Consider the following 55535-nt stretch of genomic DNA (forward strand, 5'->3'; position numbering starts at 1 on the left):
GCGCCCCGCGGCCGGGGCGGCCTGGCCGGTCCGGGCACGCGGCGGCGGGGCGGTTGCCTGTCGGACACTTCCGTCACCTGCCGGGAATCGGGGTGGGGGCGGGCTGGGGGGCGAGAGGCGGCGCGGTTGCCGGGGCGGGCACCTGGGGGCCGTCCGCCGGGGGCTGGGCCGGCGGGGCGGTGGGCGTCGCGGTGGGGGTCTGGGGAGGGGCCGCGGGGAGGCCCGCCGCCCCGGGGGCGAGGGGATCGGAGAAGACGGCGGACTCGGGGGCGGGGCTGGGGACGCCGCGCACGGTACCGCCGGGGCCGAGGAAGGCGGGGTCGCCGCCGGGGACCATGCCGAGTTCCCGGGCGCGGCGCTGGAGGGCGTCGGGAGACGAGTAGGCGTCGATGTCCCGCTGGAGGGACTGCTCCTCGTCGGTGAGGTTCTTGGTCTGTTTCTGGAGATCGGCCAGTTTGAAGGAGCCTTCGCTGAGCGCGGAGTTGAGCACCAGCAGCCCGATGAGGCCGCCGCCCAGGAGCAGGACGACGAGGAGGACGAACGGGGTGCGGGCCGCCCGGGCGCGGCCGGCCGGGAAGAGCCGGGCGAGCCGGGCCGCCCTGCCCTTCAGCTGGGGTTTCCCGCTCATCGCTCCTCCCGTGTCCGGAGGTGACCGGTCCCCGGGCGCGCGCCGGGAACCGGTTCCCGGCGCGTGGGGGGAACCCACCGACCCGTCTGGCTCACTCGACGTCCTCCCTGATGCGCTCGGCGCCCCGCAGTCTGGCCGGGGCGGCCCGGCGGTTCTCGGTGATCTCTTCCTCGGTGGGAAGTTCGGCACCACGGGTGAGCAGCTTGAGCCGTGGCTGGTAGCGCTCGGGCACGACCGGCAGTCCGGGCGGCGCGGTGGACGCCGCTCCGGCCGCGAGCACGTGCTTGACGAGCCGGTCCTCCAGCGAGTGGTACGACAGCACGGCGATCCGGCCGCCGACGTCCAGGGCCTTCACGGCGGCCGGGACCGCCCGCTCCAGCACGGCCAGTTCGCCGTTGACCTCGATACGCAGCGCCTGGAAGGTGCGCTTGGCCGGGTTGCCGCCGGTGCGCTTGGCGGCCTGCGGCAGGGCGTCGCGGATGAGTGTCACGAGCCGGGCGCTGTTCGTGAACGGCTCCTTCGCCCGCTCGCGGACGATCGCGGAGACGATCCGCTTGGCCTGCTTCTCCTCGCCGTACGCGCGAAGGATGCGCACGAGTTCGCCCGCCGGGTAGGTGTTGAGGACCTCGGCGGCGCTGATGCCGGCCGTCTGGTCCATGCGCATGTCCAGCGGCGCGTCCTGGGCGTACGCGAACCCGCGGCCGGCCTCGTCGAGCTGCATGGAGGAGACGCCGAGGTCGAACAGCACGCCCTGGACGCGCGGGATGCGGAGCCGGTCCAGCACGTCGGGCAGTTCGTCGTACACGGCGTGCACGAGGGTGGCGCGGTCCCCGTACGGTGCGAGCCGCTCGCCGGACAGGCGCAGCGCCTCCTTGTCGCGGTCGAGGCCGATCAGCCGTGCCCCGGGGAACCGGGCCAGCAGCGCCTCGCTGTGGCCGCCGAGCCCGAGCGTGCAGTCGACGACCACCGCTCCCGGGCGCTCCAGGGCGGGCGCCAGCAGGTCCAGGCACCGCTGGAGCATCACCGGGACGTGTCGACTCTGGCTCAAGGGGGCCTCTCAGGATCCGGCGCGGCCGGTACGCACCGCCGGGTTTCCGCCGGCTCGTGGAGGGGCGGCCTGCCGGCGCCGGAAGCGTCGGCCGGCCGGGAGCGGGAGGAGGCCGAGCCGTACGTACGCGCCCGCGCACGTGGGGGAGACGGTCCGGGCGTGTGCCGGGGTCTGTCTTCGGGGGTTTCACCAGCAGGGAGAGTCACGCCTCCCGCTTCGCGCCACTTTAGTCCACCGTGTCTCGCGGTCAATCAACCGGCCTGCGCGTCGTGCGCCGCGGCGAAACCAGGGCGACCGTTCGAACCGATTCACCCGTTCGGTCCGGGTCCGTCCGCCTGTGGGTTGGCTCACAACAAGCCGCGATGGCGTTCTTTGTCCCCTCTCACAGCAGGCCGGAATGCCACGTGACCAGTAACGTCGTCCTCATGACGACTTCCGCAGCAGTGCCCACTGGATCCGAAGGCGCCATAGCTCAGGGCGCCCACGTGACCGACCGCCTGGTGGAGGCCAACCAGCGGTACGCCGAGGCCTTCACCGACCCGGGAATGGACGCCCGTCCCGTGCTCCACGTCGCCGTGGTGGCCTGTATGGACGCCCGTCTCGACCTGCACAAGGCGCTCGGCCTCCAGCTCGGAGACTGTCACACGATCCGCAACGCGGGCGGTGTGGTCACCGACGACGTCATCCGGTCCCTGACCATCAGCCAGCGCAAGCTGGGCACCCGCAGTGTGGTGCTGATCCACCACACCGGCTGCGGACTGGAGGCCCTCACCGAGGACTTCCGCACCGAGCTGGAGATGGAGATCGGCCAGCGGCCGGCCTGGGCGGTGGAGTCCTTCCGCGACGTGGACCAGGACGTGCGCCAGTCCATGCAGCGCGTGCGCACCTCGCCCTTCCTGCTGCACACCGACGACGTCCGCGGCTTCGTCTTCGACGTGCGCACCGGCCGGCTGCGCGAGGTCGACCCGGCCTGACCCGGGCACCGGCCGGCCGCCCCGGAACACGTCCCGCCGCACACGTATCGAAAATGTGGTCGAAAAACGCCGTAAGGCCGACATCGTGCGGGCAGTTGTCCACAGGCGAGTGACACGAATCGGTAACGGCAGCAAGAATGCGGGATGTGGCATCACGCGGAACCTTTCCCGCGTGGTGTCCGTGTTTCGGGGTGGGCCGGTCGCGCATCGATAGCGTCGGCCCGGAAAGTACGGGCCGAGGAGGGCCGGGTGTCGACCTATGACGATCCAGCGAGCCATGGGGGCGCCCCCGCCCGGGCGTATGCGGGGGCGGGGGATGACCTGACCGCCACCGTGGAGCGGGTGCGCGCCTCGGTGGAGGGCGTGATCGAGGGCAAGCCCGAGGTCGTGCGGCTCGCGCTGACCGTGCTGCTGGCAGAGGGTCACCTGCTGCTTGAGGATGTTCCCGGCGTGGGCAAGACGATGCTCGCCAAGGCGCTGGCGCGGTCCATCGACTGCTCGGTGCGGCGCATCCAGTTCACGCCGGACCTGCTGCCCTCGGACATCACCGGGGTGTCCATCTGGGACCAGCAGCGCCGGGACTTCGAGTTCAAGCCGGGCGCCATCTTCGCGCAGATCGTGATCGGTGACGAGATCAACCGCGCCTCGCCCAAGACCCAGTCCGCGCTGCTGGAGTCCATGGAGGAGCGGCAGGTCACCATCGACGGGCAGACGTACGAACTGCCCAGCCCCTTCATGGTGGTGGCCACCCAGAACCCGGTCGAGATGGAGGGCACCTACCCGCTGCCCGAGGCCCAGCGCGACCGCTTCATGGCCCGCGTCTCCGTCGGCTACCCGAGCGTGGAGGCCGAGTTGCGGATGCTCGACGTGCACGGCGGGGTCAGCCCGCTGGAGGACCTGCGGCCGGTGGCGCACGCGCACGAGATCGTGAAGCTGACCGAGGCCGTGCGCGAGGTGCACGTCTCCGACGCGGTCCGGCGGTACGTGGTCGAGCTGGTCGCCGCCACGCGCACCCACCCCGACCTCAGACTCGGCGCCTCCCCGCGCGCGACCCTGCACCTGCTGAGGGCCGCGAAGGCCTCCGCGGCCCTCGCCGGCCGGGAGTACGCCCTGCCGGACGACGTCCAGGAACTCGCCGTCGCCGTCCTCGCCCACCGCCTGCTGCCCACCGCCCAGGCCCAGCTGAACCGGCGTACGGCCGAGCAGGTGGTGCTGGAGATCCTCCAGCACACCTCGGTGCCCGCGGTGCCCGGGCAGCAGAGCGGCTTCGGCGGCCTGGGCCGGACCATCCCGGCCTACCCCCAGCGGCCTCCGCGGAGGCTGTGATGGACGCCGGGGGGGCCGGACCGGTGGACACCGGCCGCGGGGAGGCGGGCGGCGTCCGTACGGCCCTGGCGGGGCTCACCACCCGTGGCCGCTCCTTCCTGGCGGCCGGGATCGCCGCCGCGGTCTGCGCGTACGTGCTGGGCCAGAGCGACCTGCTGCGGGTCGGGCTGCTGCTGGCCGTGCTCCCGCTGGTCTGCGCGACCGTGCTGTACCGCACGCGCCACCGGGTGGCCGCCGCCCGCCGGCTCTCCCCCGGGCGGGTGCCGGCCGGCACCGAGGCCCGGGTGAACCTGCGCATGGACAACGTCTCCCGGCTGCCCACCGGTCTCCTCATGCTCCAGGACCGGGTGCCGTACGTCCTGGGGCCCCGGCCCCGGTTCGTGCTGGACCGGGTCGAGCCGGGCGGGCGGCGCGAGGTGTCCTACCGGGTCCGCTCCGACCTGCGGGGCCGCTATCCGCTGGGCCCGCTCCAGCTGCGGCTCACCGACCCCTTCGGCATGTGCGAGCTGACCCGCTCCTTCTCCGCGTACGACACCCTGACGGTCGTCCCGCGCGTGGACCCGCTGGCCCCGGTCCGCTTCAGCGGCGAGGCTCAGGGGTACGGCGACGGACGGCAGCGCTCGCTGGCCCTGGCGGGCGAGGACGACGTGATCCCGCGCGGGTACCGCTACGGCGACGACCTGCGCCGGGTGCACTGGCGGTCCACCGCGCGCTACGGCGAGCTGATGGTGCGTCGCGAGGAGCAGCCCCGGCGCGCCCGGTGCACCGTGCTCGTGGACACCCGGGGCGGCGCCTACGAGGGCGCGGGCCCGGACTCGGCCTTCGAGTGGGCGGTCTCCGGTGCCGCATCGGTGCTGGCGCACATGCTCGAACGCGGCTTCTCGGTACGGCTGCTGACGGACAGCGGCAGCGCGGTGCCCGGCGAGGGCGCCGACGGCTTCGCGGGCACGGGCCAGGAGACGGCGGACGCGGCCGGACTGATGATGGACGCCCTCGCCGTGCTGGACCACTCCGACGGCACCGGTCTGTCCCGGGCGTACGACGCGCTGCGCGGCGGCGACGACGGGCTGCTGGTCGCCTTCCTCGGCGACCTGGACGAGGAGCAGGCCACGACGGTCGCCAGGATGAGCCGGCGCAGCGGCGCCGTCGCCTTCGTACTGGACCCCGACACCTGGACGCGCGAGACGACCGACGTGCCCCGCCCCGGCGGGGCGCACGGTGAGCGGCTGCGGATGCTGCGTGAGGCGGGCTGGACGGCACTGAGCGTGCCGCGCGGTGCCTCGCTGGACGGACTGTGGCGGCAGGCGGACCGGGAACGCTCGGGCCTGGCCGCCGTGAGCGGGGAGGCACGGGGATGAGCGGACGGGCACGGCTGGCCCTGAGCGCGGCGGCGGCCACGCTGCTGACCTCGTGCGCGCTGCTCCCCCTCGTCGACCAGCCGACCTGGCTGCTCGAGCTGGTGCCGCTGCTGGCGGTGCAGACCGGGGTGGGCGCGGCGGCCCGGCGGGTGCCGCTGGGCAGGCCGCTGACGGTGGCGGCGCAGGCGCTGGCCACGCTGGTGCTGCTCACGCTGGTGTTCGCCCGGCAGCACGCGTTCGCGGGGCTGGTCCCGGGCCCGGACACCTTCCGGTACTTCGCCGACCTGTTCCGGCAGGGTTCGGACGACGTCGGCCGGTACGCGATACCGGCGCCGCTGCACGACGGCATCCGGCTGATGCTGATCGGCGGCGTGCTGCTGATCGGTCTTCTGGTGGACACGCTGGCGGTGACCTTCCGCAGCGCCGCCCCGGCCGGGCTGCCGCTGCTCGCGCTGTACTCGGTGGCCGCGGGCCTGTCCGACGGCGGTGCGGACTGGCTGTGGTTCCTGGCGGCGGCGGCCGGCTATCTGATGCTGCTGCTCGCGGAGGGCCGGGACCGGCTCGCCCAGTGGGGCCGGGTCTTCGGCGGCGCGCCCCGCACCCCGGGCGCCTCCGAGGGCGGGCCCCTCGCACCGGCGCGCACCGGGCGCCGGATCGGCGCGGTCGCGCTCGGTGTGGCCCTGACGGTGCCGCTCGCCCTGCCCGCGATGCACGGCGGGCTGCTGGACCGCGCCGGCACCGGCGCGGGGGTGGGCGACGGCCCGGGAGCCGGAGGCTCCGCGGTCAGCCTGCTGGTGTCGCTGCGCGACAACCTGAACACCGATGACGACCGCCGGCTGCTGTCCCTGCGGACCGACACCCGCGACGTCTCCGACCTGTATCTGCGGATCGTCTCCCTGGACGACTTCGACGGCACCACGTGGAAACCGGCCCAGCGGCACGTCGTCGGCGTGCCGGGCAGCTTCCCCGACCCCGTCGGCCTCGGTGACGACGTCAGACGCGGCACGGTGCGCACGACCGTCACGGCCGCGGACACGTACGCCCAGGACTGGCTGCCGATGCCCTACCCGCCGAGCGGGGTGAGGATCGCCGGGCGGTGGCGGTACGAGCCGGTCGGCATGGCCCTGGTCGGCGACCACGGCCAGACCACGCGCGGCCAGACCTACCGGGTGACCAGCCTGGCCGTGCGGCCGACCGCGCGGCAGCTGGCCTCCGCGCCGCAGCCGCCGGCGGCCCTGCGGCGCGAGTACACCAGGGTGCCGTCCGCGCTGCCGGAGGTGGTGGCCCGTACCGCCCGGAAGATCACCGCGGGCGCCGGCAGCCACTACGAGGAAGCCGTCAAGCTCCAGGACTACTTCGCCGTCACCGGAGGCTTCCAGTACGACACCCAGGTGCAGGTCGGCCGGGGTCCCGGGGCCATAGCGAACTTTTTGAAGAAGAAGCAGGGCTTCTGTATCCACTTCTCCTTCACGATGGCGGCGATGGCGCGCACCCTGGGCATCCCGGCCAGGGTCGCGGTCGGCTTCGCGCCCGGCACACCGCAGGCCGACGGCACGGTCGCGGTGAACCAGAAGGACGCGCACGCCTGGCCCGAGCTGTACTTCGAGGGTGTGGGCTGGACCCGCTTCGAGCCGACCCCGACCCGCGGCACCACGCCGTCGTACACCCAGCCGGACACGCCCGGGAGCTCGCTGCCGCAGGAGTCGCTGCCGTCCGGGAAGACCTCCTCGGCGCCCTCGGCGGCGGCCTCGCCGAGCGCGGGCTGCGCCGGCGAGCCGCGCCGGCCGGCGGCCTGCGGCAGCGCGTCCGCGGTGGCGGCCCCGCACCGCGGGGGTGACGGTCCCGACCCGTGGTGGTGGCTGCCGGCCGGGCTGGGCGGGCTGCTGGTACCGGTGGCGGCGGCGTCGCCGCTGCTGTGGCGGAAGCGGAAGCGCGCGCTGCGGCTGGGCGGGCACGCCAGGACGCCGGAGGGCGCGGCGGCGCACACCCTGGCGGCCTGGCAGGAGCTGACGGACAGCGCCTGGGACCACGGCATCACGCCCGACGAGTCACTGACCCCGCGCGGGGCCGCCGCCCGGCTGGTCCGGCTGGGCCACCTCGATCCGGTGGCCGGGGCCGCTGTGCACCGGGTGGCGGACGCGGTGGAGCAGGTGCTGTACGCGCCCCGGCCGCGCCCGGCCCCGGGTGCTGCGGAGGACGTGCGCCGGGCGACGGAGGCGCTGCGGGCCGCGGTCGGCACCGGGACGCGGCTACGCGCGCTGCTCCTGCCCCGCTCGGCCGTCCGCGTGCTCTGGACCATCTCGGCCCGCTGGTCCGCACTGCGAACCCGGACGGCCCTCCGGCCGAGGCTGCGCCGACCGTCGGGACAGGAGGGCTGAGCAGACACGGTCTCCGGGCGGCCCTCCGGCGGTGCTGCGGCGGCCGGCGGGGCTGAGGGACGCGCCCTGGGTGCGTCCACCGTGTGCGGGGCGGGGCGCCCTCCGGGCTGGGTGCCACGCGCAGAGGGGCGGCCACCCGGTGGTGGCCGCCCCTCTGCGTCTGTCTGCCGTGGTCGGTGCCGCTGCCACGCGGCGGTCAGTGGCCTTGTTCGTCCCGGCGGCGCTGCCAGCGCTGCTCGATCCGGTCCATCACGGAGCGCTTCGGCCGCACCTGGTGGGCGCCCGGGGGCTGCTCGCCCGGCTTCGGGGCCTTGCGCCAGCCGGTGACGGCGAGCACGGCACAGCCGAGCATGACGAGGAAACCCACCACGCTGACCCAGATCAGCTGGGCGACCATTCCGGCCATGAGGAGCGCGATACCGACGAGGAAGCCCGCGACCGCCTGGTAGACCCGCCGCCGGGTGTACGTCCGCAGCCCGTTTCCCTCAAGCGCTGACGCGAACTTCGGATCTTCGGCGTACAGCGCTCGCTCCATCTGCTCGAGCATGCGCTGCTCGTGCTCCGAGAGCGGCACGGAGTCCTCCTCATCGTGCAGTCGCCGGGGCGACCCGGGGGGTCCCTTCAGGATAGGCAGGGAATCGCCCCCGTGAAACCCGCCCCTCTACGCCAATTGGCCAACCGGAGTCCGTCATGGCTGTCCCGGCCCACTGAGGCTTGCATTCCCCAGCGGCCGACCCGTCATGCCGGGCGGTGTACCTCGATCATACGGCGCAAACCCCTCGTTCGGGGGGCTTGTGGCGTACTCCATCCGCCGCCGAGGGCCTGATCAGCGGCCGGTCACGGCGGTGCCGCTCAGGCCCGCGCGGCAGCCGTCGTCTCACCGAGTACGTGCAACTGGGTGGCGACGGAGTGGAACGCGGGCAGCTCGGCCGCCGCGGCCTCCAGCTTCAGCAGTGCGTCGAGCGCGCCGGGTTCGGTGTCCACGAGGACGCCGGGTACGAGGTCGGCGAAGACGCGCACGCCGTGCACCGCGCCGATGCGCAGACCGGCGCCCTCCACGAGCCCGGTGAGCTGCTCGGCGGTGAAGCGGCGGGGCATCGGGTCGCCGGTGCCCCAACGGCCGTCGGGGTCCTGAAGGGCCTGCCGGGCCTCGGTGAAGTGACCGGCGAGGGCACGGGCGAGCACGGCTCCGCCGAGGCCGGCGGCGAGCAGGCTGAGAACCCCCTCGGCGCGCAGTGCGGCGACCGCGTTGCGCACGCCCTCGGCCGGGTCGTCCACGTACTCCAGGACGCCGTGGCACAGGACGGCGTCGTAGCCGCCGCGTTCGACCACGTCGAACAGGCCGTGCGCGTCGCCCTGGACGCCCCTGACCCGGTCGGCGACCCCGGCCTCGGCGGCGCGGCGCTCCAGCGCGAACAGCGCGTTGGGGCTGGGGTCGACCACGGTGACGCGGTGGCCGAGGCCGGCGAGGGGCACGGCGAACTTGCCGCTGCCGCCTCCGGTGTCGAGGACGTCCAGCGCGTCCCGGCCGGTTGCCTTGACCCGGCGGTCGAGGGCCTCCTGGAGGACGTCCCAGACCACGGCGGTACGGGCGGAGGCGCGGGGACGAGGAGGGTCGGAGCGCGGCGACGTCGTGTGCGGGTGGGGGGAGACGGGCGGGCGCATCGGGTCCGACACGGCAGTTGACTCCTCGGCAGGGCGAACGCTTCAGGCGACCTCCACCCTATGGCCTCGACAGCGTCCCTGGTCACCGCACGAACCCCGACCCCCGTCCCCCACACCCCGTCCACCGGCCGACAGGCCCTCGGAGGGCGGCAGGGGGCGACGGGTGACCCGACGGAAGCCCGGGGTCCGGTCCGGTGAGAGTGGGTCAGCCCGTGGGCGGGAGACCGCCTGCTCCTTCCCGAGCGTCCGGACCGGCCGCGCCGGCCGGGTCGTCCGGGTCGGTCCCGGGATCCCGGCGTGGTGCGGGCAGGACCGGCTGGAGGACCAGCATCCGCTCCACGATGCGGAGGAACATCGCGACGTCTCGCATGAGGTCGTCGGCGTCCCGCTGTCCGGCGGCGCCCTGGATGCCCGCCTCGGCGCGGGCGCGGCGCGCGGCGCCGGAGGCGAACAGCGCGCTCCACTCGGTCAGCTCGGGCGCGACCTCCGGAAGCACCTCCCAGGCGGGGCGGATGCGGGCCCGGCGGCGCGAGGAGGTCTCGGGGCGTCCCCGGGCGGCGAGCACGGCCGCGGCGGTGCGCAGCGCGGCCAGGTGGGCCGCCGCGTACCGCTCGTTCGGCGTGTCCAGGACGGAGGCCTCGTCCAGTCCGGCACGGGCCTGAGCGAGCAGATCCAGAGCGGCGGGCGGGGCCGTGGCCCGGCGGAGCACGGGGTGCACGTCGCTCGCCGGGCCGGTCAGTGAGGGTGCAGGGCCGGCGGCGCGGCGCCGGCGGGCGGCGGCTGCGGACGGGTGGGCCATGACGAACCTCCTGTCGTCTGGGTGACGGCACGTATGCCGTATGTACCCATCGTGAGGTGTGCCACTGACAATCCGTCCTGACCTGGCCTTTTGCCTCGATCGTAGGTTCGGGCGTATTTTTGCACTGACCAGTCAGTTCAATTTCATGGGGCAGGGGGGCGCGTGGACGGCACGGACGGCACGGCCGGCGCGGACGTCAGGGCCGGGGGCCTCGGACTCAGGGGGCCACGGGGGTGGGCCTTCCGCGACATCACCGTCGAGGCGGAGCCCGGCTCGCTGGTCGCGATCGAGGGACCGTCCGGCTCCGGCCGCACGTGTCTGCTCCTCGCACTCACGGGACGGATGAAGCCCACCGAAGGAGTGGCCGCCGTCGGCGGTTTCACACTTCCCCGGCACATGGCGGCCCTGCGCCGCGTCAGCGCGGTGGCCAACGTGGCCGGCGTGACGGATCCGGAACCGGCCCTGACCGTCGGGGAACACCTGCGTGAGCGGTCCCTGCTCCAGCGCCGGTTCGCCGGCTCCCTGCGCGGGCTGCTGCACCCCCGGGCCCGCCGCGCGCACGAGGCCCGGCTGCGCGTGGACGCGGCCCTGGCCGCCGCCGGACTCGACGTCGAGAGCCTGCCCAAGGGTTCCCGCACGGCCGTCCGCGACCTGGAACGGCTGGAGGAGCTGCGCCTGTCCGTCGCCCTGGCCCTGATCGGCCGGCCCCGGCTGCTCGGCGTGGACGACGTGGACATGAAGCTCTCGGACGCCGAGCGCGCCGAGGTGTGGGACCTGCTGCGATCCGTCGCGCGCGGGGGGACGACGGTCCTGGCGGTGTGCCGCACCGCTCCCGGGGACTGCGTGTCCGTCTCCACCCTGCGCAGCGACGACACCGGCCACGAGACGACCGGCTCCGGCGCGGGCGACGACCACGACGGCGACGCCGGGAACGGCGACGGAAGCGGCCCGCAGGACGTATCCGAGGACGCGAAGGAGGACAGTGATGCGCTCACCGAGGCTCGCCGCGCTTGAACTGAGGCGCTTCGGGCGCGGGAAGCTGCCGCGCGCCGCCCTGGTCGCGCTGCTCGTGCTGCCCCTGCTCTACGGCGCGCTCTACCTGTGGTCCTTCTGGGACCCGTACGGCCGTCTGGACCGCATCCCGGTGGCCCTGGTGAACGACGACAAGGGCGCCACGGCGGGCGGGAAGAAGATCACCGCCGGTGACGACATCGTCGGCGGACTGCGTGACAGCCGGACCTTCGAGTGGCACGAGGTGAGCGCCGAGGAGGCCCACGCGGGTGTCGAGGACGGCACGTACTACCTGTCGCTGACCATGCCCGGCGACTTCAGCCGGCGTATCGCGTCCAGTTCGGGCGACTCCCCGGAGACCGGCGCCCTACAGGTGCGCACCAACGACGCGAACAACTACATCGTCGGCCAGATCTCCCGCACCGTCTTCAACGAGGTGCGCTCGGCGGCGTCCAAGAAGGCGTCCCGGGGTTTCCTCGACAAGATCTTCGTCTCCTTCTCCGACATCCACGACAAGACCGTCACGGCCGCCGAGGGCGCCGACAAGCTGAACACCGGCATCGGAAAGGCGGAGAAGGGCTCGAAGGACCTCGCCGACGGACTGCGGACCGCCAAGGACGGCAGCGGCAGGCTGGCCAAGGGCCTGAAGAAGCTCGACACGGGCTCCGCGGACCTGGAGGACGGGTCACGGCAGGTCGCCGACGGCACCCGGCGACTCGCCGACCGGGTCGACGGGGTGTACGCCGAGGCAGGACCGTTCCTGAAGAGCAACGAGAGGACCGTCGCAGACACGGCCCGGCTGGTCTCCGACTCGGCCAGGACGGTCAAGGACAACCTCGACGTACTGGTGAAGCTCGCGCCGGGCGCGGCGAAGACCGCCCACGCGTCCTCGGCCGTCATCGACGAGGTCTACCGGGCGCGGTGCGAGAGCGCGACCGTCCCGGACCCGGCCTGCCCCGACCTGAAGCGGGTCAAGCGGGCCGCCGCCGAGGTGGCCACCGTCGCCGACGACCTCAACACGCTCATCGCCGACCAGGACGGCGACCTGAAGACGATGCGGGACAACCTCGGCACGCTCCGGAAGCAGGCCGACGCCCTCGCCGCGCGGGCTCCGCACCTCTCCGAGGACGTCGAGGACGCCGTCAAGAAGATCAACAAGCTGAACACCGGGGCGCAGCAGGTCGCCGCCGGGGCGGAGAAGCTGCACACCGCGCTCGGCACCGCGCACACCGGCGCCGACAAGCTCGACCAGGGCATCGGGACGGCGAAGTCCGGCGCCGAGACCCTGAACGGCGGCCTGTACAAGCTCTCCGACGGCTCCGGCAAGCTGGCCGGCGGGCTGCACTCCGGCGCGAAGAAGATCCCGGACTACGACAAGCAGGACCGCGACCGGCGCACCGGCGTGATGGCCGACCCGGTCCAGCTGGCCTCCCACGACCTGCACCAGGCCCCGAACTACGGCACCGGGTTCGCCCCGTACTTCATCCCGCTGTCCCTCTGGGTGGGCGCGATGGTGGCCTACATGCTGATCGCGCCGCTCAACCGGCGGGCCCTCGCGGCCGGCTCGTCCGCCTGGCGGATCGCGCTCGCGGGCTGGCTGCCCGTGGTCGCCGTGGGGGTGCTCCAGGTGACCGCGCTGATGGCCGTGCTGCACTGGGCGATCGGTCTCCAGATGCTCCGGGCGGCCGGCACGATCGGCTTCCTGTTCCTGGTCACGGCCTGTTTCGCGGCGATCGTGCAGTGGCTGAACGCCCAGTTCGGCGCGGCGGGCCGGATCCTGGTCCTCGCGCTGCTGATGCTCCAGCTGACCTCGGCGGGCGGTACCTATCCGGTGCAGACCAGCCCGGGCTTCTTCAACGCGATCCATCCCTTCCTGCCGATGAGCTACATCGTGGAGGCGCTGCGCCGGCTGATCACGGGCGGTGGACTGGGCCCGGTGTGGCAGGCGTGCGCCGTGCTCACCGCGTTCACCGCGGGCGCTCTCGCGCTGACCGCCCTCGCGGCCGGGCGCCGCCAGGTGTGGACGCTGGACCGGCTGCACCCGGAGCTGAGCCTGTGATCCCCGGAAAGCACGTGCACGCGCGCGTACCTGTGAGAATCGGGGCCATGGAAAGCAGCAGCGCCAGGTCCGGCGGCAGCACGCGCCGCGAGGCCACCCGCCAGAAGCTCTACGAGGCGGCCGTCACCCTCATCGCCGAGCAGGGGTTCTCCGCGACCACGGTGGACGAGATCGCCGAGCGGGCCGGGGTCGCGAAGGGCACGGTCTACTACAACTTCGCGAGCAAGTCCGTCCTCTTCGAGGAGCTGCTGAGGCACGGCGTGGGCCTGCTCACCGCCTCCCTGAAGGAGGCGGCCGAGCGGACCGCCGCCGAGGGCGGCGACAAGGTGGACGCGCTGGACGCGATGATCCGCGCGGGCCTGGTCTTCATCGACCGCTACCCGGCCTTCACCCAGCTGTACGTCGCCGAGCTGTGGCGCACCAACCGGGCCTGGCAGTCCACCCTGATGGTGGTGCGGCAGGAGGCCGTCGCGGTGGTGGAGGGGGTACTGCGCGAGGGCGTGGCGGCCGGGGAGTTCAGCGAGGAGATCGACGTGCAGCTGACGGCGGCGGCGCTCGTGGGCATGGTGCTGGTGGCCGCGCTGGACTGGAAGTCCTTCCAGCCGGAGCGTTCCCTGGACGACGTCCACGCGGCCCTGTCCCGGCTGCTCCAGGGCCGGGTCAGCGGCAGGGTCTGAGCGCCCAGGCACACCGGGGGCGCCCGGGCGCGCGAGGAAGGCGCCGGTCCGTCTCCGGACCGGCGCCTTCCCCTTCCCCGTACTCCCCCGTCGCTCCCCCGTACTTTCCGGACTTCCCCGTACGGGTCTCCCCGTGCGGGGAAGCCCGTACGGACCCCCGTGGTGGTCTTCCCCGGGACCCCCGTGTCTCGCTCCCGCCGACGGATCGGCGGAAGGAGCGGCCTGCGGGCGTGCACCGTTCCGCCGCCCCGTGCCGGCGGTGCCGGGTCACGCCCCCTGCCGTGGACACCACTCTCCCGTCTCCGGGGCCGGCTTCCCATCCGCGCGCATACTCATCCGGAGGCCTGAGTACGTGTACTCAGCCGTCCGTGCACAGGCCCACGACACCGGACCGGCGCCTGGCTACGATCGGTTCCGTGTCCGTACTCCCCCTGGTCTTCACGAGCGGCTGGGCCAGCGGTATCAACGCCTACGCGGTGGTACTGCTGCTCGGCCTGTTCGGCGTGACGGGTCTGAGCGACGACGTCCCGCAGGCCCTTCAGAGTCCCCAGGTGCTGATCGTCGCCGGCGTGCTGTTCCTGTGCGAGGCCGTCGCGGACAAGGTCCCGTACGTCGACTCGGTGTGGGACTCCGTGCACACCGTGGTCAGGCCGGCCGCCGGCGCCTGGGTCGGGGCGCTGCTCGCCGGCCACAGCGGCTCGCTCCCGGACGTGGCGGCCGGCCTGATCGGCGGGTCGACGGCGCTGGCCAGCCACACCGTCAAGGCCGGGACGCGGATGGCGGTCAACACCTCACCGGAGCCGTTCAGCAACGTCGTGCTGAGCCTCGCCGAGGACCTCGGGGTCGGCGGCATCGTCGCGCTGGCGATGTTCCACCCCGCGGCGGCGGCGGTCATCGCGGCCGTCCTGCTGGCCGGCGGGCTGCTGCTCCTGGTGTTCCTCCTCTCGCGCATCCGGCGTTTCCTGCGCCGCCGGGCCCGGCGGCGCGCGGAGCGGCGGCCGGTCACCCGGGTCCCCTGACCGGCACCGCGGCCGCCCGGCGGACGGCTTGTCGGTGGCCCTCGATACAGTCGCAGGCATGGCACGGATTGCGGTGATCGGCGCCGGGATGGGCGCGATGGCGGCTGCCGCCCGGCTGGCCGTCGCGGGCCACCGGGTGACGGTGTACGAACGGACGGAGACGTACGGCGGCGGGGTGCGCCGGTTCGAGCGGGACGGGTTCCGTTTCGACACGGGCCCGGGACTGCTGACACTGCCCGCCGTGTACCGCGACCTGTTCGTCAAGACCGGCAAGGAGCCGCTGGAGGACTGCGTCGAGCTGGTCCAGGTCGACCCGTCGGCCCGGCACGTCTTCGCCGACGGCACCGCGGTGTCCCTGCCGAACGCCTCACGCGCGGGTGTCGTCGCCGCTCTGGACGAAGCGCTGGGCGAGGGGGCGGGCCGGCGCTGGGGCGACTTCCTGGTGCGGGCCCGCGAGGCCTGGGACCGCACGCGCCGGCCGCTGCTGGAGGAGCCGCTGTGGCCCGACTGGCAGGTGCTGGCCGGGAAGGAGCCGTATCCGGCGGTGCCGCACAAGCGGCTGCTGCGCACGCGGACGGCACGCACGGTGGCCGATATCGGCCGGTGGGAGCTGCGCGACGAGCGCCTGGCAGACCTCCTGGACAGTCAGGTGCTCGCGTACGGCCTGGATCCCCGCTCCGTCCCGGCGAGCGCCGCCGTGCTGCCGTACATGGAGCACGCCTTCGGCACCTGGTACGTGCGCGGCGGCATCCGGGAGCTGGCGCGCGCGGTGTACGAGCGGTGTGTGCGGCGGCGGGTGGAGTTCCTCTTCGGCACCGAGGTGACCGGCATCACCGAGAAGGACGGCCGGGCCGCGGGGGTGGAGCTGGCGGACGGCACGGTGGCCGACGCCGACCATGTCGTGGCGGACGTGGACCCGGCGCGACTGCGGGCCCTGACGGAGCGTCCCCTGGACACCGCCGGTGACGTGGGGGCCGAGCCGCTCGCCGCCCCGTTCGCGCGGTTCGCCCTGCTGCTCGCCCTGCGCGGCGCGCCGGAGCCCGGAGCCGTGCACCGCACGGTCGTCCACCCGGCGGCCCCCGAGTCGGAGCTTGACTTCCTGGTCTCCCCGGGCGGAGACGTGCCTCCGCCGCCCACGGTGACCGTGCTGCGCCCCGACGACCCCGCGCTGCGGCCCGACGACGGGCACGAGTCCGTGGTGCTGTCCGCCGTGGTGTCGCCCCAGGCCCCCTGGGATGAGGAGGCCACGGTGCGGCGGTACACCGAGCTGCTCCTCGAAACCGCCGGGCGCGCGATACCCGGTCTGCGGGAGCGCCTGCTGTGGCACGAGGTCCGCGTGCCCGGACACGTCGGGGACGAGACGGGCGCCGGGGCCGTGCCCGCGCCCGCGCTCGCCGCCGGCCGGGGGCGTTTCCTGCGCCCGGGGAACACCACGCGCCTGCCCGGCCTGTACCGGGTGGGCGGCTGGTCCCACCCGGGCGGCGGCCTCCCGCACGCCGGCATGTCGGGCGCGCTGGTGGCCGGGCTGATCGTGGAGGGCCCGGAGTTCCGCGGCTCCCGGTGACCGGCCCGCCGGCGAGCGGGCCCGCCGCTTGCGACCCGGTTGCTCAGAAGCGGTACTGCTCGTCGTACCCGGTGCCGGGCTGCGGCTGCTGGGCGCCCGCCTGGTGCGGATAGGGCTGCTCCTGCGGGAGTGCTCCGCCGTACGTCTCGTCGGTGCGCTGCTGCGGCACCCACACCCCGTCGGCCGGGGTCTCGCCGTAGCCGCCGCCGGCGTACAGGTCCTGGGCGTACCCCTGCTGGCCGTACTGCTGGGAGGGGTCGGTGCCGTAGGAGGCGTCGTAAGGCTGGCTGCCGATGTACGGGTCGGAGTAGTTGGCGTAGGCCTGCTGGCCCGCGCCGTCGTAGCCGTAGTTCTGCTGGCCGTAGCCGGAGTAGTCGTAGGCGTAGCTCTGCTGGGCCGCGCTCTGGGGCTGGGCGTTGTCCGCGTAGGCCGGGGGGCCGCCGTAGACGCCGTATTCGCCGGTGTCGTCGGGGAGGGGCTGCGGCGCGTAGACGTCGCCGGTCCCGGCGCCGGTGGGCTCGGCCGGACGGGAGGGGGGCGGGGTGAAGACGTCGTCGCGGTCGTAGTCGTCGTAGTCACCGGACGCCTGGCCGTGGCCGTGGCTGCCGTGGGCGTCGTAATCCGCGTCCGCGTCGTCGGCGGTGCCCGCGAACTGCGTGCCGGCGCCCTGCGTGTCCGGTTCGCGCCGGTCCGTCCGGCCGCGGCGGCGCTTGCTGCCGCCGTCGGCCTCGGGGCCGGGGCGCTTGACCGCCCAGCCCGAGGCGAAGCCGCGGCGGAACGACAGCGTGACGTAGGTCTGGCCGACCGCGAAGGCGATCGCGCCCAGTCCGATCACGACGACGGACGGGATCAGCACACCGAGCACGACACCGACGAAGCCGGCGAAAGCGAGGAGCCGCCAGCGCAGACGCGCCTTGTACTGCAGCAGTACCTCGCCGAGCAGCCACAGCGCGACGCCGCCGAACGCGATGTAGAGGACCGTCCAGCCCATGTACGCCCCTCTCAGTGGCCGCTCCGCAGTGTGGCGTATCGCGGTGCGGCCGGTCTAGGCCTGCGGGGGGTGGTGCAGGCCCAGGTTCTCGTAGATTTCCAGGGTCGCCGTGGAGTTGTTGAGCGTGATGAAGTGCAGTCCGGGCACTCCCTCGGCCAGCAGCCGTGCGCAGAACTCCGTGGCGAAGTCGATACCGATGGAGCGTACCGCCGCCGGATCGTCCTTCGCTGAGAGGATCCGCTCTTTCAGGGCATCCGGGAAGCGGGCGTTGCTGAGTTTAGGCAACCGTTCCAGCATCTTCACACTGGTGACCGGCAGGATCTCGGGGATGACCGGGGTGTCGCAGGCCGCCGCCGCCACCCGGTCGCGCAGCCGCAGATAGGACTCCGGCTGGAAGAACATCTGTGTGATGGCGTAGTCGGCGCCCGCGCGGCACTTGTCCACGAAGTGCGCGACGTCGGTGTCCCAGTCGGCGGAGCGCGGATGCATCTCCGGGAACGCGGCGACGCCCACGCAGAAGTCGCCCGACTCCTTGATGAGCCGGACGAGGTCGGCGGCGTAGGTCAGGCCCCGGGGGTGGGGCACCCACTCGCCCATGGGGTCGCCGGGCGGGTCGCCGCGGACGGCGAGCATGTTGCGGATGCCGGCGTCCGCGTACTGGCCGATGATGTTGCGCAGTTCGGCGACGGAGTGGTCCACCGCGGTGAGGTGGGCGACCGGGGTCAGCGTGGTGTCGGCGACGATCTGCTGGGTCTCCTTGACCGTGCCCGCGCGGGTGGAGCCGCCGGCGCCGTAGGTCACGGAGACGAAGTCGGGAGCGACCGCCTCGACCCGCCGCAGCGCGCTCCACAGGTTCCGCTCACCCTTGGGGGTCTTCGGCGCCGAGAACTCGAACGAGTAGACCGTCTTGCCGGTGGCGAGCATGTCACGCACGGTACGGGCGCGATCAGTCCTGGTGGACGCGGTTCCGAGGGCCATACCCGCAGGTTAACCAGGGGTGGGCGGTCCCCCAACCGGTCAGCGGATATTCGCCTGAATTATCTGCTTTTTGTCCAGCAGGTGGACAGCGGACACCGACCGGAGCCGGCCGGCCGCTACCGGACCTCACGCAGCCGCTTCGCGAACTCGGCCGCCGCGGCGCCCGGATCGCCGGCCTCGGTGATGGCGCGGACCACGACGACCCGGCGGGCGCCCGCGTCCAGTACCTCGTCCAGGTTGCCGAGGTCGATGCCGCCGATGGCGAACCAGGGACGGTCGGTGCCGAGGGCCGCCGTGTGGCGGACCAGGTCGAGGCCGGGGGCGTGCCGGCCGGGCTTGGTGGGGGTGGGCCAGCAGGGGCCGGTGCAGAAGTAGTCCACGCCCTGCTGGGCGGCGGCAGCGGTGGCCTCGGCCTCGGAGTGCGTGGAGCGGCCGATCAGCACACCGTCGCCGAGGATCGCGCGGGCGGCCGGGACCGGCAGGTCGCCCTGCCCGAGGTGCAGCACGTCGGCGCGGGCGGCGTGGGCGACGTCCGCGCGGTCGTTGACCGCGAGGAGTCTGCCGTGCCGGGCGCAGGCGTCGGCGAGGATCTGGAGGTGTTCCAGCTCCTCGGCGGCCTCCATGCCCTTGTCGCGCAGCTGCACGATGTCGACACCGCCGGCCAGGACCGCGTCCAGGAACTCCGGCAGGTCGCCCTGGCGCTCGCGGGCGTCCGTGCACAGGTACAGCCGGGCGTCGGCGAGCGCGGCGCGGGCGGTGTCGGACATGGGTGGGTCCCCCCGTGGTCGGTGTGTCTGACGGTCCGGGTGGCGTGCGGGCGTGGGGCCCGCACGCCACCCCCTGGTGCGGGCCGCCTCAGACGGCGAGCGCCTGGGCGCGGCGCTTCACCTCCGTGCCGCGATTCTCGCTCAGGGCCTGCGCGGGGGTGCCGGGCAGGCTCGGGTCGGGGGTGAAGAGCCACTCGATCATCTCTTCGTCGGTGAAGCCGTCGTCCCGCAGGAGCGTCAGGGTCCCGGCCAGGCCCTTGACGACCTTGTCCTCGTCGATGAAGGCGGCGGGGACGTGCAGCGCCCTGTTCTCACCTCGGCGTACGGCGATGAGCTGGCCGTCCTTGACCAGCTGCCGCACACGCGTCACCTCGACACCGAACATCTCGGCGATGTCGGGCAGGGTGAGCCAGGCGGGGACGAGAGCATCGATCTTTGCGTCAATCTCGGTCACAGGACAAGCCTGCCATCCCCCACCGACAGTCGGAAGCCAGGTGGGTCCACCCGGGCCGTCGTGCCGGGCCGGTCAGTGGGCGCAGGGGGTCCTCATGCGGGCCGGCCGGCCGGCCCCGGCCGGTCGGTGCCGGCGTCCTTCAGGGGGCGGCTCGGGTCGGCCAGTGCGTGGGCGTCCATCCGCCGGCCCGCCTCGATCAGCCGTCGTCCCTGCGCCAGATCCCGGGGGCGGCCGACCGCCAGCAGGGCCACCAGCCGGTCTTCGCGCAGCCAGCACACCGTCCAGGCCGGTCCCGCCGGGTCGCCGCGCCAGACCAGGTGGTCGGCGGCGGCGTGGTGGCCGGCGTGCTGTACGAACCGGCCGAACTGCTCGGACCAGAAGTACGGCACCGGGTCGTAGGTCTGGGGGGTGTCGCCGAGGTGGCCGGCGGCGAGGATGTTCGCGGCCACCGTGCGCGGGCCCTGGAGGGCGTTGTCCCAGTGGTGGACGAGCAGCCGTTCGCCGTAGCGGGCCGACGGGAAGGAGGCGCAGTCGCCGACGGCGTACACGTCCGGCAGGGAGGTGCGCAGGTGGGCGTCGGCGAGGACCTCGCCGTGCGCGCCCAGCTCGATGTCTGAGCCGGCCAGCCAGGCGGTGGCAGGGCGGGCGCCGATGCCGACGACGACGGCGCCGGCGGGCAGCCGTGTGCCGTCGGCGAGCAGCACCGCGCCGGGCTCGACGCGCTCCACGCGCGCGTGGGTGCGCAGTTCCACGCCCGCGTCGGCGTACCAGGCGGCCATGGGGGCGGCGACCTCGGCGGGCAGGGCGCCGGCGAGCGGGCGGTCCGCGGCCTCGACGACGGTCACCGCGCAGCCCGCCTCGCGGGCGGCGGTGGCGAACTCGGCGCCGATCCAGCCGGCGCCGACGACCACGACGTCGTGCTGCCGGGCGAGGACCGGCCGCAGCCGTTCGGCGTCGTCCAGGGTGCGCAGCAGGTGCACGCCGGGCATGTCCTCGGTGCCGGGCAGGGTGACGGGTTCGGCGCCGGTGGCGAGGACCAGGACGTCGTACGGCACCGGGCCCGCGCCGGTGTCCAGTTCGTGGTCGGCGGGGCGCAGGCCCCGCACCTCGCAGCCCAGGCGCAGCTCGACGCCGAGGGACTCGAAGTCCACGTCGAAGGCGGATCCCTCGGCCTTGCCGAGCAGGACGGCCTTCGACAGCGGCGGCCGGTCGTACGGCTGGTGGGGCTCGGCCCCGATGACGGTCACCGCGCCCCGGAAGCCCTGTTCCCGCAGGGCGACCGCGGTCTGGACCCCGGCCATGCCCGCGCCGACGACGACCACGCGCGGTCCCTGCGACGTGTCCTCTTGCGCTGTCTGCTCGCTCACCCGGTCACCATAGTCAGGTGACGTTCCGTCAGTCAGGGGGCGTGCTCGTGACCTGTTCCACAACGCTCGTGCCGGAGCCCGGCCGGGACTCCCACTCCCAGGTCTCCTCCAGTCGCACCCGCCCGTCGGGCAGCTCCACGACCGTGGACGCGCAGCGCCCCGAGGCGGTCGTCCCGTCGGTCCTCAGCTGCACGTACCGGAAGTCCAGCCGGTCGCCGTCGCGGGTGCCGACCAGGTGGCCCCGTACGACGTCGCCGCCCGCGTACTCGGCCCAGATCGCGCCGTCGTCCTCGTGGTAGGCGAACCGGGTGCGGGTGCCCACCTGACCTGGGGCCTGATCCGCCACGGGGGCGAAACGCAGTCCGTCGAGCGAGCGGGCCATGGCGGAGGGCTCCCTTACGCGTGGTGAGCGGGGCGGGCTAGGGTGGCCACCGTACAAGCACTCGCGGGAGCCCGGACGCACCGGGCTGAGAGGGAGGCTGGCGGCCTCCGACCGTACGAACCTGATCCGGGTCATGCCGGCGAAGGGAGGGGCTGGACGCCCATGTCGTCACGTACGTCCGACGTCCTCGTCATCGGGGGCGGGATCATCGGCCTGGTCACGGCCTGGCGGGCCGCGCAACGCGGGCTCGCCACGGCCGTGGTGGACCCCGAACCGGGTGGCGGGGCGGCCCGGGTCGCGGCCGGGATGCTCGCCGCGGTCACCGAACTGCACTACGGCGAGGAGACGTTGCTCGCCCTCAACCTGGAGTCGGCCCGCCGGTACCCGGAGTTCGTGGCCGAGCTGACCGAGCTGACCGGCCACGACCCCGGCTACCGCCGCTGCGGCACCCTCGCCGTCGCGCTCGACGCCGACGACCGTGCCCACCTGCGGGACCTGCACGCCCTGCAGCAGCGCTCGGGGCTCGCCTCCGAGTGGCTGTCCGGACGGGAGTGCCGGCGCCTGGAGCCGATGCTGGCGCCCGGGGTGCGCGGCGGCCTGCGGGTCGACGGCGACCACCAGGTCGACCCGCGGCGGCTGTCGGCGGCCCTGATGGCGGCGTGCGAGCGGGCCGGCGTGGTGTTCCACCACGCGTGGGCCGAGCGGCTGGACGTCGCGGGGGGCCGGGCCGCCGGGGTCACCACGGCGGACGGGACCGGGCTGCGCGCCGGTCAGGTGGTTCTCGCGGCGGGGAGCCTGAGCGGGCGGCTCGCGGGCCTGCCGGAGGAGCTGCGGCCCCCGGTCCGGCCGGTCAAGGGGCAGGTGCTGCGGCTGGCCGTACCGCGCCGGTTCGCGCCGTTCCTGAGCCGTACCGTGCGCGCGGTGGTCCGCGGCAGCCAGGTCTACCTGGTGCCCCGGGAGAACGGCGAGCTGGTCGTCGGCGCCACCAGCGAGGAGCTGGGCTGGGACACGACGGTCACGGCGGGGGGCGTGTACGAGCTGCTGCGCGACGCCCACGAGCTGGTGCCCGGCATCACCGAGCTGCCGCTCACCGAGACCCGGGCCGGGCTGCGGCCCGCCTCCCCCGACAACGCGCCGCTGCTCGGCCCGTCCGGCCTGGACGGACTGCTGCTCGCCACCGGGCACCACCGCAACGGGGTGCTGCTCACGCCGGTGACCGGGGACGTGCTGGCGCACACCCTGGTCACCGGCGACCTTCCTCAGGAGGCACGTCCGTTCACCCCGCGGCGGTTCGGCGCCGCGCCCGTGGAACAGCTGGAGCAGCCCGCATGAGTGATTCCGTCACCATCTCCGTCAACGGCGAACCCCGCCGCATCGTCCCGGGCACCGCGCTCGACACCCTGGTGGGGTCCCTCACCACGGCGCCGCGCGGGGTGGCCGCCGCCGTCAACGAGACCGTCGTCCCGCGCGCGCGGTGGGCGGCGACCCCTCTCGACGCGGGCGACCGCGTCGAGGTCCTCACCGCCGTGCAGGGAGGCTGAGCGATGGCCGACGATCTTCTGGTTCTCGGTGGGCTGACCCTGTCGTCCCGGCTGATCATGGGCACCGGAGGGGCGCCCAGTCTGGACGTGCTGGAGCGCTCGCTCGTCGCCTCCGGCACGGAGCTGACCACGGTCGCGATGCGCCGGGTGGACCCTGCCGTGCACGGCTCGGTGCTGTCCGTGCTGGAACGGCTCGGCATACGGGTGCTGCCGAACACGGCGGGCTGCTTCACCGCCGGCGAGGCCGTGCTGACCGCCCGGCTGGCCCGGGAGGCGCTGGGCACGGACCTGATCAAGCTGGAGGTCATCGCCGACGAGCGGACGCTGCTGCCGGACCCGGTGGAGCTGCTGGAGGCCGCGGAGACGCTGGTCGACGAGGGGTTCACGGTGCTGCCGTACTGCAACGACGACCCCGTCCTCGCGCGGAAGCTGGAGGACGCCGGCTGCGCGGCGGTGATGCCGCTGGGCTCGCCGATCGGGTCCGGGCTCGGTATCCGCAACCCGCACAACTTCCAGCTGATCGTGGAGCACGCGCGCGTGCCGGTCATCCTGGACGCGGGGGCCGGTACGGCGTCCGACGCGGCCCTCGCGATGGAGCTGGGCTGTGCCGGGGTGATGCTGGCGTCCGCGGTGACGCGGGCGCAGGAGCCGGAGCTGATGGCCACGGCCATGAAGCACGCCGTGGAGGCGGGGCGGCTGGCCCGGCGGGCCGGGCGGATCCCGCGCCGCCACTTCGCCGAGGCCTCCTCCCCGGCCGCGGGCCTGGCCCGCCTGGACCCTGAGCGGCCCGCCTTCTAGGACCGTGCTGACGGAGCGGGGCCGGCTCCGGCCGGTCCCGCCTCCCGCGGGGCTCCGGGTCGCGTGACAGTCACAGCTCTGCTGCATTCCGCCGCCCGGGGCACCGCGGCCGGCGTCGGCGTCGGTGGGTCCTCGTAGACTCCCCTGCGTGGATACGACCCTTCAGGACCCCCTCGTCGGTCAGGTGCTCGACGGCCGCTACCGCGTCGACGCGCGGGTCGCGGCCGGCGGGATGGCCACGGTCTACCGGGCCCTGGACACCCGCCTGGACCGCGTCCTCGCGCTGAAGGTGATGCACCCGGCGCTCGCGGTCGACGGGTCCTTCGTCGAGCGGTTCATCCGGGAGGCGAAGTCCGTCGCCCGGCTGGACCACCCCAACGTGGTGCAGGTCTTCGACCAGGGCACCGACGGGTCGTACGTGTACCTGGCGATGGAGTACGTCGCCGGGTGCACCCTGCGGGACGTGCTGCGCGAGCGGGGTGCCGTGCAGCCGCGGGCCGCGCTGGACATCCTGGAGCCGGTGCTGGCCGCGCTCGGCGCCGCCCACCTGGCCGGGTTCGTGCACCGGGACATGAAGCCCGAGAACGTGCTGATAGGGGACGACGGCCGGGTGAAGGTGGCCGACTTCGGGCTGGTGCGCTCCGTGGACACGGTGACCAGTACGACGGGCGCCGTCCTCGGGACCGTCTCCTACCTCGCCCCCGAGCAGATCGAGCAGGGCACCGCCGACCCGCGCGTCGACGTGTACGCGTGCGGTGTGGTCCTGTACGAGATGCTGACGGGCGGCAAGCCGCACGCCGGCGGATCGCCGGCCCAGGTGCTCTACCGGCACATCCACGAGGACGTACCGCCGCCCTCCGCGCTCGTGCCCGGGCTGCCGTACCAGCTGGACGAGCTGGTGGCGTCGGCCACCGCGCGGACCCCGGACGTCCGGCCGCACGACGCCGTGGCACTCCTCCTCCAGGTGCGCGAGGCCCGCGAGGGCCTGACCGACGAGCAGCTGGACGCGCTGCCGCCGCAGGCGCTGACCGCGGAGCACGACAACGCCGGTGACCGTACGAGCGTGATCCCGCGCTCGCTGACCGTGCCCCGGCCGCTGCCCGTCGACGGCGACGCCCCCGCGGACGTCACCGACCGCACCGCCCGCTTCGCGAGCCCGCCGCCGCCTCCCCGGCGGCGCCCGGCGCGGCCCCGGCGCACGGTGCTGGCGGTCGTCGCGGCGGTGCTGGTGGTGTTCGGCGTGGGCGCCGGGGTCTGGTACATCAACTCCGGCCAGTTCACCGAGGTCCCGCCGCTGCTGGCGAAGACCGAGCCGCAGGCGACGGCGCGGCTGAAGGACGCCGGGCTCGACGTCGGGCAGGTCAGGCACGCGTACAACGACACGGTCAGGCGCGGCACGGTCATCAGCAGCGACCCGGCGCCCGGTGCCCGGATCCGGGACCACGACGCGGTGGCGCTGACCGTGTCGCTGGGTCCGAAGACGGTGAAGGTGCCCGACGTGGCGGGCCGCCCGCTGGCGCAGGCGCAGGCGCGGCTGAAGGCGGACGGTCTGGAGGCGGGCATGGTCACGCGCGCGTTCAGCGACGACGTGCCCAGGGGGTCGGTGATCGGTACGACCCCGGACGCGGGCACCGAGCGGCATGCCGGGTCGGCGATCGCGCTGACCGTCAGCAAGGGCAGCCCCATCGACGTGCCGGACGTCACCGGCGAGGACGTGGACGGCGCGAAGCAGGAGCTGTCGGACGCGGGGCTGACCGTGCGGATCGCCACCGGGCGGGTCCACTCCTCGTACGACAGGGGCAAGGTGGCCGCCCAGAGCCCGCGGGACGGCGGGAAGGCCGCCGAGGGCGACACGGTGACGCTGACGCTGTCCAGGGGCCCGGAGATGATCAAGGTCCCGGACGTGGTCGGGGACAGCGTGGACGACGCGCACAAGCGGCTGGAGGCCGCCGGTTTCGAGGTCGACGACGACCGTGGGCTGCTCGGACTGTTCGGCGACACCGTGAAGAAGCAGTCGGTGGCCGGCGGTGACAGGGCGCCCAAGGGGGCGACGATCACGATCACCATCCGGTGAGCGGGGTCACCGTGGACCGCGGTCCGGGCGCCGGGCCGCGCATGACACCCTGAACGGGTGAGTCCCGAACCGTCGCCCCTCCTCCCCCGCAACCCGGTCGGCAGCCATGTGCCCGTGGCCGGCGGCCTGCACTCCGTGGGCCTGTCGTACGCCCGTGAGCTGAGGGCCGAGGCCGTGCAGGTCTTCGTCGCCAACCCGCGCGGCTGGGCCACGCCCGCCGGGAACCCGCGGCAGGACGAGGCGTTCCGCGCGGCGTGCGCCGAGGAGTCGGTACCGGCGTACGTCCACGCCCCCTACCTGATCAACTTCGGCTCCCACACCGAGGCGACCGTGGAGCGGTCGGTGGAGTCGCTGCGGCACTCGCTGCGGCGCGGGCGGGAGATCGGGGCGCTGGGCGTGGTCGTGCACACCGGGAGCGCGACCGGCGGACGGGCGCGGGAGGTGGCGCTGAAGCAGGTCCGGGAGCACCTGCTGCCGCTGCTGGACGAGCTGACCCACGACGACGACCCGTTCCTGCTGCTGGAGTCGACCGCCGGACAGGGCGCCTCGCTGTGCTCGCGGACCTGGGACTTCGGGCCGTACTTCGAGGCGCTGGACGCGCATCCGAAGCTGGGCGTGTGCCTGGACACCTGCCACGTCTTCGCCGCCGGGCACGACCTGACCGGGCGGGACGGCATGCACCGCACCCTGGATCTGCTGGTGGACACGGTCGGCGAGGGCCGGCTGAGGCTGATCCACGCCAACGACTCCAAGGACGTCGCGGGGGCGCACAAGGACCGGCACGAGAACATCGGCGCCGGCCACATCGGCGAGGATCCGTTCCGTGCCCTGATGACCCATCCGGCGACGGAGGGCGTGCCGCTGGTCATCGAGACGCCGGGCGGCCGGGAGGGCCACGCGGCGGACGTGGAACGGCTGAAGAAACTCCGGGATTCCTGACCCCGTCCGGAAACCCGGGAATACCCCCCAGGGGTACCTGGTTCCTCCGGACGACAGGAACCGTCACTCGGCTCGGGGGAAACCATGGACCACACCCACACCGGCCACGAACACCAGCGCCACGAGCACACCGGCCCCACGGCCACCTGGCCGACGGCGGTCCGCGCCACGCTGCACTGCCTGACCGGCTGCGCGATCGGCGAGGTGCTCGGCATGGTCGTGGGCACCGCGTTCGGATGGGGCAACCTGCCGACCACGCTGCTGGCGATCGTCCTGGCCTTCTTCTTCGGCTACTCGCTCACCCTGCGCGGAGTCCTGCGCGCCGGGGTGGACCTCCGTACGGCCGTCCGGGTGGCGCTGGCCGCCGACACCCTGTCCATCGCCGTGATGGAGCTGATCGACAACGGTGTGATCGTGCTCTGGCCGTCCGCGATGGACGCGGCGCTCGGCGATCCGCTGTTCTGGATCTCGCTCGCGGTGTCGCTCGTGATCGCCTTCCTGGTGACCACACCGGTCAACAGGTGGACGATTTCGCGGGGCAGGGGGCACGCGGTGGTGCACCAGTACCATCACTGACCCCCCACGCGGCTGGAGTCACAGCTCGGGGCCGTCGCCGGGCTCCTCCTGGTAGGAGTAGCGCTGCTCCTTCCAGGGGTCCCCGATGTTGTGGTAGCCACGCTCCTCCCAGAAGCCGCGGCGGTCGGCCGTCATGTACTCCACGCCCCGGACCCACTTGGGCCCCTTCCAGGCGTACAGGTGCGGCACGATCAGGCGGACCGGAAAGCCGTGCTCGGCGGTGAGCAGTTCACCGTCCTTGTGGGTGGCGAAGATCGTGCGGTCGGAGGCGAAGTCCGCGAGGCGCAGGTTCGAGCTGAAGCCGTACTCCGCCCAGACCATCACATGGGTGACGTCCGGCGCGGGCGGCGCGAGGTCCAGGATCGTGCGGGCCGGGATGCCTCCCCACTCCGCGCCGGTCATGCTGAACTTCGTCACGCAGTGCAGGTCGGCGACCACGGTGGTGTACGGCAGCGCCGTGAACTCCTCGTGGTCCCAGGTGCGCTTGTCGCCGTCGGCGGTGGCGCCGAAGATCCGGAACTCCCAGCGCTCGGGCCGGAACTTGGGCACCGGCCCGTAGTGCGTGACCGGCCAGCCGCGCTGGAGCCGCTGACCCGGCGGAAGCCCGGAACCTGCCGCCGCCCCCGACTCTCGCTCCACCGGATGACCCATGTATCCATCCTGACAGACCTCGGGCGATGCCCTTGACCACCCGTACGCGATCCGAACAACTGGCGACAACTCGGTACATACTCACTAAGTACGCACTTACTGGATGTTCTTCGTCGCCGGTGCGATCATGCCGCCGCACACCTCCCCCGTCCCCCGTGTGGAAGGAGCCGCTGCGATGCAGGGCGACCCCGAGGTCATCGAGTTCCTCAACGAGCAGCTCACCGGCGAGCTGACCGCCATCAACCAGTACTTCCTGCACGCCAAGATGCAGGAGAACTTCGGCTGGACGAAGCTCGCCAAGTACACGCGGCACGAGTCGTTCGACGAGATGAAGCACGCCGAAGTGCTCACCGACCGGATCCTGTTCCTGGAGGGGCTGCCCAACTACCAGCGGCTGTTCCATGTCCGGGTGGGGCAGACGGTCCGGGAGATGTTCGAGGCCGACCGGCAGGTCGAGGCGGAGGCGATCGACCGCCTCAGGCGTGGCATCAGGGTGATGCGCGAAAAGGGTGACATCACGTCCGCGAACATCTTCGAGGCCATCCTCGCCGACGAGGAGCACCACATCGACTACCTGGACACCCAGCTGGAACTGCTGGAGAAACTCGGCGAGGCTCTCTACATCGCCCAGGTGATCGAGCAGCCGGAGAGCTGAGCCGCGCCGCGGCTACGCGGCGTCCGCGATCTCCGCGAGGGCCGGCCGGCCCTGGTCGGCCGGCTCGGGGCGCGGGCAGGCGCCCCGGCCGAGGATGGCCTGGATGCGGCGGACGCAGGAACCGCAGTCGGTGCCGGCCTTGCAGGCGGAGGCGACCTGGCGCGGGGTGCAGGCGCCGTTCTCCGCGTGCCGCTTGACCTGGGCCTCCGTGATGCCGAAGCAGCTGCACACGTACACGCGGTTCACCTCCCGACGGGATCGCTGTTCTCCTGCCGCCCCGTTCCCGGTGAGGCAAACCTAACCTTACCCATACCGGCGGGACCCGCAAAGGGCGAGGGGCGCGGATCGCATGTGATCCGCGCCCCAGGAGGTCAGTGCTCCCCGGTCACTGGTCCCGGTACATCTCGGCCACGAGGAACGCGAGGTCCAGCGACTGGCTGCGGTTCAGCCGCGGGTCGCAGGCCGTCTCGTAGCGCTGGTGCAGGTCGTCGACGAAGATCTCGTCGCCGCCGCCCACGCACTCGGTGACGTCGTCACCGGTCAGCTCCACGTGGATGCCGCCCGGGTGGGTGCCGAGCGCCTTGTGGACCTCGAAGAAGCCCTTGACCTCGTCGAGCACGTCGTCGAAGCGGCGGGTCTTGTGGCCGGAGGCCGCCTCGAAGGTGTTGCCGTGCATCGGGTCGGTCACCCAGGCCACCGTCGCACCCGACGCCGTGACCTTCTCCAGCAGCTCGGGGAGCCGGTCGCGGATCTTGTCGGCGCCCATGCGGACGATGAAGGTCAGCCGGCCCGGCTCCCGCTCCGGGTCGAGGCGGTCGATGTACCGCAGCGCCTCCTCGGCCGTGGTGGTCGGGCCGAGCTTGATGCCGATCGGGTTGCGGATCTGCGAGGCGAACTCGATGTGCGCGCCGTCCAGCTGCCGGGTGCGCTCACCGATCCAGACCATGTGCGCGGAGACGTCGTACAGCTTGCCGGTGCGGGAGTCGACCCGGGTCAGGGCGGACTCGTAGTCCAGCAGCAGCGCCTCGTGCGAGGAGAAGAACTCGACGGTCTTGAACTCCTCCGGGTCCGTGCCGCAGGCCCGCATGAAGTTCAGCGCGTTGTCGATCTCCCGCGCGAGCTGCTCGTAGCGCTGGCCCGACGGCGAGGTCCGCACGAAGTCCTGGTTCCAGGCGTGCACCTGGCGCAGGTCGGCATAACCGCCGGTGGTGAAGGCGCGGACCAGGTTCAGCGTGGAGGCCGAGGCGTTGTACATGCGCTTCAGCCGCTCGGGGTCCGGGATACGGGACTCGGGGGTGAAGTCGAAGCCGTTGACCGAGTCGCCCCGGTACACCGGCAGGGTGACACCGTCGCGGGTCTCGGTCGGCTTGGAACGGGGCTTGGAGTACTGCCCCGCGATACGGCCGACCTTCACCACCGGCACGGAGGCCGCGTAGGTGAGGACGGCGCCCATCTGGAGCAGCGTCTTCAGCTTGTTGCGGATGTGGTCGGCCGACACCCCGTCGAAGGCCTCGGCGCAGTCGCCGCCCTGGAGGAGGAACGCCTCTCCCTTGGCGACGGCCGCCATCCGGGCGCGCAGCTGGTCGCACTCGCCCGCGAAGACGAGCGGCGGATACGACTCGAGGTCCGCGATCGCTGCGCGCAGGGCCTCGGCGTCGGGGTACTCGGGCTGCTGCGCCGCGGGCAGGTCTCGCCAGGTGTTGCCAGCGCTCGGGCTGGTCTTAGCGTTCACGGTCACCCCACAAACACTACGGGGTCGTGTCGAATGATTTTGTCCTGGCTCGAAGAATGAGACGCGGAGATTACTACCTGGACACCGCGGGGGTGAGGTAGGGTTTTTCGCATGTTCGCGCCGTCGATCCAGAACTGGTGGTGGACCGCTTCTCCGGCGGCCCGCTGATCGCGCGTACCCACACTTCGCGAAGGCCGCCCGAGGGGCGGCCTTCGGCGTTCCCGGGCCGTTCCTCTCCGTCAGACGATCGAGAAGGAATCCGCCCCGTGCACCTGAAGGACCTGCTCTCCGACCCCCGCCCCTTCGCCCTGCTCCGCCGCCGCACCCCCGGCCACGACGAGCGGACGGTGGAGGTGCTGCTCGGCCCGGTGACCCACCGTGAGCGGCTCGCCGACCTCCCCGGCGAGGGGCTCGCCCTCGTCCCGTTCCGGCAGATCCGCGAACGCGGCTTCGACGTCCGCGACGACGGCACCCCGCTGCTCGTCCTCACCCCCGAGGAGACGCACACGCTCTCCCTTGACGAGGCACTCGCGCAGCTGCCCGCGCACGACGTGCGGGTCGAGGACGGCGGATTCGACGTGGCCGACGAGGAGTACGCGCGGATCGTCGGCCGCGTGCTGCGCGAGGAGATCGGCCGGGGCGAGGGCGCGAACTTCGTGATCCGGCGCACGTACGAGGGCCGGATCCCCGGCTTCGGCCGCGCGGACGCGCTCGCGCTGTTCCGGCGGCTGCTGGTGGGCGAGCGCGGCGCGTACTGGACGTTCGTCGTGCACACCGGGCCGGAGGCGGGCGGCCGGACGCTGGTCGGCGCCAGCCCGGAGGTGCACGTCCGGATGTCCGGGGGGACGGTCGTGATGAATCCGATCAGCGGGACGTACCGCTATCCCGCCGGGGGCCCGACGCCGGAGCACCTGCTCTCCTTCCTCGCCGACGGCAAGGAGACCGAGGAGCTGTCGATGGTCGTCGACGAGGAACTGAAGATGATGTGCACCGTCGGCGACATGGGCGGGGTCGTCGTCGGGCCGCGGCTGAAGGAGATGGCGCACCTGGCGCACACCGAGTACGAGCTGCGCGGCAGGTCGTCCCTGGACGTGCGGGAGGTGCTGCGCGAGACCATGTTCGCGGCGACCGTCACCGGGTCGCCGGTGCAGAACGCCTGCCGGGTCATCGAGCGGTACGAGCCCGTCGGGCCGGACGGCACGGGCCGCGGGTACTACGCCGGTGCGCTGGCGCTGCTCGGCCGGGATTCCGGGGGCGCGCAGACCCTCGACTCCCCCATCCTCATCCGCACCGCCGACATCGGTGCCGACGGCCGGGTGCGCGTCCCGGTCGGGGCGACGCTGGTGCGCGGCTCCGACCCGGCGGGCGAGGTCGCGGAGACCCACGCCAAGGCGGCGGGCGTACTGGCCGCCCTCGGGGTCAGGCCGGCCCCGCCGCGCCCCGAGCACGGGCGGCCCCGGCTCGCCGACGACCCGCGGGTGCGGGCCGCGCTGGACGGGCGGCGGGCCGCGCTCGCCCCGTTCTGGCTGCGGATGCAGGACCGCGCGCCGGAGTCCGCCGGGCACGCCCTCGTGGTCGACGGCGAGGACACGTTCACCGCGATGCTGGCGCACGTGCTGCGCTCGGACGGCCTCGGGGTGACCGTACGGCGCTACGACGAGCCGGGGCTGCGGGCGGCCGTGCTCGCGCACGAGGGACCGGTGGTGCTCGGTCCCGGTCCGGGTGACCCCCGCGACGCGGCCGACCCGAAGATGCGGTTCCTGCGGACGCTCACCGCCGACGTGCTGCGGGAGCACCGGCACGGGGTGCTGGGCGTCTGTCTGGGCCATGAGCTGATCGCGGCCGAGCTGGGCCTGGACCTCGTCCGCAAGGAGGCGCCCCACCAGGGCGCGCAGACGGTGATCGACCTGTTCGGGCGGCCGGAGACCGTCGGCTTCTACAACAGCTTCGCCGCCCGCTGCGACGACGGGGCGGCCCACGGGCTGGCCGCCCGCGGCGTGGAGGTGAGCCGGGCGGCCGACGGCGAGGTGCACGCCCTGCGGGGGCCCGGGTTCGCCGGGGTGCAGTTCCACCCGGAGTCGGTCCTCACCCTGAACGGCGCGGCGGTCGTCCACGAGCTGCTCGACCGGCTGCGCGGGGCGAGCAGGACGGCGTAGACCGGACAGGGCCCGGGGACCGTGCGCGGTCCCCGGGCCCGGCCTGGGGCTCAGCCGAAGAACACGCCGACCTCCCGGTACAGCCCCGGGTCCACCGTCTTCAGCCTGGCCGTCGCCTCGGCGAGGGGGACGCGGACGATGTCGGTGGCGCGCAGGGCGACCATCGTGCCGAAGTCGCCGTCGTGGACGCAGTCGACGGCGTGCAGGCCGAAGCGGGTGGCGAGCCAGCGGTCGTAGGCGCTGGGGGTGCCGCCGCGCTGGACGTGGCCGAGGACCGTGGTGCGGGCCTCCTTGCCGGTACGCCGCTCGATCTCCTTGGCCAGCCACTCGCCCACCCCGGACAGCCGGACGTGCCCGAAGGAGTCCATCGACCCGTCCTTGAGCACCATGGCGCCGTCCTTGGGCATGGCGCCCTCGGCGACGACCACGATCGGCGCGTACGACGCCCGGAAGCGGGAGGTCACCCAGCCGCAGACCTGCTCGATGTCGAAGCGCTGCTCGGGGATGAGGATGACGTTGGCGCCGCCGGCCAGGCCCGAGTGCAGGGCGATCCAGCCGGCGTGCCGGCCCATCACCTCCACCACCAGGACCCGCATGTGGGACTCGGCGGTGGTGTGCAGCCGGTCGATGGCCTCGGTGGCGATGTTGACGGCGGTGTCGAAGCCGAAGGTGTAGTCGGTGGCGGACAGGTCGTTGTCTATCGTCTTGGGCACTCCGACGCAGGGCACCCCGTACGCGTCCGACAGCCGCGCGGCGACGCCCAGGGTGTCCTCGCCGCCGATCACGACGAGGGCCTGGACGTCCAGCTTGGCCAGGTTGTCCTTGATCCGGCGGATGCCGTCGGCCACCTTGAGGGGGTTGGTCCGCGAGGAGCCGAGGATGGTGCCACCGCGGGGCAGGATGCCGCGCACCGCGGGGATGCCGAGGGGGACGGTGTCGCCTTCGAGGGGGCCGCGCCAGCCGTCCCGGAAGCCGACGAAGTCATAGCCGTACTCCTGCACGCCCTTGCGGACGATGCCCCGGATGACGGCGTTGAGCCCGGGGCAGTCGCCGCCTCCGGTCAGTACTCCGACCCGCATGGGGAAGTCCCTTCTCCGCGGTTGCCTGACGACCGGTCACGCTAATGGTGAGTCAGGTCACACGGGAGGGGCGGGAAGGGTGATTCCGGTGCGTGGCCCCGCGCACGTGCTACGCGTCGTCGAGTCCGCGCTCGATGGCGTACCGCACCAGCTCCACCCGGTTGTGCAGCTGGAGCTTGCCCAGGGTGTTCTGGACGTGGTTCTGCACGGTGCGGTGGGAGATGACGAGGCGTTCGGCGATCTGCTTGTAGCTCAGGCCCTTCGCCACCAGCCGCAGCACCTCCGTCTCCCGGTCCGTCAGCCGCGGCGCGCCGGGCCCGCCGGCGTCCGGGGCGGGCGCGGGCTCGGCGGCCAGACGCCGGTACTCGCCGAGGACCAGACCGGCGAGGCCGGGCGTGAACACCGGGTCCCCGGCGGCGGTACGGCGCACCGCGTCCAGCAGTTCCTCCGTGGAGGCGGACTTCAGCAGATAGCCGGTCGCGCCGGACTTCACGGCCTCCAGCACGTCCGCGTGCTCACCGCTCGCGGAGAGGACGAGGACCCGCAACGCCGGGTTGTGGGCGACCAGTTCCCTGCACACCTGGACACCGGGCTTGGCGGGCAGGTTGAGGTCCAGGACCAGGACGTCGGGAGCGGCGGCCAGGGCGCGGCGGACCGCCTGCTCGCCGTCGCCGGCGGTGGCGACCACCTCGAGGCCGGACTCGGCCAGGTCCCGGGCGACCGCGTCCCGCCACATCGGGTGGTCGTCCACCACCATGACCCTGATCGGGTCCTGCTGCTCCGTCATCGCTGCTCCGTCCTCTTCCCCCGCGCCCGCACGGCGCCCTTCGGTACCTTCAGTTCGACTTCCGTGCCCTGCCCCGGGACGGAGACGACCTCGGCGCTGCCGCCGAGGTCGCGCAGCCGGCCCCGGATCGACAGGGCAACCCCGAGCCGGCCCTCGCCCTCGGCCTGGGCGAGCCGGCCCGCCGGGATGCCGGGGCCGTCGTCCCGGACGGTGACGACGACCTCGCCCGGCTCGTCCTCCACCAGGATCCAGGCCCGCGCCTCCTCCCCGGCGTGCCGGCGCACGTTGTCCAGGGCGGCCCCGACGGCGGCGGCCACCTCCCGGGCCACAGCCGGCGGCAGCGGCACCGGGGCGCCGGGCTCGGCGAGGGCGACCCGGGCTCTGGCGTACGGGGCGAGCAGGCAGCGCAGGTCGACCGGGCCGTCCGGTTCCTCCTCGTCCGCCGCCTCGACGGCGCGTACGAGGGCTCCGGCCGCCGCGTCCCGCGACACCCGGGAGACGGGCACCACAGAGCCCGACACCAGAGTGCGCAGCGCCACCTCCTGCTCCCCGGCCAGCCGGCCCAGCTCGGCCGCCTCGCCGCCGAGGGCCGTGCCGCGCCGCTTCACCATCGCCAGCACCTGGAGCACGCCGTCGTGGATGTCCCGGGCCAGCCGCTCCCGCTCCCGGGTCGTGGCCTCGATCTCCAGGGCGCGGGCGAGGGTGCGTTCGGAGGCGCGGGCCACCTCCACGACGTAGCCGATCGCGATGGAGGCGACCCAGACGAGGATCACGTTGTGCACGGTGTCCCGGGCGGGGTGGCCGCGCTCGGCCAGGTTGGCGGCGGCCACGGCCGTGGAGGCGACGGCCGCCCAGCGCCAGCCGCCCTTGATGGCGAAGGCCAGCACCGCGCCGGCCGTCCATATCGACGGCAGGGTGGGGCCGCCGCCCGCGATCCGCTCGTGGCTGTCGGCGAGCGGGGTGAGCAGGATGCCCGCGAGGGCGACGGCCAGGTCGGCGGCCAGGAAGCGACGGGTGCAGCTCGCCGCGTTCGCCACCCTGGGCAGGGTGGCGAGGGTCCACACCACCAGGACGGCGTAGTAGCCGACGGCGATCCAGGGCCGGACGAACCGGCCGTACGCGGTGGCGCACAGGCCGATGGCGTACAGCGTGGTCAGGACGCGGTAGCCGGCGAGCGCGCGCCACAGCGGCAGTTCGACCGACATCCGTATGACGCGCTCGCGCTCGGGCATGTCCCCCGGTCCCCCCGATGTCCCCCCGGCTCCCGGACCCCGTCCAGGAGCCGCCCGGCTACTTCTCGGCCGTCCCGGCCTTCTCCGCCGCCCCGGCCTTCTCCGCCGCCCCGGCCTTCTCCGCTTCCCTGGCCGCCTTCGCCGCCTTCGCCGCCTCCGCGAGCTGCCGTTTGGCGGCGGTGGCGTACATGTCGACGTACTCCTGGCCGGAGAGTTTCATGATCTCGTACATGACCTCGTCGGTCAGCGCGCGCAGCACGAACCGGTCGTGTTCCATGCCCTGGTAGCGGCTGAAGTCCATGGGCCTGCCGATGCGGATGCCGGGCCGCATCAGCTTCGGCACGACCTTGCCGGGCGGCTGGATCTTCTCCGTGTCGATCATGGCGACCGGGATGACCGGCGCCCCCGTGGCGAGCGCCACACGCGCGAGGCCGCCGGGCTTGCCCCGGTACAGCCGCCCGTCGGGCGAACGGGTGCCCTCGGGATAGATACCGAACAGCTCGCCGCGCTCCAGGACCTCCATGCCGCTCCTGACCGCCGCCTCCCCGGCGCCGCGCGACCCGGAGCGGTCCACCGGGAGCTGGCCCACGCCCTTGAAGAAGGCGGCGGTGAGGCGGCCCTTCACGCCGGGGGTGGTGAAGTACTCGGCCTTGGCGATGAAGGTGACCTTGCGGTCCAGCACGGCCGGCAGGAAGAAGGAGTCCGAGAAGGACAGGTGGTTGCTGGCCAGGATGGCGGGACCCTCGGCCGGGATGTTCTCCATGCCTTCCACCCAGGGCCTGAAGGCGACCTTGAGCGGGCCTCCGATGGCGACCTTCATCGTGCCGTACAACACCCGTGTGCCTCCCGTTTCCGTCGAACAGACCATAACCCGGAGGACCGTCAATGGGCCCGACGACCCTGGTCGGTGTCAGTGCGGTCGCGTACGGTGAAGCACATGCCAGTTCTCCCCGGAGCCGAGCCGTACCGCCACCAGGGCGGGGAGGTGGGGGTTCTCCTCTGCCACGGCTTCACCGGCTCACCCCAGTCGCTGCGCCCGTGGGCGGAGCACCACGCGGCCCATGGCCTGACCGTGTCCCTTCCGCTGCTGCCCGGCCATGGCACGCGTTGGGAGGACATGCAGCTCACGGGCTGGCAGGACTGGTACGCGGAGGTGGACCGCGAGCTGCGCGTGCTCACCGAGCGCTGTTCCCGGGTGTTCGTCGCGGGACTGTCGATGGGCGGTGCGCTGGCCCTCAGGCTCGCCGCACTGCACGGCGAGCGGGTCACGGGCGTGGTGGTCGTCAACCCCGCGAACAAGGTGCACGGCCTGTCCGCGTACGCCCTTCCGGTGGCCCGGCATCTCGTGCGGACGACGAGGGGCATCGCCAGCGACATCGCGAAGGAGGGCGCGGCCGAGCTGGGGTACGACCGGGTGCCGCTGCACGCGGCGCACTCGCTGCGGGTGTTCCTGCGCCGGCTGGACGGCGAGCTGCCGCAGGTCACCCAGCCGTTGCTGCTGCTGCGCAGCGCCCGGGACCATGTCGTACCGGCGGCCGACGCGGCCCGGGTGCTGAGCCGGGTGTCGTCCACGGACGTGACGGAGAGCGTGCTGGAACAGAGCTACCACGTGGCGACGTTGGACCTGGACGCGGACCGGATCTTCGAGGAGAGCCTCGCTTTCGTCGGCCGGCTCGCACCCGGTGTCGGCAAGGAAGGGACGGCCGCAGTTGGCTGAGCACGACTCCGGCCGGGAGGACCGGGAGCCGGACGAGCAGGGGGTGCCCTTCGACGAGGACGCCGCCTGGCGGGCCATCGTCGCCGGGTACGGCCAGGAGCCGCCGGATCCGCCCGGCGCCCGGCCCTTCAAGGCGGTGGAAGATCTCGCGCTGCTGGAGAAGAACGCCGGGACGGACACCGCGGGGAACGCCGGGACGGACGCGGCTCCGGACACCGGTACGGACACCGCCGAGGACAGCGAGGGCGACGACGTGGCGGCCCGGCGGCCCGCCCGGCCGCTGGGCGGCTCCGTCTCCTTCGCGGTCGGGGTCGGCCCGCGCGACCACACGCCCGCCGAGCCGTCCGACGACGACTTCGACGAGGACGACGAGGGCCACTTCGTCCCGCCGGAGCCGCCGCCGCTGCCGGCCGCCGACACCACTTCCAGGTTCGCCTGGCTGGGTGTGGTCGGCGGCCCGGTGCTGATCCTGCTGGCGGTGCTGTTCGGCTGGGACATGACCTGGTGGCTGGCGACCCTCGGCATCGGCGGCTTCCTCGGCGGTTTCGCGACGCTGGTGACGCGGATGCGGACGGACGACGACGAGGAGGACGGCCCCGGGCGCGGGGCCGTGGTCTGACACGGTGGCGGGTCCCGCCTCAGGCGGCAGGGATGCGCAGGGCGGCCAGCACCGGGAGGTGATCGGTGGCCGCGGTCAGGTCGGCGTGCGTGACGCCGGGCTGGTCCAGCGGGACGCCGCAGCCGAGCACCTCGATGCCTGCGGTCGCGAAGACCGCGTCGATGCGCTGGCGTGGATCGGCCGGGGTGGAGGTGAACTCGCCGCCCCAGGGCGCCGTGGCACGGCAGTCCTGGAGGTGGGCGGCGAGGTGGCGGAAGGTGGCGCCGTCGGGGCGCTCGTTGAGGTCGCCGCCCGCGACGGCGTGCTCCACACCGAGCCCGGCGAGTCGTGCCAGGAGCTGGACGCCCTGGTCCCGGCGCTCCTTCTGGCTCAGGCTGAGGTGGCAGCTGATCACGCCGAGACGGACGCCGCCGAACCGGACCACCGCCGTGGCGAGGCCGCGGCGGTGCAGGCCGGGGGTGAGCGGGAGCAGTACGTCCTCCGTGCGCTCCACCGTGGCCCTCAGCGTGCACAGGACCGCCGGCCCCGCGGCCGTGGCACCGCCGGTCAGGACGACCTGGCCGGAGGCCGCGGCGAGCCGGGCGAGCTTCTTGCGCCAGCGGAAGAAGCGTGGCGCCTCCTGTACGAGGACCAGGTCGGGGGCGCAGGCGGTGATGACACGGGCGAGCGCGTCCGTGTCGTCGCGCATCGACCGGATGTTGTAGCTCAGGACCCGGATGACCGCGGAACCATCGGGCTCCGTGCGCGAGTTGGGAAGCAGCGGAGTTGCCATGCCGTCAATTTACGCTGCGCGGCCGGGGGACGGCGCGAGGTGCCGGCACCGCCCGGCTGTGGCGCACGCCGGCCCCCTGACGTGCTCCGCACGCCCCTGCCCCGGCCGGGCCGGTGGAGTCGGCCCCGGGGCGGGACACCCTGGTGCCGGGCCCGGGCCGTGGGGCCCGGGTGCCCGGCTCGGGCGCGACCGGCGGTCTCCCGTGGTGGTCGCGTCCGTGGGGCGGGGCGCCGTTCGGCCAGGACGGCGCCCGTGCCCCTGGGCGGGCGCGGGCGCCGTGGCTCGCCGCGCGGGTGTCACATGATCGGGTCGGGTTCGCGGGCCAGGTCCGCCGCGCCGACCAAGCCGGCCTTGTTGCCGAGCTGGGCCGCGATCACGTCGGCCACCGGGCGCCAGTTGCCGCCGACCAGCCAGCGCTTGTACGACTTGCGGATCGGGTCGAGCACCAGGTCGCCCTCGTCGGAGAGGCCACCGCCGACGATGAAGGCGGAGGGGTCGAACAGGGAGGCCAGGTCGGCGAGGCCGGCACCGGCCCAACGGGCCAGCTCCCGGTAGGAGTCCACCGCGACCGGGCAGCCCTGGCGGGCGGCCATGGAGATGTGCTTGCCCTCGATGCCGTCCGGCGTGCCGTCCCCGAGCGCCAGCAGGATGTCGGCCCGCTCCGGGGTGGCGTTGGCGCGCTGCTTGGCGTAGCGGACCAGGGCGCGGCCGGAGGCGTACTGCTCCCAGCAGCCCTGCGAGCCGCAGCCGCACAGCAGGCCGTCCGGGACCATCCGGATGTGGCCGAACTCGGCGGCCACGCCGAAGTGGCCGCGGCGCAGCTTGTTGCCGATGATGATGCCGCCGCCGAGGCCGGTGCCGAGCGTGATGCAGATGACGTTGCGGTGGCCCTTGCCGGCCCCGAACCTGTACTCGCCCCAGGCGGCGGCGTTGGCGTCGTTCTCGACCACGACGGGCAGGCCGGTGCGGGCCTCGACCTTCTCCTTGAGCGGCTCGTTGCGCCAGTCGATGTTGGGCGCGAAGTAGACCGTGGAGCGCTGCCGGTTGACGTATCCGGCCGCGCCGATGCCCACACCGACGATGTCGTGCCCGGCGCGCGCGCCCTCCACCGCCGAGGCGATGGCGTCCACGATGGCCTCGGGCGTGGTGGGGGTCGGCACCTTGAAGGTCGAGAGGATGTTGCCTTCCTCGTCGACCACGCCGGCCGCGATCTTCGTGCCGCCGATGTCGACGCCGATGGTGAGTCCCATGAATCCCTCAGTTCCGGTCGAGCCCCGCTACGGCCAACCGTACCCGAGGCCCTGCTGTGGCAGGGCTTCAGTCCAGGTCGATGCGTTCGGAGGGACCGGTGCCCTCGTCCCCGTCGGACCGGCCGGGCCGGTCCGGTCCGTCGGGCCGGTCGTCGGCCCCGCCGGCCGTGCGGGCGGTCCAGCGGCGCTCCTGGGCCTGGACGGCGGAGCGGTAGGCGGCGAGCAGCTCACCACCGGCCGCGGCCAGATGGTCGAACACGTCCGGGTTGCGCTCCACGACGGGTTCGACGGCGGCCTTCGCCTGCTCGACGACCTGCCGCACCACCTGCTGCGCGGCGGGCCCGGCGAGGGTGCCGAGCAGCGGTGAACGCAGGCCGGACAGCTTGTCGGCGACCGTGTCCATGAGCTTCCTCAGCTCCTCGGCCGCGGAGCCCGGCGGTGGGGCGTGTCCGGCGTGGCGGCGGGCCTTCTCGGCGGCGAGGTCCTCGGCACAGGCCGTGGCCCAGGCGTCGGCGTCGGTCGCCCGCTGCTCGTCCGGTTCGGGTGCGGGGCGCTCTTCGCTCATGGCGGACTCCTGACGACGGTTCGCCCTTACGACGTTACCCGAACGGGCGTGCCCCGTTCACCGTCCGGCGGTGGGCCACAGGCCGGGATCGGGAGCGAACCGGATGCGCAGCTCGCCCTCGCGGAGCGCGGCTCCGGCGACGGTGCAGCGGCGCAGGGCGGACGGCAGCGGAACGATGCGGCGGAACGGACCCGCGGTGATCAGGAGTTCGTCGCCGCGCCGGATCAGGTCCAGCTCCTCCCGTATCGCGCCGGGCAGCGGGAGGTGCCAGACCAGCACGCCGTCCTCGGCCATCCGGTCGGTGACGGGCCACTCGACCGGGGCGGGCGCCGGGTTGACGCCGGGTACGGCGAGGGCCTCCAGGTCGTCGGGGCCGTGCGGGTCGCGTCCGAGGTGGGGCACGGGGTGGACGTCGTACGGCTGCTCCCGCCAGCCGTCGAGGGTCTTGCGCTGCTGGGCGAGGAGCCCGGCGAGCCAGTCGCCGCCGGACTCGGGCAGGACCCGGTTGGCGATCAGGGACTCGGTGCGCAGGCCGCGCAGGGCGAGGCCCAGGCATGCGTCGCGGACGGCGTCGGCGCCGGCCGGGCCGGGTTCGGCGACCAGGCGTACGGCGGTGTTCCGGTCGGCGAGGACGGCCTGCACGGCGGCGAGTTCGACGTCCCAGCGGGCCGCCGTCTCGTACAGCCACTCGGCGGGCATGGGGACGCCGGCCAGCCGGCCGAGGACGGGGCGCAGGGCGCGGGCGGCCTGCCGCTCGGGCGGCAGCAGGCGGCGCAGGTAGCGGCGCAGTTCCTCGGGCAGGCCGAGCAGGGCGAGGGCCTGCCCGATGGCCGGGAGGTCGACGACGAGGAGGTCGTGGCGCTCGGAGAGGGCCGCGTCCCGCAGGGCGCGCAGGAGGGACAGTTTCTCGGCGCCGGGCAGCGGGGTGACCTCCTCGGCGTCCAGGCGGGCGGCGCCGAGGAGGTCGAGGACGTTCGCGGCGCGGGTCTGGAAGGCGGTGAGGTCCTCGCGGAGGCGGGCGGACGCGTCGGGCCGCCAGACGGTGAGGCGCTCGGCGGCCCCGGTGGGGTCCGGTCCTGTCGCGGCGCCCAGTGCCGTGCCCGGGGTGTCGGTGCGGTCGGCACTCAGCAGGAGGGTGCGGTGTCCCTCGCGGGCGGCGGTGAGCGCGGTGGCGGCGGCGATCGTCGTACGGCCGCTGCCGCCCGGGCCCGTGATCAGGATGGTGCGCATGGAGGTGAACGCTACCGGCGGGCGCCGGGGTGACTACGCGTCCCCGGACTCGACCCGCTTCTTCAGTCCCGCGAGCGCCCGGTCGATGATGACCTTCTCGGCCTTGCGCTTGATCATGCCCAGCATGGGGATCTTCACGTCGACCGTCAGCTGGTAGGTGACCTCGGTGGCGCCCGCGCCTGCCGGCTTCAGCAGGTAGGAGCCGTCCAGGGAGCGGAGCATCTGGGACTTCACGAGGGTCCAGGAGACCTCGTGGTCACCCGTCCAGGTGTAGGCGAGGGTCTGGTCGTCCTTGATGGCGCCGGCGTCCATGACGAGGCGGACCCGTTCGGCGCGGCCCTGCCCGTCGGCGGCGAGGACCTCCGCCTCCTTCACCTCGCCGGTCCAGTCCGGGTAGCGCCCGAAGTCGGCGATCACCGCCATGACGTCGGCGGGGGCCGCCTCGATCGTGATGCTCGAACGGGTGTGTTCCGCCATCGTCGTGGCTCCTCCGGATGCGGGCCGTGTGGAGAGGTACGTGTGCGCCGGACTGCGCACGTGTGTGCAGCGTGAAGGCTACCGCGCCACCGCCCCGCCGCCTTCACCCCGCCTGCGTGGCCTCACCATTCGAGCGCCCAGGGCGTGCCGGTACCGGCGAAGTGCCCCACGTTGACGCACTCGGTGGCGCCGATCCGCATCCGACGTGCCAGCGGCTGGTGCACGTGTCCGAACAGCGCGTACCGCGGCCGGGTGCGGCGGATGGCGTCCAGCAGGGCCCGGCTGCCCCGCTCGAAGCGGCGCGCGACGGTGTCGTAGACCAGCTCGGGCACCTCCGGCGGGATGTGGGTGCACAGGACGTCGACCTCGCCGACCGCCTCGATCTTCGCCGCGTACTCCTCGTCGTCGATCTCGTAGGGCGTGCGCATCGGGGTGCGCAGCCCGCCGCCGACGAAGCCGAAGGTCCGTCCGCCGATCTCGACGCGTTCACCGTCGAGGACCGTGGTGCCGGGCCGGGCGTACTCCGGCCAGAGGGCCGGCATGTCGACGTTGCCGTAGGTGGCGTAGGTGGGGGTGGGGAACGCGGCGAACAGCTCGGCGTACTGCTTGCGCACCGCCCGCTCGATGGCGGTGGCCCGGTCGGCGCCGATGCCGCCCCACAGCCGGGCGCCGAAGGCGCGGGCCTCCTCGAAGCGGCGGGCGGTGCGCAGCTCGACGATGCGGTCGGCGTTCTCCTCACCGAACAGGTCGGGGAAGATGCCGCGGGAGTGGTCGGCGTAGTCGAGGAAGAGGACGAGGTCGCCCAGGCAGATCAGGGCGTCGGCACCCTCGCCGGCCCGGGCCAGGTCACGGGCGTTGCCGTGGACGTCGCTGACCACATGGACGCGGGTCCGCCGGCTGCCGGTGCGTGTGGATGCCATGGCGATCAAGCGTAGGCGGAGCGCGGCACCTGTGAACAGTGCCGGTCAGGCCCACGGTTACTCGCCGGTCGGATCGGCCGTCGACTAGTGTGCGCGAAGGAACGCCCCCGTGTGTGACGCAGCGAACATCTGCCCTGGCCCCCCTGTCCTAGACGGCATACCGGCGGGTAACGTCCGGGCAGTCCAGTCGTGCTCAGGATTTCAACATGTGAATCCGCGAGCACTTGCCCGAGCCTTGGACCGCACCGTCGCATCGCACAACGTCGTGGCGTCGGCGCCCTATGAGGAGCAGCAGTCTTGCGCGAGTTCAGCCTTCCGGCTTTGTACGAGGTCCCCGCGGACGGGAACCTGACCGACATCGTCCGCAGAAACGCCGCGCAGCATCCCGACGTAGCCGTCATCGCCCGCAAGGTGGGCGGCGTCTGGCAGGACGTGACCGCCCAAACGTTCCTCGCCGAGGTGCACACCGCCGCCAAGGGGCTCATCGCCGCCGGAGTGCAGCCGGGCGACCGGGTGGCCCTGATGTCCCGCACCCGCTACGAGTGGACGCTGCTGGACTTCGCCATCTGGAGCGCGGGCGCGGTCACCGTGCCGGTGTACGAGACCAGCTCGCCGGAGCAGGTGCGGTGGATCCTGTCCGACTCGGGCGCCACCGCCTGTGTCGTGGAGCTGGACGGTCACGCGGCGGCCGTCGAGTCGGTGCGCGAGTCGCTGCCCGCGCTGAAGCACGTCTGGCAGATCGAGGCCGGCGGCGTGGAGGAGCTGGGGCGGCTCGGCCAGGACGTGTCCGAGCGGACGGTCGAGGAGCGCGGCTCGCTGGCCAGGGCCGACGACCCGGCGACCATCGTGTACACGAGCGGTACGACCGGGCGGCCCAAGGGCTGTGTCCTCACCCACCGCAGCTTCTTCGCCGAGTGCGGGAACGTCGTGGAGCGGCTGCGTCCGCTGTTCCGCACCGGCGAGTGCTCCGTCCTGCTCTTCCTGCCGCTCGCGCACGTCTTCGGGCGGCTGGTGCAGGTCGCGCCGATGATGGCGCCGATCAAGCTGGGCTGCGTCCCGGACATCAAGAACCTCACGGACGAGCTGGCCGCGTTCCGGCCGACGCTGATCCTCGGTGTCCCGCGGGTCTTCGAGAAGGTCTACAACTCGGCGCGGGCCAAGGCGCAGGCGGACGGCAAGGGCGCGGTCTTCGACAGGGCCGCCGACACCGCGATCGCCTACAGCAAGGCGCTGGACAGCCCGTCGGGCCCGTCGCTGGGCCTGAAGATCAAGTACAAGGTGTTCGACAAGCTGGTCTACAGCAAGCTGCGCGCGGTCCTGGGCGGCCGGGGCGAGTACGCCATCTCCGGGGGCGCCCCGCTGGGTGAGCGGCTCGGGCACTTCTTCCGGGGCATCGGCTTCACCGTGCTGGAGGGCTACGGCCTGACCGAGTCGTGCGCGGCGACCGCGTTCAACCCGTGGGACCGGCAGAAGATCGGCACGGTCGGGCAGCCGCTGCCCGGCTCGGTGGTGCGGATCGCGGACGACGGCGAGGTGCTGCTGCACGGCGAGCACCTGTTCAAGGAGTACTGGAACAACCCGGACGCGACCGCGGAGGCGCTGGCGGACGGCTGGTTCCACACCGGTGACATCGGCACCCTCGACGAGGACGGCTATCTGAGGATCACCGGCCGGAAGAAGGAGATCATCGTCACGGCGGGCGGCAAGAACGTGGCCCCGGCCGTGATCGAGGACCGGATCCGGGCGCACGCGCTGGTCGCGGAGTGCATGGTGGTGGGCGACGGGCGGCCGTTCGTGGGCGCGCTGGTCACCCTCGACGAGGAGTTCCTGGGCCGCTGGTGCGCCGAGCACGGCAAGCCGGCGGGCTCGACGGCGGCGTCGCTGCGTGCGGACGCGGATCTGATCGCCGAGGTCCAGAGGGCCGTGGACGACGGCAACGCCGCGGTGTCGAAGGCGGAGTCGGTGCGCAAGTTCCGTATCCTGCCGTACCAGTTCACGGAGGAGTCGGGTCACCTCACCCCGTCGCTGAAGCTCAAGCGGAACGTGGTGGCGAAGGACTACGCGGACGAGATCGAGGCCATCTACGCCAAGTGAGCCCGCCCGACGGCGCGGTGTCCTCGGTGAGGATCCGCGCCGTCGCGCGGCCCGGCCGCTGACGGGCCGTCGACTCCTGCGAGCGGCCGGCAGGCCGGGAGCGGAGCCCCGGTCACGGCCGGCCGCACGGTTCACAGCAGGGCTTTCAGCCTCTCCGCCAGCAGGTCCCAGCGCCACTTCTCCTCGACCCACCGACGGCCGCGCTCGCCCATGCGGCGGCGCAGCTCGGCGTCCTGGAGCAGGACGACGATCCGCTCCGCGGTCTGCTCGGCCGAGCCGCCCCTGACGACCCAGCCCGTCTCCCCCTCCAGTACCGCGTCGGGCGCGCCGCCCGAGTCGCCCGCGACGACCGGCAGGCCCGTGGCGGACGCCTCCAGGTAGACGATGCCGAGGCCCTCCACGTCCAGGCCGCCGCGGCGGGTGCGGCACGGCATCGCGAACACGTCCCCGGCGCCGTAGTGCGCGGGCAGTTCGGACCAGGGCACGGACCCGGTGAAGCGGACCGAGGCGGCGACCCCGGTCTCGTGGGCCAGGCGGCGCAGGTCCTGCTCGTAGGGGCCGCCGCCGACGACGAGCAGCACGGTGTCCGGCTCGGCGGCGAGGACACGGGGCATGGCCCGGATGAGGGTGTCCTGGCCCTTGCGCGGCACCAGCCGGGAGACGCAGACCACGACCGGCCGGTCGGTCAGGCCGAGCCGCGCGCGGACCTCGCCGCCGCCGGAACCGGGATGGAAGATCTTCTCGTCGACCCCGGGCGGCAGCTGTGCCATCCGCCGGGCCGCCGCCGGGGTGAGCGCGGTGGCGATCCGGGAGCGGGTGTACTCGCCGAGGTAGGTGACCGTGTCGGTGCCCTCCCCTATCCGGCGCAGCAACTGCCGGGCGGCGGGCAGCTGGGCCCAGCCGGCCTCGTGCCCGTGGGTGGTGGCCACCAGCCGCTCGGCGCCGGCCTTCCGGAGGGTGGGCGCCATGAGGCCGAGCGGCGCCGCGGCCCCGAACCACACCGAGGTGCAGCCGTGCTCCCGGAGCAGCCCGGCCGCCCGCCGGGTCACCCGCGGGGTGGGCAGCAGCATCGTCGTACGGTCACGGACGACGGTGAAGGGCTGCTCTGCGTCGAAGGCGGCGGTGGCCTCGGCGCCCTCACGGCCGTGTTTCCAGGTGGAGGCGTACACGACGAGCCGGTCGGGGTCCAGGCGCAGGGCCATGTTGTGCAGGAAGGCCTGGATCCCGCCCGGGCGGGGCGGGAAGTCGTTGGTGACGATCAGGGTCTTGCGCATCGTTCGCCGACCCTACCGAATGGCCCGTCCGGCACCGGGCGCGGCCGGGTCTGTGGCATCGCACAGGTGCGCAGGACATCATGGTCGCCCGAGGCGGAATCGAACGGCGCGCCCGTGTGCCGGGGCCGGACGACAGGGGTGCACGTGGAGACGAAGGCCGTCCGGCGGTTCCTGGCCCGGCCGCTCGCGACATGGGGCGTCACCCGCGCGGTGCTGCTGCTGTTCGTCTTCCAGGTGTACGCCTTCCCGGGCCCGGACGTCACCTCGGACGTGTCGGTGATCTACCGCGGCTGGTACGAGGTGCTGCGCCACGGAACGTTTCCGCTGGACGACGTGACCTGGCAGTACCCGCCCGCCGCCGCCCTCGCCGTCCTCTCCCCCGCCGTCCTGCCGTTCCTGTCCTACCCGCACGCCTTCTTCCTGCTGGCGTTCCTGGCCGACGCCGCGGTGCTGGCCGCGCTGCTCGTCGTGGGCGGGCGCCCCGGCCGGTCGCCGCGCGGGGCCTGGGTGTGGGTGGCGGGCGTGCCGCTGCTCGGTCCGACGGTGTACGCCCGCTACGACGTGATGGTGACCGCGGTGGCCGTGGCGGCGCTGCTCGCCGGGACCCGGTACCCGCGGGTGCTGGGGGCGCTGACCGCGTTCGGCGCGCTGCTGAAGGTGTGGCCGGTGCTGCTGCTGGCCGGCGCGGTGCGGCGGGCCTGGCGGACGGCGGCGGTGACCGCGGCGGGCCTCGCGGCGCTGTTCGCGGTGTCCATGCCGGGCGCGTTCGCGTTCCTGACCTTCCAGCGGGAGCGGGGCACCGAGGTGGAGTCGCTGGGCGCGCTGGTGTTCCATGTGGCCCGGCACTTCGGCTGGCAGGGGCAGGTGCTGCTGAACTACGGCTCGATCGAGTTCCTCGGCCCGTACGTGGACCGGGTCAGCACGGCCGCGCTGGGACTGACCGTGGCCGCGTTCGGCTGGCTGCTGCTGTGGCGGCTGCGCGCGGGCCGCTTCCCCGCGCACGTCCTCGCCGAGGCGGCCCTCACGGCGGTGCTGCTGTTCACGGTGACCAGCCGGGTGATCAGCCCGCAGTACCTGGTGTGGCTGATCGGTCTGGCCGCCGTGTGCCTGTCGCACCGGGCCGGCCGCATGACGGCGCCCGCGCTGCTGGTCCTCCTCGCGTCCTTCGTGACGGTCCTGGAGTTCCCGCTCGGCTTCTCGCACGTGGTGGCGAGCGACTGGTACGGCGTCGCGCTGCTGGCGGTGCGCGACGGCCTGCTGCTCGCGGCCGGACTGACGGCGGCCCGCCGGCTGTGGTCCTCGACCGTCCCGCCGGCCACGGCCGCCGCCCCCTTCCCCCCTCGGACCGCCCGGACGAAGGAGAGCCCGGTCTCCTCCTGACGCCCGGCCCGTCACGGCGGCACCCCCACGGCCGCACACTGCACGACCGTCGCCGGCGCCGGCGCCGGGCGGACACCGGGCGGCCCGAGTCCCCCGAGGGCGTGAGCGAGCGGGAGTGGCCGCGTGAGGCCGTGGAGCGGCTCAGCCGAGCTGCGCCCTGACGTACCGCCGCCAGCGAACGGTGAACTCCCGCGGTGTCGTGCCGAGCACCTCCCGCAATGCCCCCTCGACCGCGCCCGCCCGCCTGCCGTGGGCGCCGACGGCCCGGTAGAAGGCGCCGAGCCGGGCCGTGCCCCACTGGCCGGCGATCATCCGGCAGGCCAGCCAGCCGCCCTCGTAGGCCCGCGCCAGGTCGGTGGGGTCGCTGGTGAAGCGGAAGTCCCGGTCGGCGGGGAGGGCGTCGGGCAGCTCGTCCTGCCGGACGGCCCGGGCGAGTTCCGGGGCGGCCTCGGCCGGGGTGCGCCCGGTGTCCAGGTAGCCGGTCCAGTCGGCGTAGCCCTCGGAGAGCCACAGCGGGGTGGCGGCGGTCGTCTGCGCCCGGGTGGCGACATGGGTGGTCTCGTGGGTGAGCACGACCTGCTTGCCGATGTCACCGAGCACCGCGTACGCCTCCGGGTTGACCACCACCCGGTCGGCGGGGGCCGCGGCGGCGGTCTTCGCCGGGGTGACGCTCACCTCACCGGTGGTGACGGCGGCGATGCCCCGGTAGGTGGCGGCCGGCGAGCCGAGCAGGGCCGCCATTCCCGCCAGGGACCGCGGGACCAGGACGACCACCCGGCGGCTCCAGCCGGTGCCCCAGGCCCCGGAGACGGCGGGGACCGCGCGGTCGGCGAGCCGGGCGTACGTCCGCAGGCCGGCGGCGGACCCGCCGGCGCCGAGCACCAGGCTGTGCGCGCCTCGCACCGCGGTCACCGTGCCCTGGTCCCACAGCTGCTGCCCGGCCCTCCCGGCGGGCCTGTCGGCGGTGACGTACCAGCGGCCGCCGGCGGTGCGGGCGAGGGTGAGGGTACGGCGGGCGCCGACGGGGGCCCGGTCGTAGCCGGCGACGCGGTAGCGCAGGTCGGCGTCGGCGGTCGCACCGGCGCCGGTGCGGCGCAGGCCGGTGACCCGGTAGCTCCAGGAGGCCAGCGGGAGGGCGCGCAGCCGGGTGTACTCGCTGCGGGCGCCCGTCGCGCCGTACGCCGTCTCGTCGTGGCCGAGCAGGGCCGCCGCGCGCCGGTCGAGCACCCGCTGCACCTCGGCGCGGGCCGGGTCGGCCGCCGGGCCGCCGCCGCACCCGGCGACGGGCAGCAGCAGAGCGAGTCCCACCGCTCCGACACCCCACGCCCGCCTGCGACCAGCCACTTCCCGATCGTACGGCGAGCGGGCGGTCAGGGTCTGGTGACCGAGGAGACGGGCATCATCCCGACCGGGTCGTAGCGCACCGGTGCGCCGGGATAGGGCGCGTGGATGACCTGGCCGTTGCCGGCGTACATCGCCACGTGGCTGGCGTCGGAGCGGTACACGACCAGGTCGCCGGGGCGGGCCTGGGAGAGCGGGACCTGCCGGCCGGCGAAGCGCTGCGCCTGCGAGGTGCGCGGCAGGTGGATGCCGGCATGCGCGTACGACCACTGCATCAGGCCCGAACAGTCGAAGCCGGAGGGGCCGTTGGCACCCCAGACGTAGGGGCGGCCGAGGGCGGAGCGGGCGGCGGCCAGGGCCGCGGCGGCGCGGCCGTCGGCGGCGAGGGCGCCGATCGGGTCGGGCAGGTCCGCGCGGCTGCCCCGGGAGGCCCGGTCGTAGGCGGCACGCGCGGCGGCGGGCAGGGCGTTGATCAGCTGCCGGGCCCGGGCGAGCTTCCGCTCCACGGTCCGCTTGTGGGCGGCCACCGCCCTGCGGCTGCGCTCCAGTTCGGCGAGCTTGCCGGTCGCCTCCGCGCGTTCCTGGGCCAGGTCGCGCAGCGCGGACCGCAACTGCCGGAGCTGGCCCGCCTGCCGGCTGCCGATGCGGTCGAGGGTGGAGGCCCGGTCGAGGTAGTCGTCGGGGTCGTCGGAGAAGAGCAGGGCGACGGCCGGGTCGATGCCGCCGGCGCGGTACTGGGCGCCGGCCAGCGAACCGAGCCGCTCCCGCGCGGTGTTGATGCGCTGCTGCTGCCGGGCGATGTGGTCCTGCGCGTCGCGGACCTCCCTGCGCAGCACCCCGGCCCGCTCGTCGGCCCGGTCGTAGGCCTGGGTCGCCTTCTCGGCGGCCTCGTACAGACGGTCCACCTCGGCGCGGGTGTCGGCGTCCGGCGCCGCGTGCGCCGGTACGGCGCCGAGCGCGGCCGCCGCGGCCGACACCACGCACAGGGCGACGGAGCCCCGGTCGAATCCGGACGGGGCAAGGCGGCGATGAGAGCCCACGAGAAGCCGTGTTCCTTCCGCTGGCCTACAGGACGCGTCTCGCCGGCGCCGGGGACGGGGAAGACCCCGGCGCCGGGGAAACGCGGCAGACAGTAGCCGTGCGGAGGGGGTAGGGCCAAAGACCGCGGAGTCAACACAGGGTGACGCCCCGCCGCTGACGCAGGTCATGGGCGGGGCGTGACGTCAGTTACGGTCACCGGGATTCGCCCGTTCGGGCGCCCCCGTCTCCGTGTCGTACGGGTCAGACCCGGACGCCGAACTGGAACGGCATGTTGCCGATGGCCTCGTAGCGGACGACGGCACCGGTGTGCGGGGCGTGCAGCACCTGGCCGTTGCCGGCGTACAGGCCCACGTGGTGCAGGTCGCCGTAGAAGAAGACCAGATCGCCGACCTTCAGGCCACCGACCGAGCCGATCCGGGTGCCGATGTTCGCCTGCGCCTCGGAGGTGCGCGGGATGGACACGCCGGCCTGGGCGTAGGCCCAGGAGGTCAGGCCCGAGCAGTCGAAGGAGGAGGGGCCCGTCGCGCCGTAGACGTACGGCTTGCCGATCTGGCTCTGGGCGGCGGAGAAGGCCGCCGAGGCGCGTCCGGAGGCGGGCGGGGCGTCGCCGAGGTCCACGCGCTCGGTGGAGGAGCGGTTGGCGCGCTGCTGCTCCTGCGCGAGCTGCGCCTTCTCCTTGGCGGTCAGGGTGTTCAGGAGCTTCTGCGCGTCGGCGAGCTTGCCCTGGACCTCCTGCTTCTTGTTGCCCAGTTCGGTGCGGGTGGCGGCGAGGTCCTTGAGTTTCTCGGTGGCCTCGGCCCGCTCCTGGGCCAGTTCGCGCTGTTTGTCCTGGATCTTCTTCAGCGCGTCGACCTGCTGGCTGCTCAACTGGTCGAGCGTGGACGCCTTGTCGAGATAGTCGTCCGGGTCGGAGGACAGGAAGAGCTGGACGGAGGCGTCGATGCCGCCGGAGCGGTACTGCGCGGTGGCCAGCGAACCCAGGCCGTCGCGGAGCTTGTTCAGCTCCTCCTGGCCGCGGGCGACGTCGTCCTGGATGGTGGAGATGTCCTTCTGCAGCTTCTGCTGCTTCTCCTTGGCGCCGTTGTACTTCTCGGTCGCCTGCTCCGCCTGCTCGTAGAGCTTGTCGACCTTGGCCTTCACCTCGTCCTTGCTCAGCTTCTCGCTGGGGGCGGCGTTGGCGGCGTTCGCGCTGAGCGCGACGGCAGCGGCGGCTGCGGTGGTCAGCACGGTCACACGGGTGCGACTGGGCTGCTTGGGTCGACGGTGGGACGCCACGGAGGACGAACTCCTTCTTGTGAGTGATCACCCGTTCGGAGGTTCGAGCCCAGACCCTAGTGACACAGTTGTGATCAGTTCAAATCCTCACAGGAAAAAACCCTGTCACGCCATGCATTCTTTGCACATAACTCACCTGCAGTGAGACGCGATTGACGCAACGTTGCGCGACGTTACGCCCAATTCGGGCATGAATGACGTCCGTTGGGCCTTCAGGACAGTCGCTTCAGAAGCACCGCAGAAGCCACGGGACGGGCACCCGCCCTGGCGACCCCGTCGGCCACCTCGCGGTCGGTGGAGGCGACGATGACCGGACGCCCCGGCGGTTCCGCGCGCACCAGCTGGCGGATCAGCTCGTCGGCCGTGACCCCCGGCTTGGAGAACAGCACACGCACCCCGCGCGGCGGCGCGAGCAGCACCGGCACGGCCAGTTCGGCGCCGTCGAAGACACACGTCACCTCGGCCCCGGTCTGCGCGGCGAGCGTGGAGAGCTGGCCCAGCAGCCTGAGCCGCTGCTTCTCCAGCGGCATCTGCGGATAGCCGGTCTTGGTCACGTTGTAGCCGTCGACGACCAGATGCGCCTGCGGCAGCGCGAGGAGCTGGTCGAGGATGGCCGGGTCGTTCTCGGACAGGGCGCGCGCCGCGATGTCCTTCGGGGTCATCCGGCCCGGCTCCACCGCGTCGACCGTCTCGGCCGGGCGCACGGACACCGGGGGCAGGGCGAGTTCGCGCCGCAGGCCCTGGGCCGCCTCCAGCAGGGTGTCGAGCAGCAGCCGTACCCGCATGTCCTCCACGCTGCGGCCCTCCCGGGCCGCCCGCCGGGTGGCCTCCAGCGCGGCCTCGGCCTCGCTCAGACGGGCCTTGAGCCGCCGCGACTCGCTGTCAGCGGCCGACACCCGGGCGTGCGCCTCGGCGCGCGCGGCGTCCATCTCGCCGTGCGCCTTGCGCAGCGCGGCCTCGCCCCGCTTGACGTCGCTGAGCGCGGCCCGCAGCTTGCGGTGCAGCGAGTCGGCTTCCTTCCTCGCCGACTCCAGCTCCGTGCGCAGCCTCTCCGTCTCGGCGCGGGTGTGGTCGCGGGCCTGGGCCAGCTCCGCGCGCAGCCGGTCCAGCTCGGCGCGGTTCTCCTCGTCGGCCCGCTCGGCGTCCGCGCGCTGGGCCTCCTCGCCGGCCGCGGTGACCAGCTTCACCCAGCCCGCCGGGCGCAGTACGTAGGCCGCGGCCGCCACGTCGAGCGGATCCGCGGCCGGGGGCGGCGAGCCGGAGTCGAGGGCGCCGGCGAGTTCCGGCTGCGTCTCTCTGTACTTCTCCCCGATCCGCTGCCGGAACAGCGGATCGGTCTCCAGCGCCGCCGCCATCGCGTTGCCGGCGAACTTGGCCCGGCGGTTCGGGGCGAACCGGGCGTACTGCCGCAACTGGGCAGGAAGTTCGGCCATGGTCAGCCCGCCGAAGCCGTCCGAGACGATCTGCACGACCCGCCGGCGCACGCCGTCGGGCAGCGGACGGTCGAGCACCTCAGCGGTGCCGTCGCCCGGCCCCCCGCCTGCGCTCTCCACCATCCGTCACACCCCAATACCGAAAAGCCGCTCCGGGACCGCTCCGCTTCAGGAGCCGGCGCCCGGCCTGTCCACGAGTTCCACCTGGTCCACCGCGTTGCACCAGCGGCAGCGCACCGACTCGATGGTCTCACTGACCACCTCGCGCTCCTCCACCGTCGGCTCACCGGCCAGGTCGAGATGGACGTACTCGACGACCTTGGACGAGCGGGTCACGTCGAAGCGGGTGAGGTTGCCGCACAGGGTGCAGCGCCATCGTGTCGTGGCCGTCGGCAGGGGAACCGTCATCGTGACTGTCCGCTTCCTTCTCGTGTCGGTCCGCGCCGTTCCCCGGCGCGTGTGGCTCGTAACCCTACGGCCTGCCGGGACCTCGCCGCCCGCCCGTCCACGGCGGCGAGGCGGTCTGTCAGCATCCATCCCGTTACGTCATGCTCTGTAGTCATGATCAGCACCTGGAGCACGGCGGTCGGCAGGGCACTCCGAGCGGTCCGGGGCACCCCGGCGCCGATCACGTATGGCCTCATCGTCCTGTGCTGTCTGCTCTTCGTCCTGGGCCCCGCCTCCGGACTCACCCCCGGGTACGGCACCGGGGACGCGCTGCTCGCCGCGCAGCGGACGTACTTCCGGCGCTGGGGCGTGGTGCCGGCCGAACTGTTCGGCAGACCGGCCCGGGAAGCACTCACCCCGGCCACCGCGCTGTTCGTGCACGGCAGCTGGGTCCACCTGCTCGGCAACATGCTGTTCCTCTTCGTCTTCGGGGCGATGACCGAGGAACGCATGGGCCGGGTGCAGTTCACCCTGTTCTACGTCGGCTGCGGGTACCTCGCCCTGCTGGGCTACGCGGCCGCCAACGCCACCTCCGAGCAGTCGCTGGTCGGCGCCTCCGGGGCGATCTCGGCGGTCCTCGGAGCCTTCCTCTACCTGTTCCCCCGCGCCCGCGTGACCAGTCTTCTGCCCTTCCTGTTCTTCCTGCCGCTGCGCTTCCCGGCCTGGGTGGTGCTGCCGTTCTGGGCGGCGCTCCAGTGGTTCGCGGCGGGGCGGGCCTCCGACGGGCCCGGGGTGGCCTACCTCGCGCACCTGGTCGGGTTCGGCCTGGGATTCGGCTACGCGTGGGTGCGCTACGGACGCGGGCGGAGCCGCGCGGGCGGTCCCGGCGGGGCGGCGGTGGGAGACGAACGGGCGACTAGAGTGAGGGCCGCACCAGCTCCGGTCACCGAGGGAGAGACACAGCCGTGATCACCGCGATCGTTCTGATCAAGACCAGCGTGGACCGGATCCCCGAGATCGCGGAGCGCATCGCCGCGCTGGACAGCGTCAGCGAGGTCTTCTCGGTCACCGGCACCTACGACCTGATCGCCATGGTCCGGGTCGGGCAGCACGAGGACCTCGCCGAGATCATTCCCGGCCGGATCAGCAAGATCCCCGGCGTGGAGGCCACCGACACGCACGTCGCGTTCCGCACCTACTCCCAGCACGACCTGGAAGCGGCGTTCGCGATCGGCCTCGACAACTAGGGCCTCTCGTTCGGATCATGCCGGGCTCGCGGGTCCTGGCACCAGGACCCGCTCCCTGATCCGGCCTGATCCGAACGAAAGATGCTAGGCCGTCGCGTCAGGGCCCGCCACCCCGGCAGGGGCCGGGAGGCGGGCCGGCTTCCTCAGACCGCCGGGACGCAGCGGCCGTCCTCCGTGCGGTACTGCCACCGGGCGCCGTCCCGCACCAGTTCCCGTACGGCGTTCACGAAGCGCTCGACGTGCTCGTCGGGGGTGCCGGCACCGAAGCTGACCCGGACGGCGTTCAGGGACCTCTCGCCCGGGGCCGCCTCCGGGGCGCCGCACTCCCCCTGGGCCTGCGGGTCGGTGCCCAGCAGGGTGCGGACGAGGGGGTGGGCGCAGAAGAGGCCGTCGCGGACGCCGATGCCGTACTCGGCGGACAGGGCGGCGGCGAAGTGCGAGCTGTTCCAGCCGTCGACGACGAAGGAGAGGACGCCCACGCGCGGGGCGTCGTCGCCGAAGAGGGAGAGGATCCTGACCTCCGGGATTCCGGCCAGGCCCTCGCGGACCGTGCGGATCAGGTGCTCCTCGCGGGCGACGAGGGTGTCCCAGCCGGCCTCGGTGAGGGCCTTGCAGGCGGAGGCGATGGAGTACACGCCGATCACGTTCGGGGAGCCGGCCTCGTGGCGGGCGGCGCTGTCGTGCCACTCCACGGCCACCCCGCCGTCCTGCCGCCGGGTCACCTTGCGGCTGGCGCCGCCGCCCGCGAGGTACGGCTCGGCCGCCTGGAGCCAGTCGGCGCGGCCGGCCAGGACGCCGGAGCCGAAGGGGGCGTACAGCTTGTGGCCGGAGAAGGCGACCCAGTCGAC

At 73.5% G+C, this 55535-nt stretch carries 56 protein-coding genes and 1 riboswitch (2 of these 57 running past the window's edge); of the genes, 24 read left to right on the forward strand and 32 right to left on the reverse strand.

Features of this window, described 5'->3' with window-relative positions:
• From ACF1BE_RS00710 to rsmH, 3 genes are all read right to left on the reverse strand, one after another.
• On the reverse strand, window positions 1-68 hold the 5' end (the start) of the coding sequence (locus ACF1BE_RS00710) for a peptidoglycan D,D-transpeptidase FtsI family protein (protein WP_392196797.1). The gene continues 1897 nt to the left of window position 1, outside the view; 68 of the gene's 1965 nt are visible here — the first part of the coding sequence; the start codon lies at window positions 66-68; its stop codon lies off the left edge, out of view.
• A 5-nt stretch (window positions 69-73) separates the two neighbouring features.
• The gene (locus ACF1BE_RS00715) at window positions 74-628 is read right to left on the reverse strand and encodes a septum formation initiator family protein (RefSeq protein WP_392196798.1); all 555 of its coding nucleotides are present in this window, start codon (window positions 626-628) and stop codon (window positions 74-76) included.
• A 91-nt stretch (window positions 629-719) separates the two neighbouring features.
• Complete coding sequence (rsmH, locus tag ACF1BE_RS00720; protein WP_392196799.1) at window positions 720-1676, reverse strand: 16S rRNA (cytosine(1402)-N(4))-methyltransferase RsmH; 957 nt, start codon at window positions 1674-1676, stop codon at window positions 720-722.
• 362 nt (window positions 1677-2038) lie between these two features.
• Between rsmH and ACF1BE_RS00725 the strand changes: the two genes are divergently transcribed.
• From ACF1BE_RS00725 to ACF1BE_RS00740, 4 genes are all read left to right on the forward strand, one after another.
• On the forward strand, window positions 2039-2650 hold the full coding sequence (locus ACF1BE_RS00725; RefSeq protein ID WP_392196800.1) for a beta-class carbonic anhydrase: 612 nt from the start codon (window positions 2039-2041) through the stop codon (window positions 2648-2650).
• A gap of 249 nt (window positions 2651-2899) precedes the next feature.
• Window positions 2900-3976 (forward strand): AAA family ATPase, encoded by a 1077-nt coding sequence (locus tag ACF1BE_RS00730; protein WP_392196801.1) that lies wholly within the window; start codon window positions 2900-2902, stop codon window positions 3974-3976.
• A complete protein-coding gene (locus ACF1BE_RS00735; RefSeq protein WP_392196802.1) occupies window positions 3976-5334 on the forward strand; it encodes a DUF58 domain-containing protein in 1359 nt (452 codons plus the stop codon). Before ACF1BE_RS00730 ends, ACF1BE_RS00735 begins: the two co-directional genes overlap by 1 nt.
• Window positions 5331-7712 (forward strand): DUF3488 and DUF4129 domain-containing transglutaminase family protein, encoded by a 2382-nt coding sequence (locus tag ACF1BE_RS00740; protein WP_392196803.1) that lies wholly within the window; start codon window positions 5331-5333, stop codon window positions 7710-7712. The genes ACF1BE_RS00735 and ACF1BE_RS00740 overlap by 4 nt, the downstream gene beginning before the upstream one ends.
• A gap of 196 nt (window positions 7713-7908) precedes the next feature.
• Here the strand turns inward: ACF1BE_RS00740 and ACF1BE_RS00745 are convergent, their stop codons facing one another.
• The 3 genes from ACF1BE_RS00745 to ACF1BE_RS00755 form a co-directional block, all read right to left on the reverse strand.
• Window positions 7909-8286, reverse strand: a complete 378-nt coding sequence (locus ACF1BE_RS00745; protein WP_392196804.1) for a DUF3040 domain-containing protein — start codon at window positions 8284-8286, stop codon at window positions 7909-7911.
• Between the two features lie 278 nt (window positions 8287-8564).
• Window positions 8565-9389: a methyltransferase gene (locus tag ACF1BE_RS00750; protein WP_392196805.1), complete on the reverse strand. Its 825-nt coding sequence runs from the start codon at window positions 9387-9389 to the stop codon at window positions 8565-8567.
• A gap of 193 nt (window positions 9390-9582) precedes the next feature.
• On the reverse strand, window positions 9583-10176 hold the full coding sequence (locus ACF1BE_RS00755; protein ID WP_392196806.1) for an SAV_6107 family HEPN domain-containing protein: 594 nt from the start codon (window positions 10174-10176) through the stop codon (window positions 9583-9585).
• Between the two features lie 162 nt (window positions 10177-10338).
• On the opposite strand from ACF1BE_RS00755, the gene ACF1BE_RS00760 reads away from it, so the two are divergent.
• The 5 genes from ACF1BE_RS00760 to ACF1BE_RS00780 all read left to right on the forward strand — a co-directional run bounded on the left by ACF1BE_RS00760 (window position 10339) and on the right by ACF1BE_RS00780 (window position 16506).
• Window positions 10339-11190, forward strand: coding sequence for an ATP-binding cassette domain-containing protein (locus ACF1BE_RS00760; RefSeq protein ID WP_392196807.1), 852 nt, complete (start codon window positions 10339-10341; stop codon window positions 11188-11190).
• A complete protein-coding gene (locus tag ACF1BE_RS00765) occupies window positions 11162-13246 on the forward strand; it encodes a YhgE/Pip family protein (protein WP_392196808.1) in 2085 nt (694 codons plus the stop codon). Before ACF1BE_RS00760 ends, ACF1BE_RS00765 begins: the two co-directional genes overlap by 29 nt.
• Before the next feature lie 47 nt (window positions 13247-13293).
• Window positions 13294-13923 (forward strand): TetR/AcrR family transcriptional regulator, encoded by a 630-nt coding sequence (locus ACF1BE_RS00770; RefSeq protein WP_392196809.1) that lies wholly within the window; start codon window positions 13294-13296, stop codon window positions 13921-13923.
• Window positions 13924-14339: 416 nt separating this feature from the next.
• The gene (locus ACF1BE_RS00775; RefSeq protein WP_392196810.1) at window positions 14340-14942 is read left to right on the forward strand and encodes a DUF4126 domain-containing protein; all 603 of its coding nucleotides are present in this window, start codon (window positions 14340-14342) and stop codon (window positions 14940-14942) included.
• A gap of 58 nt (window positions 14943-15000) precedes the next feature.
• Window positions 15001-16506: a phytoene desaturase family protein gene (locus ACF1BE_RS00780; RefSeq protein WP_392196811.1), complete on the forward strand. Its 1506-nt coding sequence runs from the start codon at window positions 15001-15003 to the stop codon at window positions 16504-16506.
• Window positions 16507-16549: 43 nt separating this feature from the next.
• On the opposite strand, the gene ACF1BE_RS00785 is transcribed toward ACF1BE_RS00780, so the two are convergent.
• From ACF1BE_RS00785 to ACF1BE_RS00810, 6 genes are all read right to left on the reverse strand, one after another.
• A complete protein-coding gene (locus ACF1BE_RS00785) occupies window positions 16550-17497 on the reverse strand; it encodes a hypothetical protein (RefSeq protein WP_392196812.1) in 948 nt (315 codons plus the stop codon).
• Window positions 17498-17551: 54 nt separating this feature from the next.
• On the reverse strand, window positions 17552-18475 hold the full coding sequence (metF, locus tag ACF1BE_RS00790; protein WP_392196813.1) for a methylenetetrahydrofolate reductase [NAD(P)H]: 924 nt from the start codon (window positions 18473-18475) through the stop codon (window positions 17552-17554).
• Window positions 18476-18591: 116 nt separating this feature from the next.
• Entirely contained in the window at window positions 18592-19242 is a 651-nt protein-coding gene (gene thiE, locus ACF1BE_RS00795; RefSeq protein WP_392196814.1) for a thiamine phosphate synthase, read from the reverse strand.
• An 88-nt stretch (window positions 19243-19330) separates the two neighbouring features.
• Complete coding sequence (locus tag ACF1BE_RS00800; protein ID WP_392196815.1) at window positions 19331-19696, reverse strand: Rv2175c family DNA-binding protein; 366 nt, start codon at window positions 19694-19696, stop codon at window positions 19331-19333.
• Between the two features lie 92 nt (window positions 19697-19788).
• A complete protein-coding gene (locus tag ACF1BE_RS00805) occupies window positions 19789-21063 on the reverse strand; it encodes an NAD(P)/FAD-dependent oxidoreductase (protein ID WP_392196816.1) in 1275 nt (424 codons plus the stop codon).
• 28 nt (window positions 21064-21091) lie between these two features.
• Complete coding sequence (locus ACF1BE_RS00810; protein ID WP_392196817.1) at window positions 21092-21445, reverse strand: hypothetical protein; 354 nt, start codon at window positions 21443-21445, stop codon at window positions 21092-21094.
• 53 nt (window positions 21446-21498) lie between these two features.
• Window positions 21499-21610, forward strand: a riboswitch (TPP riboswitch).
• On the opposite strand from ACF1BE_RS00810, the gene thiO reads away from it, so the two are divergent.
• From thiO to ACF1BE_RS00840, 6 genes are all read left to right on the forward strand, one after another.
• Window positions 21608-22777, forward strand: coding sequence for a glycine oxidase ThiO (thiO, locus tag ACF1BE_RS00815; RefSeq protein WP_392196818.1), 1170 nt, complete (start codon window positions 21608-21610; stop codon window positions 22775-22777). (Overlaps the previous riboswitch by 3 nt.)
• Window positions 22774-22986 carry a sulfur carrier protein ThiS gene (thiS, locus tag ACF1BE_RS00820; RefSeq protein ID WP_392196819.1) on the forward strand — a complete coding sequence of 71 codons (213 nt, stop codon included), beginning with the start codon at window positions 22774-22776 and terminating at the stop codon, window positions 22984-22986. Before thiO ends, thiS begins: the two co-directional genes overlap by 4 nt.
• A 3-nt stretch (window positions 22987-22989) precedes the next feature.
• Window positions 22990-23784 (forward strand): thiazole synthase, encoded by a 795-nt coding sequence (locus ACF1BE_RS00825; RefSeq protein ID WP_392196820.1) that lies wholly within the window; start codon window positions 22990-22992, stop codon window positions 23782-23784.
• A gap of 148 nt (window positions 23785-23932) precedes the next feature.
• Entirely contained in the window at window positions 23933-25858 is a 1926-nt protein-coding gene (pknB, locus tag ACF1BE_RS00830; protein WP_392196821.1) for a Stk1 family PASTA domain-containing Ser/Thr kinase, read from the forward strand.
• Between the two features lie 57 nt (window positions 25859-25915).
• Window positions 25916-26797, forward strand: coding sequence for a deoxyribonuclease IV (locus ACF1BE_RS00835; RefSeq protein WP_392196822.1), 882 nt, complete (start codon window positions 25916-25918; stop codon window positions 26795-26797).
• Between the two features lie 84 nt (window positions 26798-26881).
• Window positions 26882-27373: a DUF4396 domain-containing protein gene (locus tag ACF1BE_RS00840; RefSeq protein ID WP_392196823.1), complete on the forward strand. Its 492-nt coding sequence runs from the start codon at window positions 26882-26884 to the stop codon at window positions 27371-27373.
• 18 nt (window positions 27374-27391) lie between these two features.
• Here the strand turns inward: ACF1BE_RS00840 and ACF1BE_RS00845 are convergent, their stop codons facing one another.
• Window positions 27392-28024, reverse strand: a complete 633-nt coding sequence (locus tag ACF1BE_RS00845; protein WP_392196824.1) for a sulfite oxidase-like oxidoreductase — start codon at window positions 28022-28024, stop codon at window positions 27392-27394.
• A 175-nt stretch (window positions 28025-28199) separates the two neighbouring features.
• Between ACF1BE_RS00845 and bfr the strand changes: the two genes are divergently transcribed.
• The gene (bfr, locus tag ACF1BE_RS00850; protein WP_392196825.1) at window positions 28200-28679 is read left to right on the forward strand and encodes a bacterioferritin; all 480 of its coding nucleotides are present in this window, start codon (window positions 28200-28202) and stop codon (window positions 28677-28679) included.
• Window positions 28680-28691: 12 nt separating this feature from the next.
• Here the strand turns inward: bfr and ACF1BE_RS00855 are convergent, their stop codons facing one another.
• Window positions 28692-28925, reverse strand: coding sequence for a bacterioferritin-associated ferredoxin (locus ACF1BE_RS00855; RefSeq protein WP_392196826.1), 234 nt, complete (start codon window positions 28923-28925; stop codon window positions 28692-28694).
• A gap of 139 nt (window positions 28926-29064) precedes the next feature.
• Window positions 29065-30417 carry a class II 3-deoxy-7-phosphoheptulonate synthase gene (locus ACF1BE_RS00860; RefSeq protein ID WP_392196827.1) on the reverse strand — a complete coding sequence of 451 codons (1353 nt, stop codon included), beginning with the start codon at window positions 30415-30417 and terminating at the stop codon, window positions 29065-29067.
• A gap of 105 nt (window positions 30418-30522) precedes the next feature.
• Here ACF1BE_RS00860 and ACF1BE_RS00865 point away from each other — a divergent pair, with 105 nt between their 5' ends.
• Both ACF1BE_RS00865 and ACF1BE_RS00870 read left to right on the forward strand, forming a co-directional pair.
• Window positions 30523-30579: a trp operon leader peptide gene (locus ACF1BE_RS00865; RefSeq protein WP_121791294.1), complete on the forward strand. Its 57-nt coding sequence runs from the start codon at window positions 30523-30525 to the stop codon at window positions 30577-30579.
• Between the two features lie 98 nt (window positions 30580-30677).
• A complete protein-coding gene (locus ACF1BE_RS00870; RefSeq protein WP_392196828.1) occupies window positions 30678-32567 on the forward strand; it encodes an anthranilate synthase family protein in 1890 nt (629 codons plus the stop codon).
• A gap of 50 nt (window positions 32568-32617) precedes the next feature.
• Here ACF1BE_RS00870 and ACF1BE_RS00875 read toward each other — a convergent pair whose 3' ends face one another.
• The 4 genes from ACF1BE_RS00875 to ACF1BE_RS00890 all read right to left on the reverse strand — a co-directional run bounded on the left by ACF1BE_RS00875 (window position 32618) and on the right by ACF1BE_RS00890 (window position 36497).
• The gene (locus ACF1BE_RS00875) at window positions 32618-33646 is read right to left on the reverse strand and encodes a 6-phosphofructokinase (RefSeq protein ID WP_392196829.1); all 1029 of its coding nucleotides are present in this window, start codon (window positions 33644-33646) and stop codon (window positions 32618-32620) included.
• Window positions 33647-33755: 109 nt separating this feature from the next.
• Complete coding sequence (locus ACF1BE_RS00880) at window positions 33756-34433, reverse strand: response regulator (RefSeq protein ID WP_392196830.1); 678 nt, start codon at window positions 34431-34433, stop codon at window positions 33756-33758.
• The gene (gene macS / locus ACF1BE_RS00885; protein WP_392196831.1) at window positions 34430-35665 is read right to left on the reverse strand and encodes a MacS family sensor histidine kinase; all 1236 of its coding nucleotides are present in this window, start codon (window positions 35663-35665) and stop codon (window positions 34430-34432) included. The genes ACF1BE_RS00880 and macS overlap by 4 nt, the downstream gene beginning before the upstream one ends.
• 58 nt (window positions 35666-35723) lie before the next feature.
• The gene (locus ACF1BE_RS00890; protein ID WP_392197385.1) at window positions 35724-36497 is read right to left on the reverse strand and encodes a lysophospholipid acyltransferase family protein; all 774 of its coding nucleotides are present in this window, start codon (window positions 36495-36497) and stop codon (window positions 35724-35726) included.
• A 105-nt stretch (window positions 36498-36602) separates the two neighbouring features.
• Between ACF1BE_RS00890 and ACF1BE_RS00895 the strand changes: the two genes are divergently transcribed.
• Both ACF1BE_RS00895 and ACF1BE_RS00900 read left to right on the forward strand, forming a co-directional pair.
• On the forward strand, window positions 36603-37382 hold the full coding sequence (locus ACF1BE_RS00895; protein WP_392196832.1) for an alpha/beta hydrolase: 780 nt from the start codon (window positions 36603-36605) through the stop codon (window positions 37380-37382).
• On the forward strand, window positions 37375-38001 hold the full coding sequence (locus ACF1BE_RS00900; RefSeq protein WP_392196833.1) for a hypothetical protein: 627 nt from the start codon (window positions 37375-37377) through the stop codon (window positions 37999-38001). Before ACF1BE_RS00895 ends, ACF1BE_RS00900 begins: the two co-directional genes overlap by 8 nt.
• Before the next feature lie 19 nt (window positions 38002-38020).
• On the opposite strand, the gene ACF1BE_RS00905 is transcribed toward ACF1BE_RS00900, so the two are convergent.
• From ACF1BE_RS00905 to ACF1BE_RS00930, 6 genes are all read right to left on the reverse strand, one after another.
• Window positions 38021-38773, reverse strand: coding sequence for an endonuclease/exonuclease/phosphatase family protein (locus tag ACF1BE_RS00905; RefSeq protein WP_392196834.1), 753 nt, complete (start codon window positions 38771-38773; stop codon window positions 38021-38023).
• 296 nt (window positions 38774-39069) lie between these two features.
• Window positions 39070-40023 carry an ROK family glucokinase gene (locus ACF1BE_RS00910; RefSeq protein ID WP_392196835.1) on the reverse strand — a complete coding sequence of 318 codons (954 nt, stop codon included), beginning with the start codon at window positions 40021-40023 and terminating at the stop codon, window positions 39070-39072.
• A 67-nt stretch (window positions 40024-40090) separates the two neighbouring features.
• The gene (locus ACF1BE_RS00915; protein ID WP_392196836.1) at window positions 40091-40588 is read right to left on the reverse strand and encodes a DUF5304 domain-containing protein; all 498 of its coding nucleotides are present in this window, start codon (window positions 40586-40588) and stop codon (window positions 40091-40093) included.
• A gap of 57 nt (window positions 40589-40645) precedes the next feature.
• Complete coding sequence (locus ACF1BE_RS00920; RefSeq protein ID WP_392196837.1) at window positions 40646-41818, reverse strand: ArsA family ATPase; 1173 nt, start codon at window positions 41816-41818, stop codon at window positions 40646-40648.
• A gap of 33 nt (window positions 41819-41851) precedes the next feature.
• Window positions 41852-42295, reverse strand: a complete 444-nt coding sequence (locus tag ACF1BE_RS00925) for an SRPBCC family protein (protein ID WP_392196838.1) — start codon at window positions 42293-42295, stop codon at window positions 41852-41854.
• Between the two features lie 122 nt (window positions 42296-42417).
• Window positions 42418-43173, reverse strand: a complete 756-nt coding sequence (locus ACF1BE_RS00930) for a metallophosphoesterase (protein WP_392197386.1) — start codon at window positions 43171-43173, stop codon at window positions 42418-42420.
• Window positions 43174-43512: 339 nt separating this feature from the next.
• Between ACF1BE_RS00930 and ACF1BE_RS00935 the strand changes: the two genes are divergently transcribed.
• Entirely contained in the window at window positions 43513-45309 is a 1797-nt protein-coding gene (locus tag ACF1BE_RS00935; protein WP_392196839.1) for an AMP-dependent synthetase/ligase, read from the forward strand.
• Window positions 45310-45440: 131 nt separating this feature from the next.
• Here ACF1BE_RS00935 and ACF1BE_RS00940 read toward each other — a convergent pair whose 3' ends face one another.
• The gene (locus tag ACF1BE_RS00940) at window positions 45441-46583 is read right to left on the reverse strand and encodes a glycosyltransferase family 4 protein (protein ID WP_392196840.1); all 1143 of its coding nucleotides are present in this window, start codon (window positions 46581-46583) and stop codon (window positions 45441-45443) included.
• A gap of 144 nt (window positions 46584-46727) precedes the next feature.
• On the opposite strand from ACF1BE_RS00940, the gene ACF1BE_RS00945 reads away from it, so the two are divergent.
• A complete protein-coding gene (locus tag ACF1BE_RS00945; RefSeq protein ID WP_392196841.1) occupies window positions 46728-47963 on the forward strand; it encodes a glycosyltransferase 87 family protein in 1236 nt (411 codons plus the stop codon).
• Window positions 47964-48104: 141 nt separating this feature from the next.
• On the opposite strand, the gene ACF1BE_RS00950 is transcribed toward ACF1BE_RS00945, so the two are convergent.
• The 5 genes from ACF1BE_RS00950 to ACF1BE_RS00970 all read right to left on the reverse strand — a co-directional run bounded on the left by ACF1BE_RS00950 (window position 48105) and on the right by ACF1BE_RS00970 (window position 53461).
• Window positions 48105-49307: a hypothetical protein gene (locus ACF1BE_RS00950; protein ID WP_392196842.1), complete on the reverse strand. Its 1203-nt coding sequence runs from the start codon at window positions 49305-49307 to the stop codon at window positions 48105-48107.
• Between the two features lie 26 nt (window positions 49308-49333).
• Window positions 49334-50344 (reverse strand): NlpC/P60 family protein, encoded by a 1011-nt coding sequence (locus ACF1BE_RS00955; protein WP_392196843.1) that lies wholly within the window; start codon window positions 50342-50344, stop codon window positions 49334-49336.
• A 241-nt stretch (window positions 50345-50585) separates the two neighbouring features.
• A complete protein-coding gene (locus ACF1BE_RS00960; RefSeq protein ID WP_392196844.1) occupies window positions 50586-51620 on the reverse strand; it encodes an NlpC/P60 family protein in 1035 nt (344 codons plus the stop codon).
• Between the two features lie 212 nt (window positions 51621-51832).
• Window positions 51833-53176, reverse strand: coding sequence for an NYN domain-containing protein (locus ACF1BE_RS00965; RefSeq protein ID WP_392196845.1), 1344 nt, complete (start codon window positions 53174-53176; stop codon window positions 51833-51835).
• A gap of 45 nt (window positions 53177-53221) precedes the next feature.
• Window positions 53222-53461 (reverse strand): hypothetical protein, encoded by a 240-nt coding sequence (locus ACF1BE_RS00970; RefSeq protein WP_014672226.1) that lies wholly within the window; start codon window positions 53459-53461, stop codon window positions 53222-53224.
• A gap of 153 nt (window positions 53462-53614) precedes the next feature.
• Between ACF1BE_RS00970 and ACF1BE_RS00975 the strand changes: the two genes are divergently transcribed.
• Complete coding sequence (locus ACF1BE_RS00975) at window positions 53615-54409, forward strand: rhomboid family intramembrane serine protease (RefSeq protein ID WP_392196846.1); 795 nt, start codon at window positions 53615-53617, stop codon at window positions 54407-54409.
• A complete protein-coding gene (locus tag ACF1BE_RS00980; RefSeq protein WP_392196847.1) occupies window positions 54406-54687 on the forward strand; it encodes an Lrp/AsnC family transcriptional regulator in 282 nt (93 codons plus the stop codon). Before ACF1BE_RS00975 ends, ACF1BE_RS00980 begins: the two co-directional genes overlap by 4 nt.
• Window positions 54688-54830: 143 nt before the next feature.
• Here the strand turns inward: ACF1BE_RS00980 and ACF1BE_RS00985 are convergent, their stop codons facing one another.
• Window positions 54831-55535: the 3' portion of an aminotransferase class V-fold PLP-dependent enzyme gene (locus tag ACF1BE_RS00985; protein ID WP_392196848.1), read on the reverse strand. The gene runs 657 nt beyond the window's last position; only the last 705 of its 1362 coding nucleotides appear in the window; its start codon lies beyond the right edge, outside the window; it ends in the stop codon at window positions 54831-54833.

It is taken from the genome of Streptomyces sp. NPDC014991, assembly GCF_043080665.1.
Taxonomy (GTDB): domain Bacteria; phylum Actinomycetota; class Actinomycetes; order Streptomycetales; family Streptomycetaceae; genus Streptomyces.

Bases quoted from the DNA above. Each gene is read 5' to 3' on its own strand.
- thiS (WP_392196819.1), top strand. From the start codon at position 22,774: ATGAGTGATTCCGTCACCATCTCCGTCAACGGCGAACCCCGCCGCATC.
- ACF1BE_RS00755 (WP_392196806.1), bottom strand. From the start codon at position 10,176: ATGGCCCACCCGTCCGCAGCCGCCGCCCGCCGGCGCCGCGCCGCCGGC.
- ACF1BE_RS00825 (WP_392196820.1), top strand. From the start codon at position 22,990: ATGGCCGACGATCTTCTGGTTCTCGGTGGGCTGACCCTGTCGTCCCGG.
- ACF1BE_RS00810 (WP_392196817.1), bottom strand. From the start codon at position 21,445: ATGGCCCGCTCGCTCGACGGACTGCGTTTCGCCCCCGTGGCGGATCAG.
- ACF1BE_RS00735 (WP_392196802.1), top strand. From the start codon at position 3,976: ATGGACGCCGGGGGGGCCGGACCGGTGGACACCGGCCGCGGGGAGGCG.
- ACF1BE_RS00910 (WP_392196835.1), bottom strand. From the start codon at position 40,023: ATGGGACTCACCATCGGCGTCGACATCGGCGGCACGAAGATCGCGGCC.
- ACF1BE_RS00770 (WP_392196809.1), top strand. From the start codon at position 13,294: ATGGAAAGCAGCAGCGCCAGGTCCGGCGGCAGCACGCGCCGCGAGGCC.
- ACF1BE_RS00880 (WP_392196830.1), bottom strand. From the start codon at position 34,433: ATGACGGAGCAGCAGGACCCGATCAGGGTCATGGTGGTGGACGACCAC.
- ACF1BE_RS00765 (WP_392196808.1), top strand. From the start codon at position 11,162: ATGCGCTCACCGAGGCTCGCCGCGCTTGAACTGAGGCGCTTCGGGCGC.
- ACF1BE_RS00875 (WP_392196829.1), bottom strand. From the start codon at position 33,646: ATGCGGGTCGGAGTACTGACCGGAGGCGGCGACTGCCCCGGGCTCAAC.
- thiO (WP_392196818.1), top strand. From the start codon at position 21,608: ATGTCGTCACGTACGTCCGACGTCCTCGTCATCGGGGGCGGGATCATC.
- ACF1BE_RS00740 (WP_392196803.1), top strand. From the start codon at position 5,331: ATGAGCGGACGGGCACGGCTGGCCCTGAGCGCGGCGGCGGCCACGCTG.
- ACF1BE_RS00970 (WP_014672226.1), bottom strand. From the start codon at position 53,461: ATGACGGTTCCCCTGCCGACGGCCACGACACGATGGCGCTGCACCCTG.
- ACF1BE_RS00920 (WP_392196837.1), bottom strand. From the start codon at position 41,818: ATGCGCACCATCCTGATCACGGGCCCGGGCGGCAGCGGCCGTACGACG.
- ACF1BE_RS00785 (WP_392196812.1), bottom strand. From the start codon at position 17,497: ATGGGCTGGACGGTCCTCTACATCGCGTTCGGCGGCGTCGCGCTGTGG.
- ACF1BE_RS00925 (WP_392196838.1), bottom strand. From the start codon at position 42,295: ATGGCGGAACACACCCGTTCGAGCATCACGATCGAGGCGGCCCCCGCC.
- metF (WP_392196813.1), bottom strand. From the start codon at position 18,475: ATGGCCCTCGGAACCGCGTCCACCAGGACTGATCGCGCCCGTACCGTG.
- ACF1BE_RS00780 (WP_392196811.1), top strand. From the start codon at position 15,001: ATGGCACGGATTGCGGTGATCGGCGCCGGGATGGGCGCGATGGCGGCT.
- ACF1BE_RS00975 (WP_392196846.1), top strand. From the start codon at position 53,615: ATGATCAGCACCTGGAGCACGGCGGTCGGCAGGGCACTCCGAGCGGTC.
- ACF1BE_RS00895 (WP_392196832.1), top strand. From the start codon at position 36,603: ATGCCAGTTCTCCCCGGAGCCGAGCCGTACCGCCACCAGGGCGGGGAG.
- ACF1BE_RS00915 (WP_392196836.1), bottom strand. From the start codon at position 40,588: ATGAGCGAAGAGCGCCCCGCACCCGAACCGGACGAGCAGCGGGCGACC.
- macS (WP_392196831.1), bottom strand. From the start codon at position 35,665: ATGCCCGAGCGCGAGCGCGTCATACGGATGTCGGTCGAACTGCCGCTG.
- ACF1BE_RS00715 (WP_392196798.1), bottom strand. From the start codon at position 628: ATGAGCGGGAAACCCCAGCTGAAGGGCAGGGCGGCCCGGCTCGCCCGG.
- ACF1BE_RS00840 (WP_392196823.1), top strand. From the start codon at position 26,882: ATGGACCACACCCACACCGGCCACGAACACCAGCGCCACGAGCACACC.
- ACF1BE_RS00845 (WP_392196824.1), bottom strand. From the start codon at position 28,024: ATGGGTCATCCGGTGGAGCGAGAGTCGGGGGCGGCGGCAGGTTCCGGG.
- ACF1BE_RS00965 (WP_392196845.1), bottom strand. From the start codon at position 53,176: ATGGTGGAGAGCGCAGGCGGGGGGCCGGGCGACGGCACCGCTGAGGTG.
- ACF1BE_RS00725 (WP_392196800.1), top strand. From the start codon at position 2,039: ATGGCGTTCTTTGTCCCCTCTCACAGCAGGCCGGAATGCCACGTGACC.
- bfr (WP_392196825.1), top strand. From the start codon at position 28,200: ATGCAGGGCGACCCCGAGGTCATCGAGTTCCTCAACGAGCAGCTCACC.
- thiE (WP_392196814.1), bottom strand. From the start codon at position 19,242: ATGTCCGACACCGCCCGCGCCGCGCTCGCCGACGCCCGGCTGTACCTG.
- ACF1BE_RS00940 (WP_392196840.1), bottom strand. From the start codon at position 46,583: ATGCGCAAGACCCTGATCGTCACCAACGACTTCCCGCCCCGCCCGGGC.
- ACF1BE_RS00905 (WP_392196834.1), bottom strand. From the start codon at position 38,773: ATGGCAACTCCGCTGCTTCCCAACTCGCGCACGGAGCCCGATGGTTCC.